This is a genomic window from Clostridium sp. YIM B02569, assembly GCF_022320765.1.
In the GTDB taxonomy this organism is placed as follows: Bacteria; Bacillota; Clostridia; order Clostridiales; family Clostridiaceae; genus Clostridium; species Clostridium beijerinckii.
Genome location: NZ_JAKJJX010000007.1, coordinates 115,343 through 173,013, shown reverse-complemented (window position 1 = coordinate 173,013; position 57,671 = coordinate 115,343). Strand labels below are relative to the sequence as shown.

At 29.6% G+C, this 57,671-nt stretch carries 50 protein-coding genes (1 of these 50 cut by a window edge); 42 read left to right on the top strand and 8 right to left on the bottom strand.

All coding sequences use genetic code 11. The annotated features are described in order from the left end of the window. Nucleotides 1-42 carry the 3' end of an acyl-CoA dehydrogenase gene (locus L3B96_RS08660; protein ID WP_012059083.1) on the top strand. 1,098 nt of this gene lie to the left of the window's left edge, so the window shows 42 of its 1,140 coding nt (coding positions 1,099-1,140); the start codon falls outside the window, past its left edge; it ends in the stop codon at nucleotides 40-42. 748 nt (nucleotides 43-790) lie between these two features. On the opposite strand, the gene L3B96_RS08655 is transcribed toward L3B96_RS08660, so the two are convergent. Then, on the bottom strand, nucleotides 791-1,438 hold the full coding sequence (locus L3B96_RS08655; RefSeq protein ID WP_023975401.1) for a lactate utilization protein: 648 nt from the start codon (nucleotides 1,436-1,438) through the stop codon (nucleotides 791-793). A gap of 222 nt (nucleotides 1,439-1,660) precedes the next feature. Between L3B96_RS08655 and L3B96_RS08650 the strand changes: the two genes are divergently transcribed. Further along, on the top strand, nucleotides 1,661-1,873 hold the full coding sequence (locus L3B96_RS08650) for a hypothetical protein (protein ID WP_017212936.1): 213 nt from the start codon (nucleotides 1,661-1,663) through the stop codon (nucleotides 1,871-1,873). 304 nt (nucleotides 1,874-2,177) lie between these two features. Continuing rightward, on the top strand, nucleotides 2,178-3,287 hold the full coding sequence (locus tag L3B96_RS08645; RefSeq protein ID WP_039768772.1) for an aldo/keto reductase: 1,110 nt from the start codon (nucleotides 2,178-2,180) through the stop codon (nucleotides 3,285-3,287). A 122-nt stretch (nucleotides 3,288-3,409) separates the two neighbouring features. On the opposite strand, the gene L3B96_RS08640 is transcribed toward L3B96_RS08645, so the two are convergent. Continuing rightward, nucleotides 3,410-4,300 (bottom strand): SDR family oxidoreductase, encoded by an 891-nt coding sequence (locus L3B96_RS08640; protein ID WP_238860328.1) that lies wholly within the window; start codon nucleotides 4,298-4,300, stop codon nucleotides 3,410-3,412. A gap of 626 nt (nucleotides 4,301-4,926) precedes the next feature. On the opposite strand from L3B96_RS08640, the gene L3B96_RS08635 reads away from it, so the two are divergent. Then, a complete protein-coding gene (locus L3B96_RS08635; RefSeq protein WP_238860326.1) occupies nucleotides 4,927-5,796 on the top strand; it encodes a Tim44-like domain-containing protein in 870 nt (289 codons plus the stop codon). Between the two features lie 140 nt (nucleotides 5,797-5,936). On the opposite strand, the gene L3B96_RS08630 is transcribed toward L3B96_RS08635, so the two are convergent. Continuing rightward, complete coding sequence (locus L3B96_RS08630; protein ID WP_238860324.1) at nucleotides 5,937-6,500, bottom strand: TetR/AcrR family transcriptional regulator; 564 nt, start codon at nucleotides 6,498-6,500, stop codon at nucleotides 5,937-5,939. Nucleotides 6,501-6,661: 161 nt separating this feature from the next. Between L3B96_RS08630 and L3B96_RS08625 the strand changes: the two genes are divergently transcribed. The 9 genes from L3B96_RS08625 (at nucleotide 6,662) to L3B96_RS08585 (ending at nucleotide 22,013) form a co-directional block, all read left to right on the top strand. After that, nucleotides 6,662-7,759, top strand: coding sequence for an efflux RND transporter periplasmic adaptor subunit (locus tag L3B96_RS08625; RefSeq protein ID WP_238860322.1), 1,098 nt, complete (start codon nucleotides 6,662-6,664; stop codon nucleotides 7,757-7,759). Then, the gene (locus L3B96_RS08620; protein WP_238860321.1) at nucleotides 7,759-10,809 is read left to right on the top strand and encodes an efflux RND transporter permease subunit; all 3,051 of its coding nucleotides are present in this window, start codon (nucleotides 7,759-7,761) and stop codon (nucleotides 10,807-10,809) included. Before L3B96_RS08625 ends, L3B96_RS08620 begins: the two co-directional genes overlap by 1 nt. A 516-nt stretch (nucleotides 10,810-11,325) precedes the next feature. Continuing rightward, entirely contained in the window at nucleotides 11,326-12,663 is a 1,338-nt protein-coding gene (locus tag L3B96_RS08615) for a hypothetical protein (protein ID WP_077831859.1), read from the top strand. Between the two features lie 928 nt (nucleotides 12,664-13,591). Then, nucleotides 13,592-14,527 carry a polysaccharide deacetylase family protein gene (locus L3B96_RS08610; protein ID WP_238860319.1) on the top strand — a complete coding sequence of 312 codons (936 nt, stop codon included), beginning with the start codon at nucleotides 13,592-13,594 and terminating at the stop codon, nucleotides 14,525-14,527. 218 nt (nucleotides 14,528-14,745) lie between these two features. Beyond that, nucleotides 14,746-15,372: a GntR family transcriptional regulator gene (locus L3B96_RS08605; RefSeq protein ID WP_017212945.1), complete on the top strand. Its 627-nt coding sequence runs from the start codon at nucleotides 14,746-14,748 to the stop codon at nucleotides 15,370-15,372. A 360-nt stretch (nucleotides 15,373-15,732) separates the two neighbouring features. Beyond that, nucleotides 15,733-16,860 carry an ABC transporter ATP-binding protein gene (locus L3B96_RS08600; protein WP_238860317.1) on the top strand — a complete coding sequence of 376 codons (1,128 nt, stop codon included), beginning with the start codon at nucleotides 15,733-15,735 and terminating at the stop codon, nucleotides 16,858-16,860. Between the two features lies 1 nt (nucleotide 16,861). Further along, nucleotides 16,862-18,436 (top strand): glycine betaine ABC transporter substrate-binding protein, encoded by a 1,575-nt coding sequence (locus L3B96_RS08595; protein ID WP_238860315.1) that lies wholly within the window; start codon nucleotides 16,862-16,864, stop codon nucleotides 18,434-18,436. 559 nt (nucleotides 18,437-18,995) lie between these two features. Further along, entirely contained in the window at nucleotides 18,996-20,666 is a 1,671-nt protein-coding gene (locus L3B96_RS08590; RefSeq protein ID WP_238860313.1) for an acetolactate synthase large subunit, read from the top strand. 399 nt (nucleotides 20,667-21,065) lie between these two features. Then, nucleotides 21,066-22,013 carry a LysR family transcriptional regulator gene (locus tag L3B96_RS08585; protein ID WP_238860311.1) on the top strand — a complete coding sequence of 316 codons (948 nt, stop codon included), beginning with the start codon at nucleotides 21,066-21,068 and terminating at the stop codon, nucleotides 22,011-22,013. Between the two features lie 337 nt (nucleotides 22,014-22,350). On the opposite strand, the gene L3B96_RS08580 is transcribed toward L3B96_RS08585, so the two are convergent. Beyond that, complete coding sequence (locus L3B96_RS08580; RefSeq protein WP_077856203.1) at nucleotides 22,351-22,932, bottom strand: TetR/AcrR family transcriptional regulator; 582 nt, start codon at nucleotides 22,930-22,932, stop codon at nucleotides 22,351-22,353. Between the two features lie 190 nt (nucleotides 22,933-23,122). Between L3B96_RS08580 and L3B96_RS08575 the strand changes: the two genes are divergently transcribed. The 3 genes from L3B96_RS08575 to L3B96_RS08565 all read left to right on the top strand — a co-directional run bounded on the left by L3B96_RS08575 (nucleotide 23,123) and on the right by L3B96_RS08565 (nucleotide 28,863). Further along, nucleotides 23,123-24,469 (top strand): TolC family protein, encoded by a 1,347-nt coding sequence (locus L3B96_RS08575; protein WP_238860309.1) that lies wholly within the window; start codon nucleotides 23,123-23,125, stop codon nucleotides 24,467-24,469. A 91-nt stretch (nucleotides 24,470-24,560) separates the two neighbouring features. Further along, nucleotides 24,561-25,769: a biotin/lipoyl-binding protein gene (locus L3B96_RS08570; protein ID WP_238860308.1), complete on the top strand. Its 1,209-nt coding sequence runs from the start codon at nucleotides 24,561-24,563 to the stop codon at nucleotides 25,767-25,769. A gap of 13 nt (nucleotides 25,770-25,782) precedes the next feature. Continuing rightward, complete coding sequence (locus tag L3B96_RS08565) at nucleotides 25,783-28,863, top strand: efflux RND transporter permease subunit (RefSeq protein ID WP_238860306.1); 3,081 nt, start codon at nucleotides 25,783-25,785, stop codon at nucleotides 28,861-28,863. Nucleotides 28,864-28,987: 124 nt separating this feature from the next. Here the strand turns inward: L3B96_RS08565 and L3B96_RS08560 are convergent, their stop codons facing one another. Beyond that, on the bottom strand, nucleotides 28,988-30,130 hold the full coding sequence (locus L3B96_RS08560) for an epoxide hydrolase family protein (protein WP_238860304.1): 1,143 nt from the start codon (nucleotides 30,128-30,130) through the stop codon (nucleotides 28,988-28,990). Nucleotides 30,131-30,435: 305 nt separating this feature from the next. Between L3B96_RS08560 and L3B96_RS08555 the strand changes: the two genes are divergently transcribed. Then, nucleotides 30,436-31,287 (top strand): AraC family transcriptional regulator, encoded by an 852-nt coding sequence (locus L3B96_RS08555; RefSeq protein ID WP_238860302.1) that lies wholly within the window; start codon nucleotides 30,436-30,438, stop codon nucleotides 31,285-31,287. Between the two features lie 530 nt (nucleotides 31,288-31,817). Beyond that, nucleotides 31,818-34,196 carry an EAL domain-containing protein gene (locus L3B96_RS08550; protein WP_238860300.1) on the top strand — a complete coding sequence of 793 codons (2,379 nt, stop codon included), beginning with the start codon at nucleotides 31,818-31,820 and terminating at the stop codon, nucleotides 34,194-34,196. Between the two features lie 44 nt (nucleotides 34,197-34,240). Here L3B96_RS08550 and L3B96_RS08545 read toward each other — a convergent pair whose 3' ends face one another. Beyond that, complete coding sequence (locus L3B96_RS08545; protein ID WP_238860298.1) at nucleotides 34,241-34,786, bottom strand: DUF6512 family protein; 546 nt, start codon at nucleotides 34,784-34,786, stop codon at nucleotides 34,241-34,243. A gap of 1,139 nt (nucleotides 34,787-35,925) precedes the next feature. On the opposite strand from L3B96_RS08545, the gene L3B96_RS08540 reads away from it, so the two are divergent. The 3 genes from L3B96_RS08540 (at nucleotide 35,926) to L3B96_RS08530 (ending at nucleotide 37,857) form a co-directional block, all read left to right on the top strand. Then, nucleotides 35,926-36,675 carry a class I SAM-dependent methyltransferase gene (locus tag L3B96_RS08540; protein WP_238860296.1) on the top strand — a complete coding sequence of 250 codons (750 nt, stop codon included), beginning with the start codon at nucleotides 35,926-35,928 and terminating at the stop codon, nucleotides 36,673-36,675. A gap of 179 nt (nucleotides 36,676-36,854) precedes the next feature. Further along, nucleotides 36,855-37,463 carry a uridine kinase gene (locus L3B96_RS08535; protein ID WP_238860294.1) on the top strand — a complete coding sequence of 203 codons (609 nt, stop codon included), beginning with the start codon at nucleotides 36,855-36,857 and terminating at the stop codon, nucleotides 37,461-37,463. Between the two features lie 85 nt (nucleotides 37,464-37,548). Then, on the top strand, nucleotides 37,549-37,857 hold the full coding sequence (locus L3B96_RS08530) for a nucleoside triphosphate pyrophosphohydrolase (RefSeq protein ID WP_238860292.1): 309 nt from the start codon (nucleotides 37,549-37,551) through the stop codon (nucleotides 37,855-37,857). A 327-nt stretch (nucleotides 37,858-38,184) separates the two neighbouring features. Here the strand turns inward: L3B96_RS08530 and L3B96_RS08525 are convergent, their stop codons facing one another. Then, on the bottom strand, nucleotides 38,185-38,742 hold the full coding sequence (locus L3B96_RS08525; protein ID WP_238860290.1) for a TetR/AcrR family transcriptional regulator: 558 nt from the start codon (nucleotides 38,740-38,742) through the stop codon (nucleotides 38,185-38,187). Nucleotides 38,743-39,382: 640 nt separating this feature from the next. Between L3B96_RS08525 and L3B96_RS08520 the strand changes: the two genes are divergently transcribed. The 11 genes from L3B96_RS08520 (at nucleotide 39,383) to L3B96_RS08470 (ending at nucleotide 51,412) form a co-directional block, all read left to right on the top strand. Then, entirely contained in the window at nucleotides 39,383-40,576 is a 1,194-nt protein-coding gene (locus L3B96_RS08520; RefSeq protein WP_077831677.1) for a multidrug efflux MFS transporter, read from the top strand. A 40-nt stretch (nucleotides 40,577-40,616) separates the two neighbouring features. Beyond that, nucleotides 40,617-41,213 carry an isochorismatase family protein gene (locus L3B96_RS08515; RefSeq protein ID WP_238860288.1) on the top strand — a complete coding sequence of 199 codons (597 nt, stop codon included), beginning with the start codon at nucleotides 40,617-40,619 and terminating at the stop codon, nucleotides 41,211-41,213. Nucleotides 41,214-41,812: 599 nt separating this feature from the next. Further along, entirely contained in the window at nucleotides 41,813-42,475 is a 663-nt protein-coding gene (locus tag L3B96_RS08510) for a CAP domain-containing protein (protein ID WP_238860286.1), read from the top strand. 559 nt (nucleotides 42,476-43,034) lie between these two features. After that, nucleotides 43,035-44,753, top strand: coding sequence for a methyl-accepting chemotaxis protein (locus L3B96_RS08505; RefSeq protein WP_238860284.1), 1,719 nt, complete (start codon nucleotides 43,035-43,037; stop codon nucleotides 44,751-44,753). A gap of 555 nt (nucleotides 44,754-45,308) precedes the next feature. Further along, entirely contained in the window at nucleotides 45,309-46,847 is a 1,539-nt protein-coding gene (locus tag L3B96_RS08500) for a rhomboid family intramembrane serine protease (protein ID WP_238860282.1), read from the top strand. Nucleotides 46,848-47,318: 471 nt separating this feature from the next. Continuing rightward, nucleotides 47,319-48,365: a cell wall-binding protein gene (locus L3B96_RS08495; protein WP_238860280.1), complete on the top strand. Its 1,047-nt coding sequence runs from the start codon at nucleotides 47,319-47,321 to the stop codon at nucleotides 48,363-48,365. A gap of 145 nt (nucleotides 48,366-48,510) precedes the next feature. Beyond that, nucleotides 48,511-49,017 carry a hypothetical protein gene (locus L3B96_RS08490; protein WP_238860278.1) on the top strand — a complete coding sequence of 169 codons (507 nt, stop codon included), beginning with the start codon at nucleotides 48,511-48,513 and terminating at the stop codon, nucleotides 49,015-49,017. Nucleotides 49,018-49,057: 40 nt separating this feature from the next. Then, entirely contained in the window at nucleotides 49,058-49,726 is a 669-nt protein-coding gene (locus L3B96_RS08485; protein ID WP_238860276.1) for a DUF4272 domain-containing protein, read from the top strand. Between the two features lie 65 nt (nucleotides 49,727-49,791). Next, nucleotides 49,792-50,301 (top strand): hypothetical protein, encoded by a 510-nt coding sequence (locus tag L3B96_RS08480; RefSeq protein ID WP_238860274.1) that lies wholly within the window; start codon nucleotides 49,792-49,794, stop codon nucleotides 50,299-50,301. Between the two features lie 104 nt (nucleotides 50,302-50,405). Further along, nucleotides 50,406-51,005 carry a hypothetical protein gene (locus L3B96_RS08475; protein ID WP_238860272.1) on the top strand — a complete coding sequence of 200 codons (600 nt, stop codon included), beginning with the start codon at nucleotides 50,406-50,408 and terminating at the stop codon, nucleotides 51,003-51,005. A 47-nt stretch (nucleotides 51,006-51,052) separates the two neighbouring features. Continuing rightward, nucleotides 51,053-51,412, top strand: coding sequence for a hypothetical protein (locus L3B96_RS08470; RefSeq protein ID WP_238860270.1), 360 nt, complete (start codon nucleotides 51,053-51,055; stop codon nucleotides 51,410-51,412). Between the two features lie 238 nt (nucleotides 51,413-51,650). On the opposite strand, the gene L3B96_RS08465 is transcribed toward L3B96_RS08470, so the two are convergent. Further along, nucleotides 51,651-52,220, bottom strand: a complete 570-nt coding sequence (locus L3B96_RS08465; protein ID WP_238860268.1) for a DUF6707 family protein — start codon at nucleotides 52,218-52,220, stop codon at nucleotides 51,651-51,653. A gap of 215 nt (nucleotides 52,221-52,435) precedes the next feature. Here L3B96_RS08465 and L3B96_RS08460 point away from each other — a divergent pair, with 215 nt between their 5' ends. From L3B96_RS08460 to L3B96_RS08420, 10 genes are all read left to right on the top strand, one after another. After that, nucleotides 52,436-52,882, top strand: a complete 447-nt coding sequence (locus L3B96_RS08460) for a hypothetical protein (RefSeq protein ID WP_238860266.1) — start codon at nucleotides 52,436-52,438, stop codon at nucleotides 52,880-52,882. A 16-nt stretch (nucleotides 52,883-52,898) separates the two neighbouring features. Then, nucleotides 52,899-53,384, top strand: coding sequence for a hypothetical protein (locus tag L3B96_RS08455; RefSeq protein WP_238860264.1), 486 nt, complete (start codon nucleotides 52,899-52,901; stop codon nucleotides 53,382-53,384). 25 nt (nucleotides 53,385-53,409) lie between these two features. Beyond that, nucleotides 53,410-53,538 (top strand): hypothetical protein, encoded by a 129-nt coding sequence (locus L3B96_RS27225; protein WP_275297136.1) that lies wholly within the window; start codon nucleotides 53,410-53,412, stop codon nucleotides 53,536-53,538. 29 nt (nucleotides 53,539-53,567) lie between these two features. Next, nucleotides 53,568-54,005 carry a hypothetical protein gene (locus L3B96_RS08450; RefSeq protein ID WP_238860263.1) on the top strand — a complete coding sequence of 146 codons (438 nt, stop codon included), beginning with the start codon at nucleotides 53,568-53,570 and terminating at the stop codon, nucleotides 54,003-54,005. A gap of 144 nt (nucleotides 54,006-54,149) precedes the next feature. Further along, the gene (locus L3B96_RS08445; RefSeq protein ID WP_238860260.1) at nucleotides 54,150-54,449 is read left to right on the top strand and encodes a cytochrome b5 domain-containing protein; all 300 of its coding nucleotides are present in this window, start codon (nucleotides 54,150-54,152) and stop codon (nucleotides 54,447-54,449) included. Nucleotides 54,450-54,868: 419 nt separating this feature from the next. Beyond that, entirely contained in the window at nucleotides 54,869-55,369 is a 501-nt protein-coding gene (locus tag L3B96_RS08440) for a hypothetical protein (RefSeq protein ID WP_238860259.1), read from the top strand. A 347-nt stretch (nucleotides 55,370-55,716) separates the two neighbouring features. Continuing rightward, a complete protein-coding gene (locus L3B96_RS08435; RefSeq protein WP_238860257.1) occupies nucleotides 55,717-55,941 on the top strand; it encodes a hypothetical protein in 225 nt (74 codons plus the stop codon). Nucleotides 55,942-56,051: 110 nt separating this feature from the next. Next, nucleotides 56,052-56,492: a hypothetical protein gene (locus L3B96_RS08430; RefSeq protein ID WP_238860255.1), complete on the top strand. Its 441-nt coding sequence runs from the start codon at nucleotides 56,052-56,054 to the stop codon at nucleotides 56,490-56,492. 134 nt (nucleotides 56,493-56,626) lie between these two features. Then, the gene (locus L3B96_RS08425; protein ID WP_238860253.1) at nucleotides 56,627-56,821 is read left to right on the top strand and encodes a hypothetical protein; all 195 of its coding nucleotides are present in this window, start codon (nucleotides 56,627-56,629) and stop codon (nucleotides 56,819-56,821) included. A gap of 115 nt (nucleotides 56,822-56,936) precedes the next feature. Beyond that, a complete protein-coding gene (locus tag L3B96_RS08420) occupies nucleotides 56,937-57,488 on the top strand; it encodes a hypothetical protein (RefSeq protein ID WP_238860251.1) in 552 nt (183 codons plus the stop codon). The last annotated feature ends 183 nt before the right edge of the window (nucleotides 57,489-57,671 follow it).

The following is a 57,671-nucleotide window of genomic DNA, read 5'->3' as shown; positions in this document are numbered from 1 at the left end:
GAAGTTCAAATGATGGTACTTTCAGGATGGATGCTTAGATAATATCATAAAAAACTAGTTAAAATGCCCTCACATTAGGCACATGAGAAAATAATAAATCAACCTGCATACTGATTTATTATTTTCAGATTGTGAATTAAACCTATTTAAATAAACTATATGAAAAAGACTAATTAAAATGCCCTCACATTAGGCACATGAGAAAATAATAAATCACCTGCATACTGATTTACTATTTTCGGATTGTGAATTAAACCTATTTAAATAAACTATATAAAGATAACAAGTTTTCTACAATTGTAGGGAACTTGTTATTTTTTATGCCTTTATATAGATAAGCTAACTGTAAACTTTCAACACTAATTTAAAATACAGACTAAAATATACATATAGTTCGAAGTACGACCACAGAATAATTGGAAAACATTATCGATTTCCGTATGCATAAAAAATTGTAACATAGTTAATAATTTCTTTAACAAAACAATTATCTATATCGTAACGAATAAATATTTTTGTAGCCACAAGGGTCATAATATGGAGAATGGAATTTAAAAATGAGCTGCTAAAGATATTTAGCTTATGGTTGTTACACTTTGACTTGTCACACCCAAGGCGGGAGCATGTTTAAGTGACCACAACCGTGAGTTCACTATCTTCAGCGATATTTTTATAGCCATTCCAAGCAAACATATTTATTGATCTCTAGAGAAATTTTAAAAGGAAACTCGACTTATATACGTTCGCTGAGTAAGCGATTCACACCGAATCACAGATTCGGGTTCTCTGCTTAAAAGCCAAGGTCTTCTCCAATTAGTATAACCTTTATCTTTTTTGCGGGCCTGCTAGTTCTTGTTGTTACCATTTGCGAACAAATACAATCTGGGCTTAGACAGTCTCCACAGCTGCCATTTATATAGCATGGAGTCTTCATATCTTGAAAATGCTGCATATTTGATGGTGCAGCAATTGTTCTAGCTCTTTGAATTGCATCATCAAGAGTTTTCACAACTTTATTCATTCCAGCTACAACTATGACGCTTTTAGGTCCAAAAATCATGGCTGCTACACGATTCCCATTTCCATCGATATTAAATAGCTGACCGTCTTCGCTTATAGCATTGCTGCTCATTAAAAATGTATCACATAAAAGTGCTTTTCTCATAAGTTCTGTTCGTTCTTCAGGACTCTTTCCAGTATCTCTATCTATAACTTGATAGCATTTTTCTTTTACAAGTTCTTTTATGCCAATTTCAGTTAAGGTTTCAGAGCCACCCCAAGACACAACATGGTTTTCTGGAATCAAATCCAAAATTTGCTGAACTGCTTCGTCCTTAGTCTTGCAATAAAAAGCATCAAAATGACGCTTTTTCAAAGCCTCAATTACCTTTGTGCTTAACTTATCATAACGTTTTATTAATAAAGATTGTCTTGTCATTTTAAAGGTCCCCCTTAATTCATATATTTTATTTTATTTTATTTTATTCCTTGCGGAGAAAGTTAAATTGATATTTCTATAATATATTTATAACATAATCAACCAGTTTATATAAGAGCGCACTTTTCTGTAACATAGTATAAAAAATGATACTAAAAGATAAGTGAATATAATAATTTATTAGGAATATAATTAAGTAATGAAATCAAAGGAGATATGGATTTGAAGCTTGATTTAGATAAAAAAGATTTAATTTCTTTAGTTAAAGGAACGGACCCAAATTTAAATGTAATGGAGCATCCTAAAATAAGTTGTTGTGGAAATTATAGAGTGCAAAATAGTAGATGGGATTGGAATCAACATGTTTTTGAAAAGTATACTGATGAAGAAATATATGAAATATATAAGATATGCAAAAATAGTTGGGGGGAATAATACTTAATAAGCGTGAAGGAATATAATTCTAAATAAAACGTTAAGTAAATAAGTAGGCTTTGATTCTTGAAAGTCCGTAAAATTCAACGCCAACTTCGCGTAAAATGAACTTAGTATTGCAATCAAGAAGTTACTTTTTCATTTTAGGGGGAGAGTGAAAAAATACTTGACTTAGAGTCCACTCAAAGTAGTAGAATTTAGTTTGTAATAAGAATTACTTAAATATTTAATTCAATTTATGAATGAGGGCATGAAAATTACAATTTAATTTACTATTTTAAAAGAGTTAAGGAGAAACGAAGAGATGGAAAAGAAAAAATTAGGATTTGGATTTATGCGTCTTCCGCTAAAAGATCAAGAAAATCAAGAAAGTATCGATTTTGAAATGTTAAATAAAATGGTAGATACTTTTTTGGAAAGGGGCTTTACTTATTTTGATACAGCGTATATGTATCATGCATTTAAGAGTGAAATTGCTTTGAGAGAATCTTTAGTAAAACGTCATAAGAGAGATAGTTTTACAGTAGCATCAAAACTACCAACTATGTTTTTGAAAAAAGAGGGAGATCAAGAAAGAATTTTTGACGAGCAATTAGAAAAATGCGGTGTGGATTATTTTGATTATTATCTCCTTCACAACTTAGGTGTATCAAATTATAAAAATGCTCAAAAGTTCGATAGCTTTGCATTTGTTCAAAAAAAGAAAGAAGAAGGAAGAGTAAAAAATATGGGCTTTTCTTTTCATGATAATGCAGATTTATTAGATGAAATCTTAACTGCTCATCCAGAAGTAGATTTTGTTCAATTACAAATTAATTATATTGATTGGGACAATGAAAGTATTCAATCTAGAAAATGCTATGAAGTTGCAAGAAAACATAATAAGCAAGTTGTTGTTATGGAACCAATTAAAGGCGGGACTCTTGCAAATGTACCAGAAGAAGCAGAGAAATTGTTTAAAGAATACCATAAAGATATGTCTGTGCCATCATGGGCAATAAGATTTGTAGCAAGTCATGAAGGAATAATGATGGTATTAAGTGGAATGTCAAATATGGAACAACTTCTTGATAATACAAGTTATATGCAGGATTTTGTGCCTTTAAATGATGAAGAAAAAGAAATTATTAAAAAAGCTACAGATATTATTAATAGTAGCATTGCAGTTCCATGTACTGCATGTCAGTATTGTGTAGATGGATGTCCAAAGAATATTCAAATACCAAAATATTTCTCTCTATATAATAACTATAAACAATTTGGCCCTGGGATTTCACAGGTCTACTATAATAATTTAACTCAAGAGCATGGAAAGGCTTCTGATTGCATAGGATGTAAGCAATGTGAAGGACATTGTCCACAACATATAGAAATTACAAAATGCTTAAATGATGTAGCGGCTGTATTTGAATAAGAATTGGATTAAAATGAAATAAATTATTTAAGAGCCAAGCAAAAAACAATTTTAACTATTGTTTTTACTTGGCTCTTTATTTTATCTCCAATTGAGAGGATATTTAAAAAATATATAAAGAACTAAGCTCTATCAATGTCCTTAATTAGTCCTAAATGTTCTGGCTTCCATCCAAGTCTTTCTTGAGTTAAAGCATTGGATGCTGGAATATCTGCAGCAATAAGCTGTCCTAGAGCTCCAAAATGGTTAGTTGCCTCTTCTAGAGATATTGATTTGGTTGGTACACTAAGACGACGGCCGATAGCTTCTGCAATTTCGCGAATAGGTACACCTTCGTTAGCTACTGCATGAAATATTGATCCGGTTGATGCTTTTTCTAGTGCTAGTCTATAAAGTTTCGCAGCATCAAGTCTGTTAACAGCTGGCCAGCGGTTAAAGCCATCGCCTACATAAGCAGAGAAGCCTTTACTGCGAGCTATTTCAATAAGTATAGTAACCAAGCCATATTTTTCACCATCACCATATACTATTGGTGCAGGACGAACTACTGAAACACGTATACCTTTAGATGCTAGTGAAAGTGCCAATGTTTCTGAAGCTGCTCTAGTTCCTGCAGTTAAACTATTGCTAGCTCTATCATCTTCAGTTACGACATCGCCAGGCTTGATGCCTGCAGTTCCAAATGTAACTACTAATGGTTTATTAGTTCCTGCAAGTGCAGAGCCTAGTGCTTCAATAGCATTACGATCAGTTTCGCAGCAAGCTGCAAAATTAGTAATAAAATTATCATGATCAAAGGCTGCATGAATTACTCCGTCTGCTGAAGAAGCCCCACTGCGAAGGCTGTCAAGATCCTCCAAAGAGCCACGATGAGCTGTAGATCCAATAGCAGTAAGTGATGCAGCTGATGCATCTGACCTAGCAAGTCCTATTACATTATGTCCTGCATCAAGTAATTCTTTAACGATTTTAGACCCTATAAATCCTGTAGCACCTGTAACAAAAATACGCATGTTAAATTCCACCTTTCAAGTTGAATATGTTATCATAGTTAAAAGTTGTGAGTTACAAAATATAAAATGTGTAACTTATATATGAATTATAACATTTAAGTTTACGAGTTACAAGTATCTTTATATGTAACTTGATAATGTAGGATATTTTCTTTTTCCAATAAAAATTTTTAACAATGAAAAAAATTAAAAAGTTACAAATAAAGAAATTTAACAATATAATAATTTATATTAAACAAGAACCACATTACTTTATGGAATGTAGTATATTGAGGCTATAAGAAATAATAGATTTTAAATGAATATACCCTATATTTGTTTAGCTATATACATAATATTGGAATTAATATTATAATTATTATATGAAAATAGTGTAATTGAGAATACGATAATGTGCTTACACAAATGTGAATTTGGAAGAAAAAATGGATGAGCTTTGTCTAGTATTTATATTGGGTTGTCCCCAATAACAAAACTATATGAATTCATTATATTTTGAGGATAAAAAACAGCTGAAACAGCATTTTTAGAAGCTAATAAAAAATGAATTTTATTTTAATAAGAAGTTCCTTAATGAAAATAGCATTTTGTAAGTCATAAACTTATATATATTCAGGGGGAATAATATGTGGGAAATATTTAAAGAGCCAAATAAGCGCAGTAAATATGTTAAGAAGATAGTTCTGATGTTAAATGACTCTGAGACTTTGTATTATTTAAATATAGCTACTGATAAACGTAATAGATATGATAGAGAAGCTATGACGGATCTATTCTTTTTTAAGACTAAAATGCTTATTGTGATGATTACGTTAATAGCACTTTTAAATAAGTTAGGATTGCCTGATATTATTAAGTGGTATCATAATGGAGGAGAATTCCCAATAAAATCTGCTTTTTTAGTGGGTTTAAGCTTTGTAATAATTATCATTCATATTTTAAAGTTGGATAATTATTGCATTAATAATCTTATATATAATAACGAGATGAATAAGAAAAAGAAGAAAACAAATGAATTTATAAATACAATAAAAAAAGATCCTAAAAATATCGCTTATGCTTTTCTTAGAAGAACTGTAAAAGAAACATTTTCTAAGGTAATTGACTCACTGGAACGTATGAACTTTGAAATGTGCCAAAAATATATGGGTACTGAGTTTTATGATGCGCTGCAATCACAATGTAAAAGATATTCTTTTGAGAATGTCGGAAGGATAATAGAAGAACTTGAACTTATAGAAGCAGACCCAGTTGGAATTATTCATCATCATGATAGTTATAAAGATGTTGTCTGGTTCGTCATTAAATATAATGCAAAGGATTATGTTGTAGATGAAACAGATGGAGAAATTCTCTTTGGAAATAACAAAGTTAAGACTTTTGTACAATATTGGAAGTTTCAAAAAGCAGAGGAAAATATCTGGCTGCTAAGTGATGTGGTAGCGAAAGGAGAGCGTGATATAAAAAAATGCTTTAATATTATTGAAGAGTTTTAATTTTGGCTACAATTTTAACACTATATGTTTAAGAATGGGAATGATCAATGTAAAGTCAAAACTGTGTATAATTTCTTTGGAAGTAGAAGAAATTATACACAGTTTATTTAAGTATAATGTTTTAGCTAAGTATGTCTGTTTTATATTAATTTTTTATATTCAAATAGTACACCTTTTGTAACCATTGTCCAAAGTATATCGAACAATTCATCTATTTCGATTTCTCGATTGTCATACCAATGGATTATGGTTGATATTACTGCAGAAAAACAAAATTCACAAAGATACTCAGCGTGAATATTATCCTTGGGTAAGTTAAATGCATTAAAGGCAATTGGAATAATTGTCTTTTTTAGTTGTCCTTTAAATTCGGGGTCACCATTTTCACTGAGTAAAATTTTCAAATGTTCACTTTTGGCAAAGAAATATAGCTCAGAAGCTTTAGGTCTTAAACCTTTAATTAAGTGGGGAAACAAGATTTTGCTTGCATTATCATGTACATAATTTAGCAGAATATTTTCTTCTTGTTCAAGTATATCACTTACACTTGTGAAATAAGCATAGAATGTACTTCGATTATAGCCTGCTACATCGGCTATTTCTTTTACTGTTATCTTATCTAATCTTTTCTGTTTTAAAATCTTCCAAAATGCATCTATAATATTTCTTTTTGTTTGTTCGGTAATTTCAGGTTGTTTATTCATATTATCTCCTTCTTTCCAACACTTGGGAGTTTTTTGTTGATTGATGAAAGTTTCATATCAGTTATAATTTAATTATACAACACAGTGTTGTGTGATTGAATAGGTAATTTGATTGAAGATACAATCAAGAAAATTTAAAAGGCTAAAAGGGGTGCTTTACAATGAAAATTAAGATGATAAAAAAGTTTTTACTGGTTATCGGAATAGTGGCTATTTGTTTTTTTATTTTTAAAGTAGTGAAAACAAATTCAAAGAAAGAAGAAACAGTTTTGCCTCCTCCTGTAGTAAAAACTCTAAAGATTTCAACCTCAAATAAAGATTCAGAATATGTCTATTCAGGAGTAGTCCAACCTCATTATAAAAGTCAACTGGCATTCCAAGTAGGAGGAAAGATTATTAAAAAAAATGTGTCAGTTGGAGATAAGGTGGAACAAGGAGCAGTTCTCATGGAACTTGATTCTAGAGATATTGAACAAGCAGTAAAAAATTCTGAAGCAGCAGTTTCACTAGCGGAAGCCAAATATAAACTGGCTGAAGATAATTTAAAACGATATGAACCACTTTATCAATCTAAATTCATTTCTCAGGCAGAATATGATAATTATGCAAATGCTGATGAAACAGCAAAGGATGCATTAGAACAGGCCAATGCATTGCATACTCAAAGTTTGAATCAACTGGATTATTGTAAGTTATATGCTGATAAATCTGGAGTAATTAGCAGTGTTGACGCTGAAGAAGGACAAGTTGTCACACCTGGGCAGAAGATTATAACACTAGTTCAGAATAATCAATTAGAAGTAGAAATTAATGTTCCTGAAAATAGAATTGATCAATTAAAAAGTGCTAAAGAAATCAATATGAGCTTTTCGGCTTTATCAGATGTTAAATTGAAAGGCTCTTTAGGAGAAATTTCTCCAGTAGCTAATGATGCATCACGTACTTACAGAGTTAGAATAAATCTTATAGATCCACCTCCTAGCATAAAAATAGGAATGTCTTCTAGTGTGTCTATTAATGAAAATAACTCATCAAGTCAAATATGGATACCGCTTGGAGCAGTATATCAGCCAGATTCATCTCCAGCTGTTTGGGTTGTTAAAGATAATGCAGTCACCCTGAAAAATATTACAGTAAAGGATTTTGGTAGTGATCAGGTTACAGTAAGTGATGGCTTAAGCGAAGGAGATGTAGTGGTGACAGCTGGCATTACCAAACTGCGCGAAGGTCAGGACGTAAGAGTAGGGAGTGATAATTAATGAAGGGTTTCAATCTGACAGAGTGGTGTCTTAATAGAAAACAACTGGTTTATTTTTTAGCTATTACAATAATTGTGTCTGGGATTTTTGTTTATCCTAAACTTGGAAGAAATGAAGATCCTGAATTTACTATTCGTGAGATGTACATAACTGTCGTTTGGCCAGGTTCAACTGCAAGTCAGGTTGAGGAGCAGGTTACAGATAAAATAGAGAGAAGACTTCAAGATATACCTAATAAGGACTATATAAAAAGTTATTCTTTTCCTGGAAGATCAGTTATTTTCATTGATTTAAAAGATGACGTGGCTTCAGATAAAATTAGAGACACTTGGGTTGAAGTTCGTAATGATATTAATGATATGAAAGGTAGTTTGCCATCTAATATAGTTGGCCCTAATTTCAATGATAGATATGATGATGTGTATGGTTGTGTTTATGCATTAACATCTGATGGCTATACTTATGAAGAAATGAGAGAAAAAGCTGAAAATATTCGTAGGACTTTATTAAATGTAAAAGATGTTAAAAAAGTTGACTTAATAGGTGTTCAAACAGAAAAAATATCTATTCAGATAGAAAATACTAAAATGGCGCAGCTTGGTATTAGTCCGAATACAATCAGCAGTGCTCTACAGACACAGAATTCTGTTATAGCATCTGGAATGATTCAGACATCAACAGATAATGTTTATCTTAGAGTAAGTGGAATGTTTGATAATGTTGACAATATCTCAAACCTACCAATTAAAGCAGGTAATCAAACATTTCGTTTAGGAGATATAGCAAGTATTACACGAGGTTATTCTGATCCGCCAGATCCTAAAATGTTTTTTAATGGAAAGGAATCAATAGGAATTGCAGTTTCCATGGAAAAGGGAGGAAATGTTTTAAACTTAGGTAAAAATTTAGATAAAACACTAGATGAGATTAAAAACGATTTACCTCTTGGCTTAAATGTAGATCAGGTAGCTAATCAGCCTGAGGCTGTTACAGATTCTATTAATGATTTCTTAGAAACTTTTGTTTTAGCGCTTGTTATTGTAATGGTAGTAAGTTTTGTAAGCTTAGGTTTCAGGACAGGATTAGTAGTTGCAATATCAATTCCACTGGTTATTGCAGGCGTGTTTGTTGGAATGTACTTTTTAGGGATCCCGCTTCACAAAGTATCACTTGGAGCTTTAATAATTGCACTGGGACTATTGGTTGATGATGCAATTATAGCAATTGAAATGATGTCAGTTAAACTTGAGGAAGGATGGGATAGGTTTAGAGCAGGTTGTTTCGCATTTACATCAACAGCTTTTCCTATGCTTACAGGTACATTGATCACTTGTTCTGCTTTTACACCAATAGGCTTTTCCAAGGGAAGTGCATCTGAATACACTGGAAGCGTGTTTACTGTAGTTACTATATCATTACTTTTCTCATGGGTTGTTTCAGTTTGCTTTGTTCCAGTATTAGGTTTTGATTTAATAAAGATTAAAAATGATGAAAATAAAAAATCTGATGTATATGACAGCAAGTTTTATAATAAATTTCGTGGCGTTTTAATTTGGTGCTTAAATCATAGAAAATTAGTAATAACAACAACAGTAATATTGTTTTGTACTTCTGGTTATGCACTTTCACATTATGTTCAAAAAGAGTTCTTCCCAGCGGCAACAAGGCCTGAACTTTTAGTAGATATGACTTTACCACAAGGTTCATCAATTAGTGCAACTCAAGAAGCTGCAGATCGTCTATCAGAAGCTTTAAAAGGAAATAAAGACATCGTTAATTATTCTTATTATGTTGGAAGAGGTGCTCCACGATTTGTTTTATCTTTAGAGCCTGCATCGCAGAATAGCAATGTCGCACAGTTTGTTATATTGACGAAAGATATTGCATCAAGAGAAAGGGTAAATAAGAATGTTCAGCAATTGCTTGATAGCGGGTTTGAAAATATTCAAAGTCATATAAAGGTTATCCAAAATGGTCCTCCTAGTAATTATCCTGTCATGTTTCGTGTTACAGGTTATGATAATGACAAAGTACGTGAAATTGCAGGAAAAGTACGAGATGCCATGGCATCTAATCAGAAATTATACAATATTAATTTCGACTGGTTTGAAAAAACAAAAGAAATGTCTATTGAAGTGGACCAGGATAAAGCTAGGGCACTTGGTTTAGACAGTCAACAAATTTCACTATTCTTGCAAGGACAATTATCCGGCACTACAGTATCTCAATTTAGACAAGATGATAAGACTGTAGATATAGTAGTTAAAATGGATTCAGTTAATATTAATGATCTTGGTTATATAAAGAATATAAATATTCCAATACCAAGCGGCGGTTTTATACCAATGGATCAAATTGCTAAAATAAATTATCATGCTGAAGATGGCTATATAGTAAGAAGAGATTTGAAACCCACTATAACAGTTCAAGCAGAAGTATTACCAGGCATAACAGGAAATGATGCAGAAACAAATATATACAATCAGCTTGAAGATTTACGAAAGACCCTCCCTTCAGGATACAGCATAGATATGGGTGGAGCTCTTGAAAGAAGTAATAAAGGATTAGCTCAGGTTAGAGATGTTGTTCCTATTATGATAGTTTTAATGGTAATTCTTTTGATGCTTCAACTCCAAAACGTACCAAAGATGATAATGACCTTACTTACAGCACCACTTGGAATAATTGGGGTAACATTAGCTTTACTTATGCTTAACAGTCCAATGGGGTTTGTCGTAGTGTTAGGTATTTTAGCACTAATGGGTATAATCATAAGAAATTCTGTCATCTTGGTTGATCAAATTGCAAATCATATTAAGACTGGAGAATCTATCCGTGAAGCCATTATAGATTCAACTATCTTAAGATTTAGGCCAATTATCTTAACTGCTGTAGCTGCAATTTTAGGGATGTTACCATTAATTAAAAATACTTTTTGGGGTCCTATGGCAGTGGCAATGAGTGGAGGACTATTTGTTGCAACTATCTTAACCTTGTTTGTACTTCCAGTTATTTATGCTTCTTGGTACAAAGTAGACAAAAAGCTATGAAAATATCGCTGAAGGTTCTAAGCAGCAGGTTGTATCCACTTTAGCATGCTCCAACTTTCAGTGTGACAAGCTAAAATGGAACAACCTACAGCTAAGATCCCTTAACAGCTCATTTTCAAATGTTTTCTTCACAAATATATTTATGATTTCTAGTGAAGATATAAACTTAAAGTTTTAGCAACTTTGTAAATATGTTCATCTAATAAATCAAATTCTTAAATAGTGTATCTATATATGGAGTTCGTCAATGATATTCAAACTTATGAAATTGTAATATCGTTGTTATTCAGGAAATTGAACCAGTGGATATGTATTGTTATGAATATGGAACCCTATAGTTTTATTCAATGAGAAGTAAACTTATGTGTATCAAATTTCATTGTTTGGGATATTTCTAATTCTAAATATTTAACTCATTAATGAGTGCTTCTGGGCAAGCTATAGACATGAAAAAATTGAGTACAAGAAATATGAAAGAGTAACAAATCAAATTATTAAATAAGTGGGTGAATAATAATGAATAAGAAGATAAATAAAGTAATTGCAGCTGGTATTACAGTTAGCATGATTAATGGAGCGATTGTTCCTGCTTTTGCAGTTGAAAATGCGAAAACAGTGTCAGATAAAAATAATTCTATTGTATTAAATTCAAGTACATCAGGTGAAAATACAAATACTTTAGATGAACAAACTACTAAAACAAAGAAAGTAATCACTTTAGATGAGCTTATAAAATGTGCTGTTGATAATAGTGATAAGTTAGCTTTGAAAGAAAAAGAATTGAAACTGTATGATGATAAGTTGGACCTTCAGGATGAAAAAGATGATTTCTCGGATGATAACAATTTAAAGACCGGCAATGATACAGTAGATGACTTTCCATCTGATAAGCTTAAACTTCAAAAGAAACAAACGGCTCAGTCTGAAGCTTTTTTGCATGATCAAATAACAAATGATGTTACAAAGAGGTATAATGCAATCATCTTAAAAAAGATTGATATAGACAAATTGAAAACAGGCTTAGAAATCAAAAATAATGATTTAGATGCTTTAAAAATAAAAGTTTCAGTAGGGCTTGCGATTCCTAATCAGTTGGAGGATAAGCAGATTGAACTGAATAAGGTACAAGATGAGATAAAGGCTAAAGAAAACTCATTAAAAAATAATTTGGATTATTTAGGAGTATTAACAAATCTAAATTTATCAGATTATACATTGGACTCAAGTATTAGTTATAAAACATTAAAAATAGATGTCTCACTAGATGAATATTTAGATGATAAAATAGATAGTTATTTAAAGTATAATGATGAAATTATTAAACTTACTGATGATTATATGCATGAGCTACGGGAAGAGGATATGAATAAACTTAGTTACTATGAAAATAAAGTAGTGAAGGTTAATAAAAATGATTATTACGAGATTGATGGCGATGGCAACAAAACTTTTAATACTCAGGAATATTGTTTAGCCATTGTTAGCTATGTGCAGCAATACTTAAATGCATTTAATAATTATCAGTCCTATTTAGAAGGTAGATACAGTTTAGCGGAAGCTAAGGTTAAATTAGATGATTCAAAGAAAAGTCTTAAAAATGTCTTAAAAGAGAATTATTCAACATTGTGTGACTTGGAAAATCAAATAAAGAGATTAAATGAACAGATTATATCTAATAATACAAAGCTTAGGTCTCTAAAAGCAAAAGTAGATTTAGGAATAATAACTGAAAATGACTTTAAAGCTGAACTTTTAAAGAGTAAGGATTTAGATAATTCACTAATGAATCTTATCAATACTTATAATATATTAAAAAATAGTATTGAAAAACCTTGGGTACTTAGCAGTAACTAATAGTAGTAGCGGTACTTTGAATTATAAATAACCCAACTACAATCTATACTTATGCGTATACTCACCGAAATGAATAACATACTTTTGTTCCAGTTTTTAGGTAATTATGATGGGTGATTCTAAGGCTATAAAGTTGCACCCAAAGTGCTAGCCTCAAAGAACAAGCTATGAACTAGCACATTTGGAACAACTTATAGCCAAAGAATCACATCCATCAAAATTACCAATGAAACATTCCACAAAAGTATATTACTCATTTCTGGTTGGAATAATCTAAAAAATAATAGTTTATTCCAGCTTTTTTTCTTATTTTAGTAATATATAGATATCCCTACACTTTAATCTTTGTAAATTATACTAGAAATTAGATACAAATTTGTTCCTGTTTTGCTTGTCACGAGCTTGCTCGGGAACATGCTGAAATGGTGCAACTTATGATGCTAGAAAGCCTCAGCATATTCTCAGTAACCGAAACAACAGAGTACCTTTCCTCTCGGTAAGTTATTGCACAAGTCTAAGCTTTGTTTTGAATATCTATATGGTGAAATTTACAATAGATTTCACAATTACTGTTAAAATTCTTGCAATATATTACGGCAAATAACCAAGTTAATAAATTGTAATATTTTTGTTACAAATAATTAAGTATTTTAAATTAAAATATTGATATGAGTTATTGAAGTGTTGGTTTTTGCACGAAATAAAAAATATTTTGGCGATTATTGTTATATGATACAATTTTCTCATATAATGAGGTATAATTTTTAGTAGTTAAATGATAATTATGGAAAGATATTATATATGTTGCAATTCACAATGCACAGTTCATAGCTTATAATTACAGCTAAAATTTTTGTGATATTTTTAGAATTATGATGAAGAATTATTTTTGCAATAAATATACTAAGAAATACGAGGGGATAAGGAAATGAGAAACAATTACAGATATAGCAGATATAACAGAAATGTTCGCATACGAAGAAAGAGAATATTAATTTTAACTATTATAATTGTGGCATTAGGAGGTTTGGCTACATCTATAATAGATGATAAATTTTTTTCAAAGGATAAAAATGTACAAGCGCTTGCATCTAATGAGGCTGTTGTGTCAAAGCAAGATGATGAAGCTAATAAAACCAAAGAAGATGATACAAACGCCGAAGTACAAAGTGATTCTAATGTTGATGATGTTGCATCTGTAGAGAAATTTTTAACTCAACAAGCGAAAGGGCAGAAAATTGAAGATACTGATGGTAAAAAAGTCGTTTACTTATCTTTTGATGACGGACCATCTGAAACTAATACTCCATCAATATTAAAGACTCTTAAGGACGAAAATGTAAAAGCAACTTTTTTTGTTCTTGGAAAAGCAATAGATCAAAGTGAAGCTAATAAAAATTTGTTAAAGCAGGAAGTTGAAGAAGGACATGCTATAGGAAATCATTCGTATTCACATAATTACAAGTACTTATATCCTAATGGAAGTGTCAACACAAATAACTTCATGTCGGAGATTAATAAAACTAATGAGTCTTTAAAGAAAGTGTTAGGAGAAGATTTTTCTACAAGGGCTATTAGATTTCCAGGGGGACATATGTCTTGGAAAAATACTGGAGAAGTAGATAAAATAATGAAGGAAAAAGATTATCATTATGTAGATTGGAATGCATTATCAAAAGATGCAGAAGGTCCTCATAAAAATGCAGATCAATTAACAGAAGAGGTTAAGAAGACTGTTGGAAACAAGACAAAAGTAGTACTATTAATGCATGACACATATGGTAAAGAAGAAACAGCTAAATCATTACCAGGAATAATAGATTATTTAAAGAGCCAAGGGTATGAATTTAGGACTTTTAAATAAAACTTAATAATGTAGTTCTGAAAATTTTTTGTTATTTATTTAGGCTTTAATTTATAAGGTTTTGATTCTCAGTATTTTATAAATTATATGAAGTTAGGTTATGATAAATTAAGAAGAATAGCAGAAAATAAAAATATATGATAAAATACCTTTGAAAGTATTCCGTAATATTTTCAAAGGTATTTAAATCTAATTTTAATAAGAGGATAGAAGAAAAGATGGAAAAAAAAATAAGAATAGTTAGTCCTGTTTATCAGCAGATTGCCACAGATATTGCTTCGAAAATAGCAAGTGGACATTATCAAGTTGGTGAAAAAATATATGCGCGTTCTGTACTTGCAAGTCAATATGGAGTTTCAGCAGAAACGGCTAGAAGAGCTATAGCAATACTTGCAGATGTGGATATTGTAGATGCCAATAAGGGCAGTGGTGTAATAATAAAATCAACTGAAAATGCTATGAAATTTATCAAGCAGTATAATGATGTTAAGACGGTTAATGATTTAAGAAATGATATATTAGATAAATTAGAAGAGCAGAAAAAAGAAAATGATCTATTAAGAGAACAAATAATTGATTTGTTAGATAGAACTGATAGATTTAAGTCTATAAATCCATTCATACCATTTGAAATACGTATAACTAAGGAAACCCCATACATAGATAAAAATGTAGCTGAAATTAATTTTTGGCATAATACCTCTGCAACAATTGTATGTATCAAAAGAAATGGATGCCTAGAAATGTCGCCAGGACCATATGCTGTGTTACGTGATAATGATATTTTTTATTTTGTCGGTGATGAAAGCTGCTATGAGAGAGTAAATAAATTCTTATATCCATAATATATCTCTGAATTAATTTATAACGGGTAATATATTAACCATTTAGATTATAAAAATGGTTAATATATTACCCGTTATAATTTTAGCGTGAAAAATCTTAATCCAAATCAAAATTAAATATATAACAGCTCACTTCCAATGCTTATTGAATGTTATGATTCAAGAGTTTATCAATATTTATCTAATTTCGCTCTTTGTAGTATCTCAGATTTTCAACGTGAAGCTATAACACAAAAAGCAAAAAAGTTCAAATTTGACAAAAGTAACAACCTTATATTACAATTAAGTTGTTACTAAAACTATAAAAAGTAACAACTTGTACATAGATATAAAGTTGTTAACAGAAAGGGAGTGGAATTTTTGATAGAATTTAAAAATATTCGCAAAGATTTTAAAAACAAAACAATACTCAAGGATATTACACTAAAGATAAATAGAGGAGAGCTTGTTGCTATTATAGGATCAAGTGGATGTGGAAAGACCACAACCTTAAAAATGATAAATAGGTTAATTAAGCCAACGTCAGGTAAGATTTTCATTAATGGAGAAGATATTGCATCAAAAGATGTGATAAAACTTAGACGAAATATTGGATATGTAATACAGCAGACAGGATTGTTTCCGCATCTTACAATTAGAGAAAATATTGAGATGATTCCTAAAGTTGAAAAGTTAAACAAAGCAAGTATAGAAAAAAGAACTCTTGAACTTATGGATATGGTTGGATTAAATAGCAATGACTTTTTAGATAGATATCCAACAGAACTTAGTGGTGGGCAGCAGCAGAGAGTAGGAGTTGCAAGAGCCTTTGCTACTAATCCAGAAATAATTTTAATGGACGAGCCTTTTAGTGCTTTGGACCCAATCACTAGAGTTCAGCTTCAAGAAGAGTTAATTGATTTACAAAGTAAATTAAAAAGAACTATTGTTTTTGTAACTCATGATATGGATGAAGCAATAAAAATAGCAGATAAGATTTGCATAATGAATAAAGGTGAGATTGTGCAATATGATACGCCTGAAAATATACTTAAAAATCCTATAAACGATTTTGTAAGTGAATTTATAGGAAAGAATAGAATATGGTCTTCACCAGAATTTATAAGAGCTAAGGATATAATGATTGACCATCCTGTTGTTTGTTTTAAAAATGCATCACTTTTAAGATGTATTGAAAAAATGAGAAGTTCAAAAGTTGATAGTTTAATGGTTATAGATAGAGAAAGTTATCTTTTAGGAATTATTACAGCAAAGCAGATTCAAAATAAAACTGATAGAAATATTCCTGTAGAAGATATAATGAATAATAAATTTATAAGCGTACAGCCTGATGATTCAATTATAGATATTCTTGAACTTGTAAAGGAACATAAAATAGGACAAGTGCCTGTTCTTGATGACTTTGGAGTTTTAAAAGGTATAATTACCAAAAGTAGCTTGGTAACAACTCTAAGTAGTCAGTTTTTAGATATGGAAGAGGTGAATTAGTATGAACGAATTTTTGAATTATGTATTTACATCAAAAGATCAGATAATTACATTACTGCTTGAACACATTAAGCTTACAGCATTATCAGTTGGGATAGCTATAATAATTGGTATGCCACTAGGAATTCTTACAAGCTATGTGAAAAAACTAAACAAGCCAATCTTAGGAATAGCTAGTGTTGTACAAGCAATTCCAAGTATGGCGTTACTAGGATTTGCAATACCGTTTTTAGGAATAGGTACACCACCAGCAATTGTAATGGTGGTACTATACTCATTATTGCCAATAATAAAAAATACAACAACAGGAATTGATAATATTAATCCAGATATGCTAGAGGCTTCTAAGGGAATAGGACTTACTAAATTTCAAGTTTTAGTTAAGGTTCAAATTCCATTAGCGCTGCCTGTAATAATGTCAGGAATAAGAATTTCAGCAGTTACAGCTGTAGGACTTATGACCATGGCAGCCTTCATTGGTGGCGGTGGTCTAGGATATTTAGTCTTTTCTGGTATAAGAACTGTTAACAATTATCAAATTTTAGCAGGAGCAATCCCTGCATGTATATTAGCCTTATTGGTAGATGGATTATTTAGTATTGTAGAAAAACTTGTTACGCCAATCAGTTTGCAAAAAGCTAATAATAAATCCAAAGCAGCAAAAATAAGAGCTAGAAAAATACAAAAGGGTATATTAACAGCTACTGCATGTGTACTTATTGGGATTTTTGCAGTAAGTGGATTATCTCAAAAGATTTCTAATAAAAAAGTTATTACAATTGGTAGCAAAGATTTCACTGAACAAGAGATTTTAGGAAATATATTATCAGAGCTTATCGAAAGAAAAACAGATATTTCAGTTAATCGTAAATTTGCATTAGGTGGTACTCAGGTTATATTTTCAGCTATGCAAAATGGAGATGTTGATATGTCTGTAGATTATACGGGTACAGCCTATGGAGATGAATTAAAGTATAAACCAATATCAGATGTAGAAGAAGTTTATAATACAGTAAAAAAAGATTTTAAAGATAAGTATAATATAGAAGTGTTAAAACAAATGGGATTTAATAATACCTATACACTTGCCGTAACGAAAGAAACTGCTAAAAAATATAATCTTAAAACAATAAGTGACCTATCTAAAGTTTCAAGTGACATTACTGCAACTACAACCTTAGAATTTCTTAATAGAGAAGATGGATTAGTAGGTTTAGCTAAAAAATATAATTTGAATTTTAAGAATACTGTAGGCATAGATGGTAGTCCTAGGTATGCGGCATTAATGAATAAAGAAAGTGATGTTATAGATGCATTTTCAACAGATGGATTATTAAAAAAATATGATTTAAGTGTTTTAAAAGATGATAAAAACTTCTTCCCTCCATATTATGCGGTTCCAGTTGTACGAGCTGAGACATTAAAGAAATATCCTGAAATACAACCGCTTGTAGAGGAAGTAGGAGATTTACTTAATAATGATGTAATGAGCGAATTAAACTATGAAGTAGATGAATTAAAAAAAGATCCTAAAGATGTTGCTGTAGAATTTCTACAAAAGAATGGATTGATTTAATTAAATTAAAGTAAAATAAAATAAATTTAAGACAGGTTATTATGCTTATGGTAAAGTAATCTGTCTTTTTCTATTTGTAGATTATATAGAAGTCCTTAAATAAAAGATTCTAAAATTGGATTATAATCTGGAGTAATCAACAAACTATTCCCCCTTAAAATAATTCTTATATTAAGTTTTTTATTAACATCTGTAAATTAAAAAGAATAAATATAAAAAAAGAGCCATTTTAATAAATGACTCCATTGTCTTACTATTTAATTATAATTTTACATAAAAAATAAAATTTTTTCAAGAATTTATTTAAAATTAAATATATTTACCAAAATCATTCTATCATTATTCTAAACATCATTCAAACAAATTTTTTATTGTAGAACTACAACAAAACAGTTGTTAAATAAATTATTTGATTTTCCTCATTTAATCACAACCATTTTATTGTAATTAAATAGGAAAAAAGTTGTTGGAAAAACATTTTTAATTGAAGTATGATGTTTGAGAAAATATTAATGCATTAAGCATAATACTAAAATATATAGATTAGAGGATGTTTATTATGGGGACAGAAAAAAATGAAAAGGTTCAATTAAATACAGCACAGCTGTTAGTTAAATGCTTGGAAGCAGAAGGAGTAGAATATATTTTTGGAATTCCAGGAGAAGAAAACTTAGAAGTAATGAATGCTATTGAAGGGTCAAGTATTAAGTTTATTACGACTCGTCATGAACAAGGGGCTGCATTTATGGCTGATTTATATGGACGGTTAACAGGTAAAGCAGGAGTATGCTTATCAACACTTGGTCCAGGGGCAACCAATTTAGTAACAGGAGTAGCAGATGCACATAGCGATGGTGCCCCTGTAGTTGCAATTACTGGACAGGTTGGAACTGAAAGAATGCATATAACATCGCATCAATTTTTAGATCTTTGTAAAATGTTTGAACCAATTACTAAGAGAAGTAAGCAAATTGTTAGACCAGATACAGTAAATGAAATTGTAAGAATCGCTTTCAAGTATGCTGAAAGCGAAAAACCTGGAGCCTGTCATATCGATTTACCTGTAAATATTTCAAAGATGCCTGTAAGTATTTGTGAAAAACCATTAGAAAAGAAAATTCCACCAAAAGAATATGCAGCCTTAGCATCAATAGAGGAAGCTGCAAGTGAGATATTTAAAGCAAGAAATCCAGTTATCTTAGCTGGAAGTGGAGCTATTCGGAATAATGCTGCAAAAGCAGTTACAGAATTCGCAAGTAATTTGAAAATTCCGGTTATAAATACTATGATGGCAAAAGGAATAATTCCTTTTGATAATTTATATTCAATGTGGACAATAGGAATTCCACAGAAAGATTATGTAAATAAAGTTATTGAGGATGCTGATTTAGTAGTTACAATTGGTTATGATATTGTAGAATATGCACCAGCAAAATGGAATGTAAATGGAGATACTAAGATTGTTCATGTCGACACCAGACCATCACACATCAATAAGCTTTATCAGCCAATAGTTGAAGTAGTTGGTGATATTTCAGATGCTTTATATAATATAATGAGAAGAACATCTAGAAAAAAAGAGCCAGTTGACGCACTAAAAATCAAAGAAAAAATGGTTAATGAACATCAAATCTATGCAGATGATGAAAGTTTTCCAATGAAACCTCAGAAAATTTTAAGTGATGTCAGAAAAGTTATGGGACCCCATGACATTGTGGTTTCAGATGTTGGGGCACATAAGATGTGGATTGCAAGGCACTATAACTGTTATGAGCCAAACACCTGTATAATTTCTAATGGTTTTGCAACAATGGGAATAGGAGTTCCAGGTGCAATTGCAGCAAAATTAATAAATCCTAGTAAGAAAGTTTTAGCAATTGTTGGTGATGGCGGTTTTATGATGAATAATCAGGAAATAGAAACAGCACTTCGTATAGGTACTCCGATTGTCGTTTTAATTTTTAACGATAGAAATTACGGGTTAATAAAATGGAAACAAGAGGATCAGTACGGTAAGAGCTGCTATGTAGAATTCACAAATCCAGATTTTGTTAAAATGGCCGAAAGTATGTATGCAAAAGGATATAGAGTGGAAAAATCAGAAAACTTAATACCAATTTTAGAGGAAGCCTTTAAGCAAGATGTGCCAGTAATTATTGATTGTCAGGTTGATTATAGAGAAAATACAAAGTTAACAAAGCATTTAGCAGAAGTATATAAGAATCTTTAAGCAAAGAATATGACTTAGAGATGATATTTAAAACGAGGCGCTAGAGAACGAAAGGCTAATTGCTAAAACAGAAATTTGTTTTTCTAAAATATATAATATATAAAGAATTATTTATGAATTAAAAGCTCTACCGGAGGATACTGAATTAAATAAATTTATAGGGAAAACTCTGGATTGTAAGGGAAAAGAAGTATATGATAAAATAGAAGAGTAATTAAACGTGATGATTCCTAAAAAAGCTTTAAGAGATAGAATATTTTAGAATATGAACTAATATAGTTAAAGATAGTATAGTAGGAAAGTAAAGACGTTTGATGATAAGTAATTATGTAGAATTAGCAATAGAAACAGGATATGAAATATATTTATATTAAATACAAGGTAGAGTAGTGTTACGTTATGATGAATTTTCTTAATTTAGAGTATTTTTTAACAGCAGCAGAAGAGCTGAATTTTACAAAAGCGGCAAAAAAATTGTTTATTTCTCAACAGTCATTAAGTTCTCATATTTCAAAATTGGAGAATGATTTGGGGGTTGAATTATTTAATCGGACAGTGCCATTAACATTGACACCAGCGGGGAAAAGTTTAGTGAAAAATGCCGCAAGAATTTTAGATTTAAAAGAGCAGTCAGTAAAAGAATTGGCAGATATTAAAGATTTCAAATGTGGAGATCTGTTTATTGGAGCTTCACATACAAGAGGACGAGCCTTTTTGCCAGAAATTCTTCCTTATTATAATGAAAAGTTTCCTAATATTAATCTACATTTACTTGAAGGAAACTCAAAGGAACTAGATGCTGCGTTATTAAAAGGTGACGTAGATTTAATAATAGGAATGTTACCTTTTAATGTTGAGAATGTAGAGATGGTTCCGCTTTGTAATGAAGAAGTTCTTATGGTTGTTCCAGATAATATATTAGTAAAATATTTTCCTAACAATTATAAGGAAGTAAAACAAAAACTTGAAAAAGATATGGATATTACATTACTAAAAGATTGCCCATTTCTAATGGTTAATGCTAAAAATAGAGTTAGAATTATTGCAGATGAAATGTTTAATGAAAAAGAAATAAAACCTAATATTATATTGGAGACAGAAAGCATTGAAACAGTACTGGCGCTTTCAGTTAAGGGAATGGGAATTACTTTTTACCCAAGAACTCTAATGAATAATAAAGATCTAATATTCGATAAGAGTACAATTACTGGAGTTAATCTTTATCATCTGAAGTACAACAAAACTCATGGCACATTAGGTATTGGATACCAAAAAAATCGGTATGTATCTCAAGCTTTAAAAGAATTTATTGAGCTTGCAAAGGATAAGTACGGAAATATAGAATAATAGCATAAGTTACTAATTAGCGTTCTAGTTCTATAAGGTGTTAAGCACTTTTAATAGACTAGAACGCTTTTATTAATGAAGGGTAAAAGGAATAAGATAAAGAAGCAGCTTATTTTTTGCTTTGGAATTTTAGCTATTTAGTAATTTCAAATTTAAGTAAAATATATTCCATAACTAAAACCTCCTAGAATTTAAATTGATGTTCTTATAATTGAAGACCCAAATGGGTAAACATATAGGTTTAAAGATTAAATTAATTTGAGATTTTTTAGCCTTGTACAATAGATGAAGCTTCATTTAAGAAATAAGATCTTGTTTTAGCAGATGGAATTCCTGTCTATTTATCAGTTGTATCTAATTTGTCAATCAACATATCCCCATATTTAACCATTTCATCAATACTTAGAGGCATATTATTTTCAAGCCACCAAATGGCCAAACTAACCATTGAAGAAGAATAAAATTCTGAAAGAATTGGCGCAGGGATTAAAAATATTAGTCCATTAGCTTCGTCACTTTCCAATCTAGATTTTGTACGTCCGACTACTATTTTTTGAAGTACTTTTATTGTGGAACCATTATTTAATAGGCCGACTGAATACATCTTTATATTTTCTTGCATATGTTCTAATAGAAGTCTAAATAAATTTACATAGTATTGCCTTGGATTATCAACTGGAGTCTGTTCAGTGCTTTTTTCTTCAAAGTTTTGGACTAATTGACTAATTAAAGAATCAAGCAAATGATATTTATCTTCAAAATGTTTATAGAAGGTAGTTCGATGGACCATTGCCTTCTCACAGATATCAGTAATTGTTATATTATCGAAGCTTTTTTCAGAAAGTAAAAGTGTTAAAGCATCAAATAATAATTTATGTGTCCTTCTTATTCTTAAATCAAGAGTTTTATTATTAGTCATAAGTTCCTCCTAAGGAAATAATCTACACATATGTAATTGTGCAGATTAACTATATAGATTAAGGTTATTGTTTCTTGATAACCCTCATACAACAGTATATAGTATTTGTTGTACACCTGTAAAGTTTGTATACATGTGTAGAATATAAAAACTGTATTTAAATATTTTGATAATGAAGAGGTGGATATTAATGAGACGAAATATAAAAAATCTGATTGCTGTTGGAATTTTAGTAAGTATTATAAATAGTAGCACTGCACCAGTATTTGCAACAGAATCTACATCTACCGAAAGTGAAAATATCTCAAGACAAGCGCAAAATCATACTAATAGGGGGGAAAACGTAAGTATCGGACAAGGTACACATGATGATGTAGATAAGAGAGTTCTAAAATTAACTGATGCAATAAACGCGGCAATAAGTAATAGTGATAAGTTTGCTTTAAAATTGAAACAAATAACCTATTATCGAAATAAAGAGGATCTTCAAGAAAAAAGCACTGATTTCAATAAATCCTTAGCAGAAGATAATTACTCTAGTGATGTATATGATTATCCTTACGATAAACTTGAACTGCAGGAAAAGCAGACAAAACAATCAAGAGATTTCATGGAGGATCAAATATCGAGTGATATTATCAACAAATATAATGATATGATTTTAAAGCAAATTGATATAGATAAATTAAAAAGAAACTTGGAATTAAATAAAAATGATTTAACTTATTTAAAAGGAAAGCTGTCGCTCGGAATGGCAACCGAAAACCAAGTTACTGATGCTGAGGTTGAATTAAAATCATTACAAGATGACATAACAGCAAAGGAAAATGCCTTAAGTGATGCTAAAGATTATTTCAAAGTGTTAACTGATTTAGATTTAAAGAATACTTACATACTTGATTATGATATGGATTATGAAAAATTTAAAATAGATGGTTCAGTTGAGGAGTATATAGATGATAAGCTTAACAGCTATTTTGAATATGATGATAAAATATTAGATTTAACTAAGGACTATCTGAAAGATTTGAAGGATGAAGGAATAAAAGACATTATGAATAAAGAGATACCAATAGCACCTAAACAATCCGATTATGTTACAACTGATGCCAATGGTAATTCTACATTAGATTCTGGTGGGCTTGCTTTGTCGTTAATAGCATATGAACAAAAAGAATTAAAGTATTATGCAGATCTTAAGAATTATGAAGCTTACCTAGATGGTAAATACAGTTATGATGAATCAAAAGTTAAGTTAGATGATACAAAAAAGAATCTTAAAAATATATTAAAACAAAATTATTCAACGCTTCTTGATATTGAAAATAAAATAGATAACTTAAAGGAACAGGTTAATTCAACAAATACTAAACTTAGATTTGCAAAAGCTCAAGTAGATATGGGCTTAATGCTTCAAAATGATTATGACAAACAAGTTATAGCAAGTGAAGAATTGGATACTGCTTTAAGAAAACTTATTTATATTCATAATAACTTGAGAGATAGTATTCAAAAGCCATGGATATTAAGTAACTAATAAATTTTTTCAATAAATAAAAATTATTCAGGAAAATGAACTCAATAAATATCATGTTTCATGTACGATATGGTGAATATAAGGAGGATATATGAATAAGAAGATAATAGCTATTTGTTTGGTAATTTTAAATTTTACAATATTAAGTGGATGCAGTAAAAATGATAAAAAAGTAGATGCAAAAACTTATCCAGTAAAAACAGTAGAACTTCAAAATCAAAGCCATTCAAGTGATTTAGAATATGAGGGTATAACAGGAGGAAGTGAAGTAAGAAAGCTTTCCTTCAAAAGTCCAGCTAAAATTTCAAAAATATATGTTGTAAAAGGTCAACAGGTGAAAAAAGGAGATACCCTGGTTGATTTAGATAAAAGTGACTTAAATTTGGCAGAAAATGCTGCAAAAGCTCAAATGGATGCAGCACAAGCACAATATGATAAAGCAGTGAATGGAGCACAAGCCGAGGATATAAATAAAGCTCAGATAGCAGTAAAAAATGCTCAGGATGAGTATAATTACTGCAAGGATTTATATGATAAAACCGTTAATTTATTTCAAATAAAGGCAGCTACACAGCAGCAGGTTAACGATCTTAAAATTAAATTAGATGGTAGTGAAAGCCAGTTAAATGCAGCAAAGGAAACATTGACACAGCTTCAAAATGGAACAAGGGAAGAGGATAAGCAAGCAGCATTGGCACAGGTAAATGCTGCAAAAGCTAATTATGATTCAAAGGTTAATTTAGTTCAAGATGCATCTCTTGTAGCAGATGAAGATGGTTATGTAGTAGATGTCCTTTGTAAAGAAGGAGAAATGCAACAAGCTGGGTATCCAGTAATTTTAGTTAGAAGTGACAATCAAGTGGTTACTGCAGGAATATCTGATGATGATGTAAAGAAAATACAGGTAGGAACAAAAGCAGAAGTTAAAATAGATGACACTACTACTGATGGAGAAATTATGAATATAGTTCAAGCACCTGATAAACAAAGTGGAACTTACAGTGCAGAAATCAAAATTTTAAATCCAATAGATAATGATAAATATTACGTAGGCCAATCTGTGAAAGTTTATATTGATAATGGAGAAAAGAGTGGCATATGGATTCCAATTACCAGCATTTTGAATGATGGACAAGATTATGTTTATACAGTGGAAGATGGACGTGCTGTTAGGAAAAATGTAACTTTAGGAGATACAAATGAAAATGAAGTATGCATAGAGGGATTAGAAGTTGGAGAAAACCTTATTACTGAAGGTATGAAAAATATAAAAGCTGGATATCAGGTTTCAGCAGAATAAAGGGGGATGAATTATGGGATTGATTAAAGCGGCTATAAAAAATAAAAAAATAGTAATATTCTTAATAACTATAGCTATTTTAAGTGGATGTTATTGCTATTATATTGTTCCTAAGCAGGAAATGCCAGATGTTTCATCTCCAGCAGCAATGATTACAACAATTTATCCAGGAGGTTCTCCTAGTGATATAGAAAGTTTAGTTTCAAAAAAAGTTGAAGAAAAAGTTGAAGAAATAGATGGTTATGATTATTGTGAGTCTTACTCTGTAAATAATGCTTCAATAGTTGTTGTTTTCTTAACTAATGATGCTGATAAAGAGAAAGCATGGCGTGATATGAGAGATAAGGTAAAAGATCTAAAATCAGATCTCCCAGATGGATGTCAAGATAGTGAGATAAATACGAAACTTACAGAGACTGCCGGTATGATTTTAAGTGTATCAGGAGATAATTATTCATATGAACAATTGGGAAATTATGCAGATGATATAGAGAAGCAGCTAAGCAATGTTAATGGTATTTCAAGATTTGATATAAAGGGTAAACAAGATAATCAGGTAAAAGTGGAGGTTGATTTAAATAAGATAAACAAATATTCAATTTCTTTTGAAGACATATGTGGAGTATTAAAAGCTCAAAATATAGATATTCCATCAGGGTCTTTAAATTTAAAAGAAGGAAAAATAAAAGTTGAGACACCTGGAAGTTTTACATCTCTTAAGGAGATAGAAGATACAGTGGTAAATGTTTCAACTGACACTGGACAAACTATTAGGATTAAAGATATAGCAAAGGTTTATATGGGGTATGATGATGATTCAAATTATAAATTTACTGCTAATGGAGAAAATTCCGTATTAATTGTCGGTTACTTTCAAGATAATAAAAATATAGTTTTAATAGGTAAGGATATAACAAAAAAGTTAGATGAGATAAAAAAACAATTACCACCAGATTTGAAAATAGATCAAGTTACTTTTCAGCCTAAGGCTGTAGATGAATCAGTTTCTTTCTTTATGGAGAACCTTAGAGATGGTGTAATTCTGGTAGTTATAACCGTTTTAATAGGAATGGGATTTAGAAATGCAATGGTAGTATCAGCAGTAATTCCGATATCTATAGCTATGTCATTTATTGCTATGAATGCTCTTGGTATTAAAGTCCAGGAAATGTCTACCACAGCACTTATTATAGCTCTTGGAATATTAGTAGATGATGCCATTGTAATAGGCGATGTTGTGCAGGTAGGTGTTGATGAAGGCATGTCTGGAGATGAAGCTGCTTTTCATGGTATTAAAAAATTATTTGTGCCTGTATTTACATCAACATTGATTATTATTGGTGCTTTTTCACCACTTTTAAATATACCTGGTGGAGCAGGAGAATTTTTAAGAACTTTGCCTCAGGTAGTAATGATATGTATTGCATGTTCTTACTTATCAGCGCTGTTTGTAACTCCTGCTATGGCATCTGTATTTTTTAGAAAAAGTAAAAAAGTTGAGAAGGAAAGTATAGTCAAAAGGTTTTTCCATAAACTTTTAACTTACGGACTTAAGAATAAAATAAAGATTATTATAATATGTTTATGTTTATTTGCAGTATCCATAGGTTTGTTAAATTCAATAGGAACGAAGTTCTTTCCTTATGCAGATAAAGATATTCTTTATATAGACATTGCTAATGAAAAAGTGGATAATATCGACAGTACGAGTGATTTAGTAAAACAAGTTGAAGATATAGTAAAATCAGATGAAGATGTTACAAGTTATACTTCAGCCATAGGTGGTGCTGTACCTAAATTTTATATTACTATACCTCCTCTTGCACCAGCAAAAGATAAAGCTCAAATTATGATGAACATAGACCTAAATAAAACCAAAAAGTTCAGTACAAGACAAGAATTAGCTGAGTATTTACAAAGTCAAATAGATAGTAAAATATCCGGAGGTACTGCAACAGTAAAACTCTTGGAACAAGCAATGCCAACAGGTGCACCTATTCGTATAAGACTTACAGGAGATGATTTAGATAAGCTTTATGCGGCTTCAGATCAAATACAAGAAAAATTAAATGGTATTCCAGGAACTACAAATGTAAGAGATGATGCAGCAAAAAAGACTTATCAATATGAAGTAGATATAGATAGTACTAAGGCAGTACAGCATGGTTTATTAAAATCTGATATAGAAAAGCAGATAAGCATTGCTATAAGAGGATATGCTGCTTCTGTATACAGAAAAAATGGAAGTGATTACGATATACTAGTTAAAAGTAATGCTACATCAGTTGAAGATTTAAAAAATTTACAAGTGAAATCCAGCCTTGCAAAAAACAAGGTATTGTTATCAGAAGTAGCAACTATAAAACTTGATTCACAGATAGACCAAATAAAACATTATAAGAAAGATAAAACTGTAACAGTATATAGCGATATAAAAACTGGTTATAATGCTGTTACCGTAGAAAATGCATTAAGTCCGGAAATAAATAAGATGGATATAGACGGCGTAAATGTTATTTATGATGGTGAGAAACATCAAATAGATTTGAATTTTACAAGTCTGGGTATAGCTGCAGCTATGTGTATACTAATAATTTATGTGATTTTATTTGTTCAATTTAAATCTTTTGTACAGCCACTTATAATAATGTGTGCACTTCCACTATCATTAATAGGAGTAACAGCGGGGCTTCTCATATTTAAGATGCAGCTATCTTTAACTGCTGTAATGGGAATAATAAGTTTAATTGGAGTAGTTATAAGAAATGGTATTCTGCTTGTGGAATATATAATTGAAGGAAGAAAAGAAGGTCTTTCTATAGATGAAGCATGCTTGCATGCTGTAAGTCAAAGATTCAGGCCGATAATACTAAGTTCTGTAGCAACTATTACAGGTCTTATACCACTTGCATTTTCAAAAAGTGCGTTATTTGAACCTATGTCTGTAACCATAATATTTGGACTTGCATCAGCTACTTTCCTTACATTCGTAGTTGTTCCAGTGGTTTATTCTTTAGTTAATACTAGGTTAGAGGAGAGGCCAATAAAGACGGATAAGATAAGTATTAAATTACTGAAGTTTTGGAAAAAATAAGGTTAAGTATATAAAATAGCTACTATTCACGATGTTAATATTTAAAATAGTAGCTATTTTATTAGCATTTGTGATCATTGAATAAGGGGAGGTTTAGCAATAGAAAAATTAAATAAGTTTAGGCTTATCTATAAGTTCTAAAGAATGTACGAATTTCTTCAGCAAAATGTTCAGGATCTTCCATAGCCGTAAAATGTCCTCCTTTAGGCATTGTAGTCCAGCGGGTGATATTTAGATTGCGCATAGCCCATTCTTTTGGTGGTAGCAATACATCAGCTGGGAATAAAGCCATGCCTGTTGGCACATCTATGTGTCCCATTGGTGGCAATGAATGTGTATTTTCATAATATGCGTTTGCTGATGAGCCTATGGTATTTGTGAACCAATAGATCATTATATTAGTGAGAAGTTCATCTTTTGTAAAGATTTTATTAAAATCCCCATTACAATCACTCCAATTGAGAAATTTTTCTATGATCCATGCAGCTAGGCCCACAGGTGAGTCAGAAAGTCCATAGGCAATGGTTTGAGGTTTTGTAGATTGAATAGACATATAACCTCCCTCATTTGAAATCCATTCTGAAGCAATTTTCTTATAATTCAATTCATCTTTTGAAAGCTCTGTATCATCTGATATCATAAGATCTCTGATAATTCCAATATCAGTTAGATGGATTCCTATTAGAAGTTCTGGATGGTTTAATGCTAAGTATCTTGTAACACCTGAACCCATATCTCCACCTGCAGCAGCAAACTTACTGTAGCCAAGTTTTTCAGTCATTAGCTTTGCCCAAAGCTCAGAAACACGATAATTATTCATACCACTATGTTTTGAAGCACTAGAAAAACCAAAACCAGGTAGTGAAGGGATAATTACATCAAAAGAATCATTAGGATCACCACCATAACTTGCAGGGTCAGTAAGGAGTGTGATGATCTTTTGATAGCGTATGAAACTGTCAGGCCATCCATGAGTAAGTATAATAGGGGTAGGGTTAGGTCCTTTACCTTTTTCGTGTATAAAGTGAATATCTATCCCATCCACATTACAGCGAAAATGAGAAAAACGGTTTAATTCTTTTTCTTGTGCACGCCAGTCAAACTCATCCTTCCAATATGAAACAAGTGATTTTAAATAATTTATATTAGTGCCTCGTTCCCAACTTGAGTTTTCTAACTGTTCAGGCCAGCGTATATGATCCAATCTGTATTTTAAATCATTAAGTACCTCATCAGATACTTGGATATTGAATTTTTTAATAGACATAATAATTCTCCTTTCATATAAGTTATGAACAGTAAGTTATTAATAAACTTATTTTGCATAACTTTCTTTAATTCTTAATAATAGTCTACCATTTAGAAAATATGATACAATGTCATAAATGAAGCTTTTAACTATACTATTTGTAAAAGAACAAGAACAAAATCTCAAAGGCGACTGTGGAGCCGTCGACTTTTGATATGGGGATTTTTTTAGCATTTGTCTTAGATTTTGCTATTGATTAATGAAAATATAAATGGTAATTTAAATTTATTATTTATTTTAATGTACCCAATGGAGGAATGCTTATGCCACAAATGGATCGTCACAAGAATAGAACTGTATATATAGAATTTATTGCAAATGAAAACTTTGTAAGTCTTCCTTATAAGGAGCGTTTAACTATAACTTTTATTACGAGTGGAAGCCTGAATTTACAACTAAATGGTCGCCCTGCAAAAATTGTCGCTCCAAGTATTCTTTGTTTATCGATGGAGGATAAAATACAAGTTCTTGAAAAACAAGATGTATCTTCGCAATCATTTTGTTTCCATCCAGATTTTTTTAATACAGCTCATTTCTCAGAAAATACTGGATATCTGTCAACTAATCTAAAAATAAAAACTGGTCTTTTACTTTTTGGAAAAGATAAAATTCATACTAGGGTATATGCTGTAGATGAGAAAATATATTTGAAATTATATGAGTGGTTTTTTATTATGGGAACAGAAGTATATGCACAAAGTGACTCGCTTTGGGTGTGTAGAATAAAAAAATACTTAATACAAATACTTGGATTGATTGAAGAGCTAAACCACCATAGCGAAGAATCACCTGTTAATTTGGTTTTAGAATATATACATATAAACTATTCTGATAAAATAACATTGGAAGATTTAACAAGATGTGCTCATTTGAATCGTGTGTCACTAAATAAAAGTTTTCAGGATATATGTGGTTGCACAGCAATGGCCTACTTACTAGCGTACCGCTTAAAGGTTTCTGAGAGTCTATTGACTCATACTGATATGAGCTTAAACGAAATTGCACGTGCCACTGGCTTTGAATATGATACATATTTTATAAAACAATTTTTGGCTAAAAAGGGTATGACTCCAACAGAGTTTAGGAAAAACTCACGAGAGTTTTCAAGTCACTAATAAAAAATGTGAAATATATTTGAGAAGATAAATAATACTATTTAAGAAATGGAATTAGTAATAGAGGATGCTGAAGTTTATAAAAATCGGAATCCTCTATATTTATTGTATCTAATGTATTGTAATCTTATTTTAAGAATATAATATATTCTTAAAAGTATAATTCATAAAAGCCTACCTTAACTACTAGATGATGCAAGTTAGATAGTCTTATAAGCTGCGAGTGTATCATTTAGAACTTATATATGCACTAATAAAAAGTCTAATCATTAGTAGAAGCTTATGTATGCAAATGAAAATTATTGGTAAAAAGATGAATATTTTTATTGTGTATAGATTTACAGAACTTGAATATTTATGAAATTAAGAATAAAATGATATAATGACAGAAAATGTTGAAATATGAAATTATTTATTAGAAACGTATAAAATTTAAGTTATAGTTTCTCAATAATTATATAAAGTAAAAATCTATTAAAATATTTTATGCCGGAGGTGGTTTTATTTATATTAGTTTATTTATTTCATTAATGTTATGTTGCGTTTTTTATTCGTTTATAGGTATTTACGGATACAGGATGGACAAAAAATCAAAAGCTAATCAAATATTTTTAAATTTAAGCATGTGTTGTGCTGTTTGGGCATTTGGATATGCAATGATGCTGACTTGTGAAAATATTAATATAGCCTTTTTTTGGAGGGCTGTTTCAATTTTTGGTTATTGTTTTTTTTCTGGTTATTGGCTGTATTTTGCATTTGTATTAAATAATGAGAAAGAAAGTAAATACAATCGGATTATAATAATTTTAGCCCACGTTCCTGCAGTATTATTATTTATGCTAAATATTATAGTTGAACCATCTTCAGCTATGATTAGAAGACCTTATGGATGGATTGATGTGGCTCCAAATTTATTTGGTCAAATTGCATACAGCATATGTTCTATAATTTTTTATGTATCAGGTCTTGTAATGCTATTTAATAGAGGGAGATATTCAAAAAAGAATAGGATAAGAAAGCAAAATAAAATTATTTTATGGACATGTTTTATAAGTATTACCATAGGGGTATTAACAGATATTATTTTACCTATGTTTGGAATTCTTGTCTTTCCTTCAGCAGTTTTGAGTGGAACTATAGCTTTGGGTGGTGTTTGCTATGCAATAAGTAAGCACAGGTTTATGTTAACTACTTCGAAGTATTTATCAGAATACATTTTTAATAGTGTTAAGAACCCAATATTTATTTTAGATGAGAATTTTGCAATCCAAAATTGTAATGAAGCGTCATCAAATATAACAGATTATAAATTTAAAGAATTAGAAGGAAAGATGTTCAGCGATTTAATATCTTATAAAAATATTGATTTTAATACTATAATAGAAAATAGTTATATGAGAAATGTAGAGGTTAATTTACAACAAAAAGATGAAGGATACATTGTATGTGAATTATCAAGTACAGTTATATATGATGAGTATGACGATAAACTAGGTATTGTAATTTTGATACATGATATTTCAGAAAGAAAGAGAATAGCAGAAATAGAAAAGAAATATACTTTAAAACTGGAAAGAAAAAATTCGAAACTTGTAGATCAAATAAAAGATAAGATACTTGCAGAAGAAAAAATACGTCATTATGTATATTATGATGCTCTCACAGAAATTCCTAATAGAAAAATGATGTTAGAAAATATTAATGAACTATTAAAAAATAAAGATAAAAAATTTGCAATTCTTTTTATAGATTTAGATGATTTTAAAAATATAAATGATAATTTTGGACATCAAGTTGGTGACAAAGTTCTTAAAAAAGTAGCATCTACATTGAAAGATTCTATAGGTTCACAGGATATAATTAGCAGAATTGGTGGAGATGAGTTTATAATTATATTGAAAAATGTAGAGTCTGATATATACATTAAAGAAATCGCTCTAAGAATACAAAATGAATTGAAAAAGCCAATTACTTATAATGAAGAATCTTTAATTCTTGGAGCAAGTATAGGAATAAGTATATTCCAAGAGCATGGAGAAGATTCAGATACTTTGATTAACAATGCAGATTTAGCTATGTATGAAGTTAAGAAAAATGGTGGTTATGACTTTGCTATATATTCACCTAAAATGGAACATAAAGCAATTGATAAATTAGAAATGAAGATGAAATTAAATAAAGCATTATCAAATAATGAATTTATGGTTTATTATCAACCTATTATGGATTTAAAGTCAATGAAAGTGTTAAATTCAGAAGCGCTTATAAGATGGAAGCAAGGGGATAGAATTATTCCGCCTATAGAATTTATTCCTATAGCTAAAAGTGTAGGAGAAATAATACCAATCGATAATTGGATGTTAGAAAATGCTTGTATACAGTGCAAAAAGTGGAATGAAATTGGATCGCATGAATTTAGTGTATCAGTAAACACCTCTTATTCTCAATTAAAGCAACCTGAATTTGTATCACTCGTTCAAAATATATTAGAGGCATATTCTCTGCCGCCTGAATACCTGAACCTAGAAGTTACTGAAGATGAGGCCATGGAGGATTTTGAAACAATTATAAACATATTGGAACAATTTAAGAGTATGGGAATAAAAATATCATTAGATGATTTTGGAACAGGCTATTCATCTCTTAATTATGTAAATAAATTGCCTATTGATAAAATAAAAATTGATAAATCCCTTATAATGAATTTGGAAACAAACTATAAAAATCTAACTATTATCAAATCCATAATAAATATGGGGCATAGTTTAGATATTAAAATTGTTGCAGAAGGAATTGAAACAAAAGAACAGCTTAGAATCTTAAACGAACTTAAATGTGATTTCATCCAAGGGTATTTAATAGGAAAACCTATGGAAGCAGCAGAGTTTGAGCATAAGTTTATTAATTAAGTTTCCGTTTAAAATTAACCTGATCCATATAAAGCGGATTTATTTTAATGAATTCCATACTGCTTAGTAATGGGGTCCATAAAAATCGGCAATTTAGGAGGAAGAAAAGTAAAAAATGTAAAGCAAATTACTATTAAAGAACCTATTATAATAGATAAATAAAAATGAAGCATAGTTAATGTTGCATATTTATAAATATGCAAAGATAAACATTGAGCAATCGAAAGTCCTAAAAATAATGAAAATATGTCAAGAAATAATGATTGTATTCCAAGAGCACCTGTGTAGGTATAGAAAAAGCAAGTTATAACAATACAGCTAGTAATAACTGAAATGACAGAGCATATGGCCCAGATATACAAGTTAACTTTATCTCGAAATATTAAAATGCCTAGTATATACCAAATAAAAGTAGGATAGGTAGAAAGTTTTAAATGTTCCCAGATACTTTCGTTAACAGGAGTAAAGATACCTACTATAACTGATTTACCACTCCAATCATATGCAAAGTGAGCTAATGAACCAAGTAAAAAAGTAATTGGAATACCGATAATAAACCAAAATTCAGGACTTAAAAGCATGTTATTCATAATTTAGATACATCTCCAATTTAAATTCTATGACTGCTTTAAATAAAGTTATGGATACCCAACTATAAAACTAGATTTATGTGTTAACTTCCCGAAATCATAAATATTTTGATTCCGAAAAGCTATGAAAATATCGCTGAAGGTTCTAAGCAGCAGGTTGTATCCACTTTAGCATGCTCCAACTTTCCTAGGGAAGCTCGACTCATTACATTCGCTGAGGAAGTTCGAGAACCCAAAATAAAATTTTGGACTCTCACTTCACAAGCTAAAATGGAACAACCTACAGCAAGAACCTTTAACAGCTTATTTTTAAATGTTTTCTCCACAAATATATTTATGATTTCTAGTGGAGATATGAACTTAAAGTTTTAGCAGTCTTGTAGGTGTGTTAATCTAATAAGCTGAATTTTTAAATTGTTTATCTATATAAACTAATAATAAAGCAGTTTCATATAATAAATATATGTATCATAGATGGAAATTAAAACCTAAAAGCCTTATGTAAAATTCTGCTTAGGTAATTTATATATAAATGTTATAATTTCCAATGTGCAATTCACAATTACGACTAAAATTTTTGCAATATTTTTATAATTATAATGAAGAATTATTTTTAAAGTTTATATTATATAAGTAGGAGAATTTTTAAAAATAACGAGTGGTACAACAATTTTATATAGATAAATTAATCATAAGTTAAGTTTATATTATGAAATATATTCTAACTAGAAATAAGAATTATGCTTTTGTAACCACAAGGGTCATAATATGAAATGTTTCATTAGGAATTTGATGGCTCTGATTCTTAGATTAAAAGTTGTCCCAAGTATGCTTGTTCAAAAAGTGAGAATCGAAATTTCATATTTCGTTCTTCGAACTTTCTCTGTGAGCGCTCGTCTTTGAGGCTAGCATCTTGGGCGCAACTTGTGATCTTAGAATCATCCATCATAATTTCCTTAGAAACTGGAACAACAGCATAATCCTTATTTCGGTGAGCTATATCCATGACTTCAAATTTTAGTTTGGTTACCTATATAAATCATAGTTATATAAAGTATAATTAATATGCATTTCAATTATGGTATCTGTTTTGATATACTATTTTTAATGTCAGGTATATTTAAAATGGAGGTGTTTTTATGAATATTAAGTGGAATGCTAAAGGGTATACAAAAAATTTTCAGTTTGTGCATCAATATGGTGAAGATGTTTTAAATTTGTTAGATATTGAGAAAGGAATGAAAGTCTTAGATCTTGGATGTGGTAATGGAGCATTAACGAAAAAGATTTCGGACATGGGGGCAGACGTAATTGGTATGGATGCATCAGGAGAAATGCTGGAAATCGCAAAAAGAAATTATCCTGAACTAACATTTATACAGGATGATGCAGTGAAATTTACTTTAAATGAACAAGTTGATGCGATATTTTCTAATGCAGTTTTTCATTGGATTGATAATCAAGATGGATTGCTAGAGAGTGTTTATAATGGATTAAAAATAAATGGAAACTTAGTATGTGAATTTGGTGGATACGGATGCACAGAAACAATTCATTCAACTTTGCAAAAGGTTTTTGAAGCAAGGGGATTAGACTATACGAGAACATTCTATTTTCCAACTATTGATGAATATACTCCTATTCTTAAAAAGCATGGACTACAAACAGTATATGCAGCATTATTTGATCGTAAAACTGCACTTATAAGCGAAAATGGAATGAAGAATTGGATTGAAATTTTTGTTATACAGCCTTTTAAAGGCTTGGATGATTCGTTAAAAAATGAAATTATTGATGAAGCAGTAAAAAGCTTAAAACCTATTCTATATCAGAATGGAGTATGGTATGCAGATTATGTGCGCATTAGATTGAAAGCTAGAAAAATATAAGATATATAAATATCTATAGAAAAGATACAAATTTAGAGGAATATCAATCATAAATGGTGAACAAATATATTATAGTAATAAAATAATATTAAAGCTATAAGAACATGTATAGTAATTAACAAAGCACTGCTTTTAGCAGGAGTTTATGTAAAGTAAGCCTTTAAATATTGGAGGAAATAATGAATAAAGAACGTAAACCACATATTTATAATGAATATAAATATGTATTTGATGAAATTAAGAATTTACTAAAAGATAATAAAAAATTAGTAATAGCCATTGATGGAAGATGTGGCGGGGGGAAGAGTTCATTAGGAGCAATGCTTGCAGAAGAGTTTGATTGTAGCCTTTTTCATATGGATGATTTCTTCCTTCCTCCAAGAATGAAAACAAAAGAACGACTAGCAGAACCTGGTGGAAATGTTCACTACGAAAGATTTGAGGAAGAAATATTAAAGCCACTAAAAAACAACGAGCCTGCTGTATATAGAAAATATTTATGCAATAAAGGGGAGCTAAGTCAGCCTATAAAAGTAGAACCTAAGAATTTAACTATAGTTGAAGGAAGCTATAGTCTGCATCCTACATTAAGGGATTATTATGATTATAAAATTTTTATAACTATTGATTCAGAAGTGCAGCATGAACGAATTCTAAAACGTAATGGTGAAGAAAAACTTCAGGATTTCATAAACAAATGGATTCCACTAGAAGAACATTACTTTACAGAACTAGACATTGAGAATAAATGTGACATAATATTTGATACTACAAATATAAAGAGATAGATGAAAAGTTCATTTAGATAATACGATTTTTAATAAAAATATTAAAATACGGGAATGTGGATAATTGTGAAAAGAGTGAGAATTAATGAAAGTATATAATAAATTAGTAAGAGATAAAATCCCAGAAATAATAAAAGCTGATGGAAGAGAATGTGATATAGACGTCGCAACTAAAGAAGAGAAGTATGAGCTTTTAGAAGCAAAACTAAAAGAAGAAGTTAATGAATTTTTAGAAGATAAGAATCTAGAAGAATTAGCTGATATTATGGAAGTTTTGTTTGGACTTGCTGACAGCCTAGGGTTTAGTGAAGAAGAACTTATAAAAGCTAGAGACAAGAAAAGAGAAGAACGTGGGGGATTTAAGGAAGGGATTGTCCTTAAAAGTACAAAATGATTTTGTTGTAAAAATACAACAGCAATAGAGGTAAATGACAGAATATGTTGGTTTTCTAGGTTATTTTCGCATGTTTAAAAAGATAGGCGTAAAAAATTCTAACTAAAAGCCATATATGATTTTACTAAAGAGAGTTTACACAAAGTAAGCTCTCTTTTTATGTTAAGAAAAATATACAAATTTGGATCTTGAAAATCAAGTTATTTAAATAGTTAATGCATATTGGTCATACAAGAATCTTAAAATCCTATAACAAAGGGGGAGGTGGCTTAATCACTTTGTTTTGTTAAGTATACTCATATTATATTTTCTTACCTTTCACAAGAGTTATTTGTTAAGTGACGAGATAAAGTCATCTATCATGAATTTAAGGGTATCTTCTAAATCCACATCGCCTTGAAAATATCCAAAGGAATATAATGAAATAAAACCATGTAAGAGACTTCTTAAAGTTCGGCTTTTATGAACCAAAAGAATTTCATCCTTAATGTAAGACTTTAAAATTTTATGAATAATATGAGTTATTTTTCTCATCAAATTAAATAATTCATTATTTTTAGTGCTAGGAATACTGATAAAAAGTTTATAAGCTGTCTTATTTTCAAAAGCAAATTCTTTATAAACACTAGCATATTCTCTTATGGCATCATAACCACTCTTGCCAATCAGCCTCTGCATCAATTTTTGATTTAGCTCATTCAACATATATACCGTCATTTCAATTTTAAGTTCATCCATATTATTAAAGTGATTATACAAAGAAGGATATTTTACATCCAATTTTTCAGCGATCTTTTGAAAATTAAGTTGATTAATACCAATTTCATCTGCTAGACAAAAAGAAACTTGAATAATCTTTTCTCTGGTTAGATTTCTTTTGTGCATACACTTTTCACTCCTATAATCTTAAAAAAATAGTTTAATGTTTAAAAAAATATATATGTTGCTATAGTAAATTTACATTTAAAACTCTAATAAAGCAAATGTTAATCAAGAGCATGATGTTGAAACTTAATTGCAATATATAATTATAAAAACATTTTGGATTATATAATATAATTATAAACTATATTTTATAATTTACAAACTATAAAATATAGTTTATAATCAAATTGAAGATAATAAACAGAAAAATTAAGGGGGAAGTAATAGAAACTTTATCAAGATATTAGTAATTACTAATATTTTTTATTCTTTAGGAATTTATATTCCAGTAAAATCTGTGGATAAATTAAAAAAGGTTGATTGGATAGTTTGGGTATTTTTAAAAGAATAAAAAAGAAATCTTATTCGCCTGCCAAATTTTTCTCACATGGTTCGAAAAGGCAGATGCGTGAAAAAAATCTACACATATGAAAAGAGTGCGAAGCACAATACGGAACTTAACCACAGTCGCCTGCGATTTTTTTATTCTTTAGCAAATTGTAATGTGGTTAAATTTGAGGATAATTTATATAAAAGGCTATTCAGATGAGGTTACATGTAATTTTGTTCTTAATTTATACAAATAGAAAGGAGTATGCTTATGGAAATATGGAGAAAAAATTTAATAGTGTGTTGGTTTGGGATATTTGTTGCCGCCATAGGGATGAGTCAAATCGCTCCAGTATTGCCAATCTACATACAGCATCTTGGAGTTCAAGATACAGCATCAATTACAAAAATTTCAGGAATTGCATTTGGAATTACTTATGTAATTTCAGCTATTTTTTCACCAATTTGGGGTAGTGCCGCTGATAAATATGGACGAAAGCCAATGATTCTTAGAGCAAGCCTTGGTATGGCCATAACTATAGGGTGTATGGGATTTGCACCAAATGTATATGTTCTAATAGGGTTAAGATTACTTCAAGGGGTAATCACAGGGTATAGCACAGCATGCACAGCACTTATTGCAACTCAGACAGATAAAGAAAATGCAGGATATGCTTTAGGTACACTTTCAACAGCAAATATTGCAGGTTCGTTAATTGGTCCAACAATTGGTGGTTTCATAGATGAGGTCTTTGGTTTACAAAGCGTATTTTTCATAACAGCAGCATTACTTTTAATCTCATTTATTACAACTGTTTTATTTGTAAAAGAATCTTTTACTCGTGAAGATAAAGAGGTTCTAAGCATTAAGGATGTATGGAAGGTAATTCCAGAAAAAAACCTTACTATTACAATGTTTGTAACTTTCTTTGTATTAGCTGTTGCATTATATTCAGTTGAACCTATTGTAACAGTATATGTTAAGCAGTTATCAAATAATAGTAGTCATATTGTGCTTTTAGCTGGACTAACATTTTCAGCTTCAGGCCTTGCAAATATAATTGCTGCACCAAGACTAGGTAAACTTTCAGATAAAGTAGGGGCTCATAAAATAATACTAGCATGTACTATAGGTGCAGGAATAATTTTTATACCACAAGCTTTTGTAAAAGACACTTGGCAGTTAATGGGCCTTAGATTTTTATTAGGAATAGCATCTGCTGGGCTTAATCCATCTGTAAATATCGTACTAAAGAAAATAACTCCAGCATCTCTTACAGGCAGAGTATTTGGTTTTAACATGTCGGCAGGATATTTAGGGGCATTTGGAGGTGCAGTTCTAGGCGGACAAGTAGCAGGAAATTTGGGAATGAAATACGTATTTTTCATTACAAGTGCATTATTACTAATAAATGCAGTTTGGGTATATTTCAAAGTTTATAAAAAACTTAGTTTAAATCAATAATCATAACATAAATAAAATGAATGAAAAGGAGAAAAGAAAGATGGAAGATTTAAAATTAAACGAAAAGGAACTTATTAATGCTAAAACTAGCGCTCTTGTGCTTATAGATTTACAAAAAGGAATTGCAGCTGGAGGGATTTCAGGTTCACCTAATCCAGTTGATCAGGTAATTCAAAACGCTAGTAAACTAGTTAAGGAATTTAGTGAGAAAGGGGCATTTATAGTTTTAGTAAGAGTTTCAACTATAGATGGAAAAGATATGGTTAAGCCAAAAACAGATTTGGCTTCTAGTGGAATGAAATATCAAGAAGGCTGGGACGAACTTATACCTGAAATAGCAGGGACTAAGAATGCTCATATTGTTACAAAGAGGCAATGGGGAGCATTTTATGGTACTGATTTAGATTTACAGTTAAGACGTAGAGGGATTGATACAATTGTGTTAGGAGGAATTTCAACTAACATTGGAGTTGATACTACAGCAAGAGAAGCTTTCCAACATGGTTATAATCAAATTTTCGTAGAAGATGCAATGACAGCAATAAGTAAAGAAGAACATGAATATGTTTGTAAATATATATTCCCTAGAATAGGCAAGATTAGAACAAGTGAACAAGTGGTTTCTTTATTAAAATAAATACTGGAAAATAGATGAGAAGAAGATATAGAACATATAGCTGATCATATCTTCTTCTTTTTTATTATTAAAAAAATGTAGGGGAGTATCCTTGGCACTTTAAGATGTTAAATGATATTAGGCACATTAAAAAAATAATGAGTCTATTTGCCAGAAGAGGAAGTTCTACTCGCATTCGATAGCTGAATAAGCGAATTCACACAAAATCATAGATTGCACTGTGTGAAAGTTCGAAGAATGAAATATAAAATTTTGATTCTAACTTTTGGTTCACTAATTATCTTCAAATTGCTCTAATAAGCCAGCTATAAGGGCGATTGGCATCTTTGCCTGATGAAAAATAATCATGGAAACTTTGGATTTTTTATTTATTTTCATGAGCATTATGGTGCATAAAGACGCATACAAGAACATACTAAAGCAAGTTCAAGACAATATCATTTAAATCAATAAATTGAGAAGAATCCATGTTGAATATTGTCGAAAAGATGATAAGATAGAGACATGTCCTTACTCGAAAGCAACAAAAACTTAAAAAATACTTTTTGTTTAAATAAAAAACATGAGGACAAATAAAACATATAGAAGGAGAAAAACTAATGAGAAAGAATGGTTTAAGAAGAATAGTAACTACAGTTATTGCAGCTACAACAATAGGGAGTTTCTCATCATTAGGAGTATCTGCAGCAACAATCAATTCAAATGTTAACGATTGTAATAATATAAATATAAATAATTTTTTAAATACTAATTCATTTATGAATGCTTCTAATGGAAATAACGCTAATAATACAGATGCAGTTTCAAAAAGCAGCACAAATGCAGCATCAGTAAATGTACAGGGGTTACCTAATCTGCCGACAAATTATTCAATCAGCATGCAAAATTCTGCTGAGGATAAAATTCTTCAATTAATGAATGAAAAAAGAAAAGAAGCGGGTCTTCAGCCATTAACTATAGATAATACATTAGTGCAAGTTGCACGATATAAGAGTGACGACATGATTCAAAATAATTTCTTTGATCACACAAATCCAGACGGAACAAAGTGGACAAACTGGTTGCACACAATAGGCTATACTTATACTACAGCAGGAGAGAATATTGCATATAACACTTCTGACCCAGTTGAATTATTTAATCAATGGTGGAACTCACCAGGTCATAGAGCAAATATGATGAATGAAAAATATACTAAGGTTGGTATAGGTGTAATCTACGGAAATAACAAATACATGGGAACTCAAGAATTCTCAAACTAATTATTAATAATAAAAATAAGAGCTTATGTAAATAGGCTCTTATTTTTTACTGTATAAGTGTAAGTGTAGACTATAAATAAGTGGTTATACATTTGCGCTTATTTTTATTTAGTTACTTAATATATATGTTGTAAAATTAATTCTTCATCACAATTCTAAAAATATTGCAAGAATTTCAGTCGTAATTGTGAATTGTGAAATGTGCATTGCAACATATTATATACTAAAAATATTATATTTATATCTTTGTATTCAATCAATTATCATGGTGTAATCAGCATTTTTATAATGTAAAATTTCTTTGTAACTTTATAAATAAGTATACCTATTAATTCCAAAAGTAAAGGATTAGAGAATTATTAAAGTATAAGTGAAATATTGAGGATAAGATATTGAAATGTATAATATTAATTAATTATGTAACAAAAATCTTTGAAAATAATATGATAAAGTGTCAATGTTATGCGAAAAAAGTAAAAAATAGAATAAATATAATAGACATTATGATTTAAATTAAAGTATAATTAACGTATTGAGAAAAATATTGGGAGGGATAATGATGAGATTTAGTAAAATTAAGTTATCAAACAAACTAATTATAGCATTTTCATTAATGATTATTCTAATTATGGGAGTATCCTCACTAGCTATACTTAGATTAAGTCAAATTAATGGAACTATTAATCAATTAATTGACGTAGAAAATGAGAAAGTATCAGCTGCATATAATATGAGAGGAAGTCTTAACAAAATTGCAATTAGCATAAGAAATATATCGATTAGCAATGATATGAATTATATGAATGAGCAAAAAAAAATACTAGATAAGAATAAAATTATTTATTATGAAAACGAAGATAAACTTGGTAGCTTAGTTTATACTGAAAAAGGAAAAGAAATATATAAAGAAATAAAGAAAAATTCTGAATTAGCATTTTCAGCATTTGATGAAGCTGTTAATTTAGGGATGAGAACTGGAGTATCAACCGAAGAACTTCAAAATATGATTACTAAGATAGAGAAACCACAAGATGAATTACTTTTAAGTATAGAAAATATGATAGCTGCTCAAAATAATTTAATGAAATCACAAGGACAACTTTCTAAAGAGATAACAGATAGTTCTAAACAACAAATGGTTATACTATTAGTAGTAAGTATTATTATGGGAATTTTATTTATGCAGTTAATTAGAAAAAGTGTCATAAATCAAGTAAAAGAAGTTATGAATGGTGCAGGGAAATTAGCAGATGGTAACTTTGATATACAAATGAAAGTAGTTGCTAAAGATGAAATAGGAAATACTGTAACTGCATTAAATGGTGCAGTTGAAAAACTGAACGAAAGTATGTTGTTTATTAAAGATAAAAGCAGAAGTATTCTTGAGAGTAGCGAATTAACAAATAAAATGTTTTCAGAGGTAAGTTCTAAAGTAGATGAAATATCAGCAGCGACAGAAGAAATATCAGCGGGAATGGAAGAATCATCTGCAGCTGTTGAAGAAGTTACATCTATGGCTGTTACTGTAAAAGAGGAAGTTAACGTAACAGCTCAAAAAGCTCAAGAGGGATTAAATGTTGCACTGAATATACAAGAAAAAGCAGTTTCAATCAATAATGATTCTATTAAGTCAAGGGAAAATGCAGAGAGAATATATAGAGAAACAAAAATTGGATTAGAAAAAGCATTGAAGGAAGTTGAAGTTGTAAACGAGATATCAGAAATGGCAAAAAGTATAGATGCAATAGCAGCGCAAACTAATTTACTTGCACTAAATGCGGCAATAGAGTCCGCTAGAGCAGGGGAAGCAGGTAAAGGATTTGCTGTTGTAGCAGAAGAAGTTAGAAAACTTGCAGAACAGTCATCGCTAACAGTTTCTGAAATTCAGAATAAAATAAATGCTGTATTAGCTTCAGTTGGAAAACTTTCAGGTTCATCACAAGATATCTTATTATTTATAGAAAAAGAGGTTCTTAAAGATTATGATAAACTAATTACTATAAGTGCTGAGTATAAAAAAGATGGAGATACTGTTAAAGAAATTATAGGTAACTTTGCAGAAGTTTCTGAAAGTGTTTCTGAGTCTGTAGATCAAATTTCAAAAAGTATGGAAGATGTTGCAATTTCAGTATCAGAGGTAGCTAAATCATCCACTAATATTGTTTCAAATATTATTGATGTAAGCAGTAAAAATGAATCTATATTAGCTGCATCTAACAATAATGCAGAAAGTGCTTTAAAGTTAGAAGAAATTATAGATCAATTTAAATTAAAATAAAATATAAATATAAGGAAGACTTTATTTGTACACTTATATTCAACTATAATAATACAATAAATACTTTTTCCAATTGTCGCTAACTATAGGTATTATAAATGCAGATTAAGCAATAGATATTTAATCTGCATTTATTTAATGCTATTATGCCTATATCAAAGAGGTGCTGTTCATTTAACAGCACCTCTACTTAATTTGTGGCTGAAAAAAGACTGCAAGTGGTTAAAAATGATTATAAAATAAAAACCTAAAGTGCATCTAGAAAGGTTTGTTATGTTAGGTAAAAATTTCAACTATTACTTTTTATAGGTGATTAAATTTATTTATAAAACGAAAAAGTTGTTAGCAAAGACAAGGAAAATGAGAATATATTTGTAAAATAAGTAATTATTATGATAATATACTAATGTGTACTAGCAGTGATAAAATTGAGTAAGTTAACATAAATGACCTTAACCAGCTTAGGGATATAAAGTTAGAATATGTGTACAAATAAAAATAGGTTGAGTGTTAGTATAGCTTAAACGAACGTGAATACTGAGATAGGGGGATTGTATGTATAAAAATGAAATTGAAATAATAATGAAGAGCTTTACCCAATATAAAGATTTCATACCTTTATGTGATGAAGAAAACAAAGTAAGAACAGATGAAAAAGATAATATAATGATGAAAGATTATTTTGGCACAATGATTGTGCTGGAATTAATTAATGGAGACTTGTTTTCAGAAGAGGAAATAAGACAATATTTCATAGATGTGAAAGAAAATCTTTTAAACATTGATAAAAATAAAATTGTATATTCTTTCGGGATATTTATTTTTGAAAATGAGCCACCAATAGATAAAGTTAAGATTATTGAGGATAACCAGGTTAATAAAGTTACAGGTAAAAAATATTTAAGAAGCATAGTTGTGAACCTTGAAAAGCAAAGTGTTATGGGCCATTCTAAAACTAAAAGGGATGAGCTTGGAGTAAAAAAACATTTAAATAAGTATTTTAGTGAATATAAGAAAAGTGATAATCCCCTTGTAAGCTTTGAGGACATTGTAGAGAAAAAGAAATTAGAATCCAGAATTGAGTTTAAGAGTGAAAAACCAACAATTACATATATATTAATTGCATTAAATCTTTTAGTATTTGCAATAATGGGGTTATATTCATGGGATTCAGGTACAGATTACAATGCACTATTATTGCAATTTGGAAGTAAAGAAAATGGTCATATATTGCAAGGACAATATTGGAGGTTTATAGCACCAATATTTTTACATGCGAACATAGTTCATGTAGCTTTAAATTGTTACTCATTATATTTTATAGGCATTCTTGCTGAAAGAGTTTTTGGAAAAGCTAAGTCTATAGCTATATATTTTGCGGCAGGAATTTTGGGTAATATATTTAGTTTCGCATTTAATTCCAGTCCTGGAGTGGGAGCATCAGGAGCTATATTTGGATTATTTGGAGCTATACTTTTTATATGTATAGAGAAACCTGCATTATTTAAGTCTGGATTAGGAGCAAACATTGTTGGAGTAATATGCGTAAACTTATTTTATGGATTTACTAAATCAGGAATAGATAATTTTGCACATTTAGGAGGGCTTATAGGAGGATTAACTTTTGCAGGAATTTTCAATGAATCGAAAAAGAGGTTATGGTATTTTAATAGATATGTCTACTTATTACTAGCACTTATAATAACATCAGCAACAGTTTTGTGGGGCTTTAATAGTACTGAAAGTAAAACAACAAGATTAGTAACTCAACTAGAACAAAATTTTAAAGCACAAAATTGGAAAGAGGTTGAAAAAACTTCCAAGGAAATTTTGGCATCAAATCCATCTAAGGATATAAACACTTATGCTTTAAAATGCATTATTAATTCAGATATCTTTTTAATGAAATATGATGCTGCTGTTAACTATTCAAAAAACTTAGAACAATTAGACCCAAAAGATGGGCATTACTTTTTGGGAATAGTATATTATAATGCAAAAAATTTTAATTTAGCAAGAGAAGAGCTACTTAAAGCGAAATCACTTGGAGCTAAGTATGATAATATAGATGAAATACTAAAAAGTATGAAGTAAGCTATTTAAGGAAAGAACTAAAAATATAGGTTAAATAAAAACTATCTGTTTTTGATAAGAGTTTATGTAAAAGTAAGCTCTTATTCTTTAGCATAATAGATTTATAATAAATATTTTTAAAAATAATCAATTTTAATTCATTTGGAGATAGAAATAATGCTGAAGAAGGAATTTATTATTTAGGTAATAGGACTTCCTATGGTGAATTAAATAATGGGGAAGAGAATAAAGAATTTTATACTAAGAAAAATTCATATGGAAAGATTAAAAGTAATTATTAAAAGTTAATTTTAGAGCCTAAGTATACAAATTTAATTAATTTTTGAGATATTTATTTTTTATTCATTATATGCATATACTTGGACAGTTGAATTGATTGATAAATCACAAGAAAAAAATAATAAGCCAAAAGATAATACAGTTAAAAATGCAAATGCATAATAAAATTTAAAAATTTGAGGGGAAAATAAAATGATTAAAAAAGTAACAGTTGCTTTATATATTGCAGCAACTTTAATAATGGTAAGAACTATATGGGGGTTAGTCAACTTGGGACATAGTGATGCTACTAGCGTAACTATGACGGAAAAGTCTCAACCTGTTACTGGCTGGAATCAAAAAGATAACAAATGGTACTATTTGGGAAGCGATAGAAAAAGGGTAACCGGATGGATAAGAGATGGAGAAAAATATTATTATCTTAAAGATGATGGAAGTATGGCAGTTGGAAAAGTAGAAATTAATAATTCTACGTATGAATTTGATCAAAGTGGTGCGTTATTATGTAACTATATTAAAGGTGACGAATTATTGCCGAATAGCATTTTACCATCAAGAGAAAAAGTTGAAGAAACAGCTAAATATAATTGGTTTGATGAGAATGGAAATACATATTTTAGAGTGGGAAAAAGTGTTGCTGTTGGTTCATGGAATATAGATGGAGATTCGTATTGCTTTGATAAAAATGGAGTGATGTTAAAATGTGTTGTTTTTACTTCAACCTATGGAGTTGAGTATTTGTATGGAAGCGATGGAAAGTGTATACAAGTTTATGGTAATGAATTAATGAATGAAGTACCTAGCGGTGTAATGATAACAAAATCAGATACTGATAATCAGAAAGTTTTGTTAGATGATAGTAATATGATGGAAATAAGTCAATTGAGCTCAAATGGTGAAATAGTAAAAGGGAAAGGAATTAAGGCGACAAAAGATAAAACGAAAATGCAAGCAGAGACAAAAGGAAAAACTTTATATTGTAAGCCCAAGCAAATAATTCAATTAGGAAATATTAAAGTAAGTGGTACTGATACTAACAATTCATCATTTCCGAGCCTTGTAATAGTGTCTAAATCTACTGATGATAGCATTGCATTTGCAGGAGTTGAATCTAGTTTAAAGGATGGTTATCTAAGTGAACTTCACCCAATAATTCTAGCATATAAGCCAGGAAATACCACTGTTACAATAGATGTTAATGGAACGCAAACTACATTTGACATTGTTGTTGGGCAGTAGAAAAAATAAAGATTGATGAGTATTTTGAAAAAATATTAAAAGCGGTATCAATTATATAAAGCTTCTATTAGCAAGAATAGCGAAACTTACCGGAGATAATATTCATGTGATTTTTAGTTGTGGGCATTAAAAAGGAGGCGATAAGATGATTTGCAATCAAAATATGAAAAAGCATTTATTAAAATTAAAAAGGCTTAGAGCAATTGAAACTAGAGTTGATTTGTGTGATTTTGAAAATATAGTTTTACCCAATATTTACAAAAAAGTAAATTTAAATGGACAAGCATATTACTGTATTAACAATTTTTGTGGACTTAATAGGAATGGTATTCCAAAATATTCAGATACTGAACTTACTGATTTTGAGTGGGACGGGAATGAGATTTATATTTGTATAAATAATGAAAAGGAAATATATCCTGTTTTAAAAGTTGCGCTGATGGCAGTAAACTCTTGGAAAAATATTTTAAAATATAAGTTTCCCAATGTTGAATTTGATATAGTAATGAGTATTTCTGATGGTATAGAATTTGAAGTTGCACCATCAGCGACATTGAGGGTTTATGCAATTCGTAATGAATATTATTATATAGAGCTTGATAAAATAGAAGAATTCAAACAACCTATTTTAATAGAGAGAGTATTTCAATAAGTGTTAATGAAAAAAATATAAAAGAGAATGGGGATGAAGTATGAATCCAGTACAAAGAAAACAAAAGTCAATAGAAATATTAGAATCAAATAAAGTACCATATATGGAAGGACTTCCGATAATAGAAGATGTAACTGAAATAGAGGTTAGAAGTGCGGAAGAAATTGCTAAACGCGCTATAGCTTGTTTGATTGCAATTCAAGTAGCTTGTGATATTAATAGTGGAGAAAACATTGAAGAATCTAGAGAATTTTTCAAAGGATTTTTAAAAAAATATGAAGTAAAAAACGAATTAACGGAAGCAGAGAAAAAGATTATATTTGGTACTCCAGAGGAACAAGATGTAATTAATATGGCATGGAAATATGAGGCTTATTGGACGCTAATTTGGGCATTAGGGATTTTGGACGAACTAGATTATCCTTCACAAATATGTGAGTGTGATTTTGCCATTAATGTAATGGCAGCTTGTAAAGATTTTAATGAATTTATGAAAAAAGTCAACTTAAGAAGTATAGATCAAATACTTAATGAAACCGATTTAATTTATAGATATAACTGGGCTTGTGTAGATGCAAGAATACATGGAAAAGATATGCCGGCACAATTAGACTCAGGAGTTGTGTTTGAGCGCCATTGGGGATTAAATTGGCTTATTGGTAAGGGAACGGATAATGATGACTGGGATTGTGTTTCCACAGATACTTAACAAATTAGTATTTGTGCCGAACTTATGGAAGTAAAATATAATTTGGAAGGAATAAAGTAAATAAATTGAGCAATATCATTGAACTTAAAAATAACAGTAATATGAATATACATATGAGTAATGGAACAACTAGTGTGTTTATCACAGTTTTAGGTCTTAGCGGAACTAGGCTTGCAAAAACAGATGATGAAAAAAAGTTATTAGTATGGATATTAGAAAAAGATCAATCAAAATGTGGGATTGGAACTGTTGGATTTGCTATTAGTGAAATGCCTTGGGTGAAAGAAAATTTTGAGAATCAGAAAACATTTATGTTAGAAGTAGTAAAAGGAGTAAAAGAAAAATTAGGATGGGAAACTTTAGAATATATTCCTAATGAAGAAATTATTTTTCCGTTCATGGATACTTTTTTTAATATGATTAAGGAATTAAAAAAAGAGGATATAGATGAAAATGCAATAGAAGAATGGGAAAAAGCGTGTGAAGATAGTAAACCGCTGTTTAATGGATATCCAGTATGTAAAGAGCACAATGTTTTATTAACGATTTTTGGCTGTCATGTATGCAATGATTGATAAATAAATTGGCAAAAAGTTTATTGTGCTGAATGTTAAAAATAATTATATAGACCTGATGATCTTGAAGAAAAAACTTATACTGAATTTATAAGGAGCTTATTGTGAAAAATAGATTAACCATAAGATATTTAATAATATTTTTAGTATCTTATATTCTCGTAGTGGCAGTGGTTTTGCCAGGCCAGCAAGTAATGAGTAAAAAGTTCAAAAAAGATAGCGATATGCATTTTACAGTAAGGTGTGAACAAGCAACTGGAGTGCCCACATATATAATGGATAAAAAAGAAGATATTGAAGTTTTTGACAAAGTGATTAAAGAAAAATATCCCAATGCAAGTCAATATGAAATTAAACTTATAGGAAATACTCTAGAAAATAAAGGTATTGATTGGCGGGATATAAATAGTGATACTATGGAGATATATGGAGAAATAGTAGGAGTAGAAAGCAAAGATAAAAAGAGTGAATTTGGAGCTAATGTAGTGGCAGGATTAAGAGTATTCGGTAGCGCATCTAAAGAAGAATATGACAAGTATAGAAATGGGCAGATTATGGTATTTAATGTATCGTATATCGATGCAAGAGCATTTACAGGATTAAGTTTGGCAGCGTTTCTGGTGAGTCCTGTTTTTATTATAATTTTTATATACTTAGTCATTAGGTTTTTGTTGGATATAAAAAGCGTAGGGAAACTAATTTAATAAAATAGGACTAAAACTTTTAATAAACATTGATTGGGTGGGATAGTATGGGACTAGATATGTATGTATACTGTATTTCTAAAATGGAATTGAACAATCCAACATTTTTAATTTCAAAAGAAGAACTTGATCAATTAGATAAAGAGACATTTTCTAAAGTGGTGTGCAGTAATAGATGTGAAGAAGGGAAGTACTATCTATTTACAGAAAATCATATGAAGTTACTTTTGAATTTATGTAAAGAAATACTTAATGACAGTAGTAAGGAGTGTGTGTTATTACCTTTAAGCAATTTAGATGATGAAGAGTATTTAATGTGGGCAGAGTACACTTATAATAGTTTAAAAGGGATAATTAAATCAGCAGACTTCAAAAAGCATATTTTTTTATATTGGGCAGGTTGGTAAGTGTTAATATTATCACTTAAAGCCTATAATAACTTCTGTTTTATCTTTGCGCCTATGTATAAAACGATGCTAAATTTGCTTCAAGCTTTAATTTAGTGTTTTCATCGAGATTTTCATAGCTATGCGTAACACAAATGTATTTGATTTCGGCAGATTTGATCATAAGTTTAAATATTGTGTTTAAAACACAATATTTTGCTTATTTTGGTTAGCTATCACATAAAAGTATAATAGTGAATTAAATCGTTTGTAATTCTTGTATTAGAGCAGTTGCAGAAGCCTCTTTACTTTTGTATGTTCCATCCTTAAAAAAACTTCCTTCAAGAAATTTTAGCAAAGATATTAGGTTTAAAAGTTTATATTCAACTGCAGTTTTTTCATCATTATTCAATATGTAGTTTTCTATTTGCTGCGAATAATATCCATCTGTTGATGGTGTACACATTTTAGCAACATTAGATTGCCAATTTAAAACTCCTCCTGTAGTTCTTAAATTTAAATTTTTTTTAATATTTTCAGATGTCTTTTTTTCATTTAAATCACTATAAATTTTAGCCTTTAATATTTGACACGAATAAATTTCATTCCAAATATCCCAGTTACCATTAAAATCCAAATTATCTGTTAAACTAAAAATTATTAGTGCATTATCAAAATCCTTATAAATATACATCCAGGTTCCTAACTTAACAAGCAATTCTAGGTCATTACAGGACTTAAAACTACATCTTTTTATTAATTTATCACATAATCTCAAGATATGTTTGTTATTATATTTATCAATAATATCAATGAAAACATTATTCATTATTATCACTCCCATTATTATAATTTGAATATAGTTGAAACTATTTTTTTATACGATTATACTAAAAAGTGACATATATTACAAATATATAATTGTAGTGAAAATGATTTGTGATAATAGCAAAAGTGAGTTTATCTAATGTTAATTTGAGTTGTTGCTATAATTATAGTTAAAATCAAATTGAAAGAAGTTAAGAAAAACGAGGTTTTATATTAATGTATATTTTAAAAGATGTAATTGCAGATGTTCCAATAAATAAAGATTTAGGGGTTGAATTGATACAAGGTTTTATGGATCAAGATGAAAATTTTTTATGTAATTCTTTTGAAAAATTTTTATTTCAAAATTCAATACATTTATATGAATATGGATATTTTAATATAAGTGTTTCTTTTGATCTAACATTCGATTATCAGTATAAGAAAGCAAGTATAAAACAATATCCTAAACAATTTAAAATATTAGATGAATTATCTATAAAATATAATTTGAAAAAAGCATGGTTTAGTGATTATAATTTTTATTTTACTTATTCTGATGAAATCTCTATTTATGTAAATAATAGCCATTCTACATTTGGAATAATAAGGGGTAACGATAAAGCATTGGTAGTCAGGATATATGATGATTTGCTGCCTAAAATAAATGCAAGGCATATATAAGGAGTTGAAATTATAAATGATTAAGAGAGTTCCAAAAGAGCTAATTGGATTTAGCCCACCTGACTATGAGTTAGAGGGTTTTGAAGTGCTGGAAATGATTAAAGATATGCCTGAAAAGGTTAATCTAACTATAAATAGAGAATTGAATTTAGGTGAAATATATAATGCTAAAATGCGAGCCAAAATACATCCTAAACGAATAGTACCTCCACTTGACGAGGTAGTTACAGAAGTTCTTTATTATGCAGTACAAGAAATTTATAAAATGTTTGAGACTAGGAATAATTGTAAGAAGCATAAGAAAAAAGAATCTATAAAAGTTAACTATTCAATTTTAAAATATAATGTTTTATTATTTATTCACACAGATTACGATATAGGAGAATTTTCTTTTTGCCCTGTAATAGAAAATTGGTTAGAAGGGCCAGTATATTATTTAGGAGTGAATTTCTATTTTACATTATCAGGTCATGAATTGTTAGAAACATATTATATGCGGTAATTTTTTGCACAGAAGCTAGAATTATATGACAGTTGGTAAAGATTATACAATTAAAAAGAATGAATTTACTGATTTACTTCAATCTTGTGATTTATGTGAAACGCCCATTGAAAGTGAAAATGAACAAAAAGAGTGTAATAAATTTGTGATTTAATATTTAATAAGTAAAGGGGAAGTAAGAGAATGAAAATATTATCAAAAGAATATATTTATGAACATGGTATAGATATTGATGATATAGGTTATGATCCACTACTTGCAATTTATGTGATAATGGACACTGACATACCTTATACAGGAATAGGCTACTCAAAATATGATGATGATGAAATGGAGTCATATTCTTTTTATAAAAATGGATATGAGGATGGCGAAGAGGCAAAATTTTATCCAAGTGGTAAAATAATGTCATGGAATAATTTTGGAAGTGATAGTAAAAAAGGTGAATCTAGAGAATGGTATGAAAATGGGATCTTAATGCGTATGGGAAAATTTGATGGAAATGTTCGCTTAGAATATAATATATGGGATCAAAATGGGAATTTAATTGAAAAAATGAAAAAACCTACTGGTGACGATATAAGACGAATGAAGAAGATTGTTAAAGAAATTAATCAATAATATTTATTACTGATGCAATATAGTATTAAGGCATAATCAAATAAATAACAAGTCCAGTACCATACTATTTTCATGTGCCTAAAGGAATTTTTTATAAAAGTAAACTTGATATATTTGATAAGTAGAAATATTCAAGGGGTATTTATGACATCTTATTTTGAATATAGAACAATAAGTGAATTACTAGAAAATGATTACAATTTTCATAGACAACAAAAAAGATTTACATTAGATCAATTATCGAAATATGATGGAGAAAATGGAAAAATAGCTTATGTTTCAATAGAAGGACTTGTATATGACACCAGAAATGATTCAATTTTTAAGGAAATAAAAGATATAGGAATTATAGCTGGTAAAGATTTGACAGAACAATTTGATTTCTATTATAGAATGAATCACATTATTAATAAAATACCTAAAATTCGGTACTTGCAGGATTAGATATGATTCTTCAAGACACAATTAATCAAGTTTTAGAATTGCAAACTAAACTAAGTAACTGTGCTTGAACAGCTATTTGCACAGACTCAGAAATTGACGATGGTGGTGTTGGAGGTTCAGTAGGAAGAACTTATACCACTTATGGTATAAGAAGGTATAGACTTCATATTGAAAATTAACAATTAATCGTTATGAATATTAATGAATAGTAAAGGATTAATTTTAGAGTAGGAATCTCTTTTGTGAGTATTCCTGCTTTTTGTGTTTAAAAGCAGGAATCATAAATTTAGACGGGAATACGGTGAGATAAGTTGTATTTTATGTTATAATTATCCTTAAAATAGAAGAAAATAATCTAATAATAAAATATGAAAGTCTAGAGAATATATATTTATAACTTGAAATGAGGTGAAGATTAAATGAAGGAAGAATTATTTGATGATAGTATAGTTGGAGAATATGTAGAATGGAAAAATGCAAATCCAGAGAATTTTTCATGGTGGAATTTTGTGAATCTAAAGTCAGATATACAGACAGCATTAGGGTTCGCAAAATTTTTTTATCCAGATGTTATTGAAGTTGAAGGTTGTTTCTTATTAAAGGATAAGTATTCACCAGATATATTTAAAGGGTGGAAAAAGCATTTAAATAATAATAAAACTCAAATAGAAAAAATGATGAATTTATATGAAGTAGGAGATTTTTTTCATATTAATAAAGATGAAGAAGAGAATGAAGAGGTTCAAATAATTGCATTAGGAGATGTTTTGAAGCATTTATGGACATTAAGTTTTAAAGATAGATTTCCAGATAGAAAAATTAATGTGGATGTATTTCAAGAAGATGATGATGTATTGTTTATAACAGTTTATGAATTAATCAATAAAATAAAAATTGCAATTGATGAATGGAATCCATAGGGTTTACTTCCACTTGCTCTAGATGATGAATTTTTATCAGAGACTAAGAAAATAGCAGATAGAATATCAAATGAAAACAAAGTTGATGAAATTGAACAAATCATTTCAGAAGTATTTAGTAAAGCTTTTTGTGACGAAGTCAAGTTTGGTGAAGAAAACTGTATGGAAGTCTCTAAAAAAATTAAAGAGTTAATTAATGTAAGTGATATCTAAAATGAGTATAAATATAAGAAATAATAGAATTTTCATATACTGGGGGATATTATGGGGTGGGTTATGTATAAAACACATAAAGGTCTTAATACATATGAAAATGAGTCTCTAGCGCAAAGGATGCTTTTGAGGTTTTGAGATATATAAAAAATAAGTTTGGCAAACGATTAAAATCTGGGAAAGAATTTTGGGACATAGTTACTGATGATATTTATAATGATCTAATAATCGATGGAATAAAAATAAATTTAGGCTTTGATAACTGGAGTGGTGTTTTTATTATGGCATGGGATGAGCGCGGAAATGAATTAGTTAAAGAAATAGCGGAGATGATTCAACGAGATAAATTTCTATTCTGAGTTAATCTGTAATTCATAAACATATAACTGCTCTATAAGTTTATGTAGAAAATTATAAGAACTATTATATAAAATTATCAACAAATTAAATTTTGTGAAAGGAAAATAAGGTGAGCGTAGAGCGAAATTTATATATAAGAATATTGACTAATTTGGATGGTTTTTCAGATATTATTAAAATTCTAATTGATAATGGATTTTGTTTTAATAGTGATAGAACAATAACATCTTTAGAAGAAAATGATGTTGATGATTTTAATTATATAGATTTTAAATCATTTGAAATTGTAAAGAAGATATTAGATAAAAGAGAAGAGAGTGGACAAAGTAATTCAATAATTATGATCAATTATGATATTAATGAAAGATTTATTATAAGAAGTGTAAAACTAGCAAATGATTATTCTAAATATAGAAGGCATTATGAAATAAATTTTGATATTGGACACGGCATAAGAATAAGCGGAGCTGAGAGATATACTGACTTTGGTATTTATTTAAACAAGATAATTCCGATTTTTGTTAAAATAATATTTATATATGTGAAGTAAAGTGCAGTGACTATGATTGTTAAGAATCATAATTGAGTCGTAGTGATATTAATTAATAAATAATTCATTTAAAAGATTTTATACTAAAACACGAGAAATTTGAGACTACTGAAGATAATAAAGATTATAGTAGAATGCTTTCAAAAGGAGTAAAAGAAAAACTAGGATGGGAAACTTTAGACTATACTCCTAATGAAGAAATTATTTTTTCATTCATGGACACTTTTTCTGATATTATTAAGAAATTAAAAAAAGAAGATATAGATGAAGAAGCAATAGAGGAATGGGAGAAAGCATGTGATGATAATGAACCAATATATAATGATTAGTATGCAAAGAACAGAATGTCCTTTTAACAATTTTGGGCTACTATATGTGTAATGAACGATAGTATTTTATTAATTATAGTGAAATATTTAAGGTAACTATAGGAGGGAGATTTAAATGTCTAAAAGGAAAATAGCTGTAGTTAATTCTGATAAATCGTGTATTTTTAGAATAACAATTGAAATTATAAGTTTAGCGTTATGCATGTTATTTTTGATTTACTTGTATATTAAAACGCAAAGTGATTATAAAAGTAGTGGTTTTATAGTGCTATCATCACAAAGTGAGTTAGCTTTCTTTATAGCAATATCCTTCTTTTGCTTTATATTGGTATTTGCGTGCATAGTGGCGCTAAGAGGATTATTACTGAAAAAATGGTATAGTGATAAAAAGCTGGAGTCGTTAATTTTATCAGCTTGTGTTGCTGTATTTCTAATTTGTATTATTATATTTTCATGTGGTTATAGAATAATATTTTCAAAAGATGAAATTATTTATAAAGATTTTAGTTCTAAAACTTATAAGTGGTCTGATGTAACTCAGATTACAACATATGCCACTAGGATGGCAGGGGGGCTAAATCATCGCCATACTTATATGGAAGTTATAATCTTTATTTCAATGATGGGACTAAAATTAATTTATGGGATAGAGATGAAGGCTTTATAGAACACTATAAAGAAATAGAGAATATAGTAAAAGAGCATAAGATTAATGTTTATAAGTACCCCATAGATCAAGACGCTATAGATTTCATAAAAGGGGAATATGGAAAAGAACAAGAAAAGATTATATTTCAAATAGTAAATAAAGGTTAACAATTTGAAATTATTTATAAGCTATATAAGTAAG

Coding starts and splice junctions, on each gene's coding strand:
- L3B96_RS08515 (WP_238860288.1), top strand. CDS start 40,617: ATGGAAGATTTAAAATTAAACGAAAAGGAACTTATTAATGCTAAAACT.
- L3B96_RS08655 (WP_023975401.1), bottom strand. CDS start 1,438: ATGACAAGACAATCTTTATTAATAAAACGTTATGATAAGTTAAGCACA.
- L3B96_RS08585 (WP_238860311.1), top strand. CDS start 21,066: ATGATGAATTTTCTTAATTTAGAGTATTTTTTAACAGCAGCAGAAGAG.
- L3B96_RS08510 (WP_238860286.1), top strand. CDS start 41,813: ATGAGAAAGAATGGTTTAAGAAGAATAGTAACTACAGTTATTGCAGCT.
- L3B96_RS08610 (WP_238860319.1), top strand. CDS start 13,592: ATGAGAAACAATTACAGATATAGCAGATATAACAGAAATGTTCGCATA.
- L3B96_RS08460 (WP_238860266.1), top strand. CDS start 52,436: ATGTATATTTTAAAAGATGTAATTGCAGATGTTCCAATAAATAAAGAT.
- L3B96_RS08575 (WP_238860309.1), top strand. CDS start 23,123: ATGAGACGAAATATAAAAAATCTGATTGCTGTTGGAATTTTAGTAAGT.
- L3B96_RS08550 (WP_238860300.1), top strand. CDS start 31,818: ATGTTATGTTGCGTTTTTTATTCGTTTATAGGTATTTACGGATACAGG.
- L3B96_RS08595 (WP_238860315.1), top strand. CDS start 16,862: ATGAACGAATTTTTGAATTATGTATTTACATCAAAAGATCAGATAATT.
- L3B96_RS08645 (WP_039768772.1), top strand. CDS start 2,178: ATGGAAAAGAAAAAATTAGGATTTGGATTTATGCGTCTTCCGCTAAAA.
- L3B96_RS08535 (WP_238860294.1), top strand. CDS start 36,855: ATGAATAAAGAACGTAAACCACATATTTATAATGAATATAAATATGTA.
- L3B96_RS27225 (WP_275297136.1), top strand. CDS start 53,410: ATGACAGTTGGTAAAGATTATACAATTAAAAAGAATGAATTTACTGAT.
- L3B96_RS08465 (WP_238860268.1), bottom strand. CDS start 52,220: ATGAATAATGTTTTCATTGATATTATTGATAAATATAATAACAAACAT.
- L3B96_RS08620 (WP_238860321.1), top strand. CDS start 7,759: ATGAAGGGTTTCAATCTGACAGAGTGGTGTCTTAATAGAAAACAACTG.
- L3B96_RS08555 (WP_238860302.1), top strand. CDS start 30,436: ATGCCACAAATGGATCGTCACAAGAATAGAACTGTATATATAGAATTT.
- L3B96_RS08545 (WP_238860298.1), bottom strand. CDS start 34,786: ATGAATAACATGCTTTTAAGTCCTGAATTTTGGTTTATTATCGGTATT.
- L3B96_RS08640 (WP_238860328.1), bottom strand. CDS start 4,300: ATGCGTATTTTTGTTACAGGTGCTACAGGATTTATAGGGTCTAAAATC.
- L3B96_RS08420 (WP_238860251.1), top strand. CDS start 56,937: ATGTCTAAAAGGAAAATAGCTGTAGTTAATTCTGATAAATCGTGTATT.
- L3B96_RS08605 (WP_017212945.1), top strand. CDS start 14,746: ATGGAAAAAAAAATAAGAATAGTTAGTCCTGTTTATCAGCAGATTGCC.
- L3B96_RS08500 (WP_238860282.1), top strand. CDS start 45,309: ATGTATAAAAATGAAATTGAAATAATAATGAAGAGCTTTACCCAATAT.
- L3B96_RS08450 (WP_238860263.1), top strand. CDS start 53,568: ATGAAAATATTATCAAAAGAATATATTTATGAACATGGTATAGATATT.
- L3B96_RS08630 (WP_238860324.1), bottom strand. CDS start 6,500: ATGAATAAACAACCTGAAATTACCGAACAAACAAAAAGAAATATTATA.
- L3B96_RS08505 (WP_238860284.1), top strand. CDS start 43,035: ATGAGATTTAGTAAAATTAAGTTATCAAACAAACTAATTATAGCATTT.
- L3B96_RS08470 (WP_238860270.1), top strand. CDS start 51,053: ATGGGACTAGATATGTATGTATACTGTATTTCTAAAATGGAATTGAAC.
- L3B96_RS08565 (WP_238860306.1), top strand. CDS start 25,783: ATGGGATTGATTAAAGCGGCTATAAAAAATAAAAAAATAGTAATATTC.
- L3B96_RS08445 (WP_238860260.1), top strand. CDS start 54,150: ATGACATCTTATTTTGAATATAGAACAATAAGTGAATTACTAGAAAAT.
- L3B96_RS08520 (WP_077831677.1), top strand. CDS start 39,383: ATGGAAATATGGAGAAAAAATTTAATAGTGTGTTGGTTTGGGATATTT.
- L3B96_RS08570 (WP_238860308.1), top strand. CDS start 24,561: ATGAATAAGAAGATAATAGCTATTTGTTTGGTAATTTTAAATTTTACA.
- L3B96_RS08530 (WP_238860292.1), top strand. CDS start 37,549: ATGAAAGTATATAATAAATTAGTAAGAGATAAAATCCCAGAAATAATA.
- L3B96_RS08485 (WP_238860276.1), top strand. CDS start 49,058: ATGAATCCAGTACAAAGAAAACAAAAGTCAATAGAAATATTAGAATCA.
- L3B96_RS08560 (WP_238860304.1), bottom strand. CDS start 30,130: ATGTCTATTAAAAAATTCAATATCCAAGTATCTGATGAGGTACTTAAT.
- L3B96_RS08590 (WP_238860313.1), top strand. CDS start 18,996: ATGGGGACAGAAAAAAATGAAAAGGTTCAATTAAATACAGCACAGCTG.
- L3B96_RS08525 (WP_238860290.1), bottom strand. CDS start 38,742: ATGCACAAAAGAAATCTAACCAGAGAAAAGATTATTCAAGTTTCTTTT.
- L3B96_RS08455 (WP_238860264.1), top strand. CDS start 52,899: ATGATTAAGAGAGTTCCAAAAGAGCTAATTGGATTTAGCCCACCTGAC.
- L3B96_RS08495 (WP_238860280.1), top strand. CDS start 47,319: ATGATTAAAAAAGTAACAGTTGCTTTATATATTGCAGCAACTTTAATA.
- L3B96_RS08580 (WP_077856203.1), bottom strand. CDS start 22,932: ATGACTAATAATAAAACTCTTGATTTAAGAATAAGAAGGACACATAAA.
- L3B96_RS08425 (WP_238860253.1), top strand. CDS start 56,627: ATGCTTTCAAAAGGAGTAAAAGAAAAACTAGGATGGGAAACTTTAGAC.
- L3B96_RS08615 (WP_077831859.1), top strand. CDS start 11,326: ATGAATAAGAAGATAAATAAAGTAATTGCAGCTGGTATTACAGTTAGC.
- L3B96_RS08490 (WP_238860278.1), top strand. CDS start 48,511: ATGATTTGCAATCAAAATATGAAAAAGCATTTATTAAAATTAAAAAGG.
- L3B96_RS08540 (WP_238860296.1), top strand. CDS start 35,926: ATGAATATTAAGTGGAATGCTAAAGGGTATACAAAAAATTTTCAGTTT.
- L3B96_RS08635 (WP_238860326.1), top strand. CDS start 4,927: ATGTGGGAAATATTTAAAGAGCCAAATAAGCGCAGTAAATATGTTAAG.
- L3B96_RS08625 (WP_238860322.1), top strand. CDS start 6,662: ATGAAAATTAAGATGATAAAAAAGTTTTTACTGGTTATCGGAATAGTG.
- L3B96_RS08440 (WP_238860259.1), top strand. CDS start 54,869: ATGAAGGAAGAATTATTTGATGATAGTATAGTTGGAGAATATGTAGAA.